The sequence below is a fragment of the Mesorhizobium sp. M0621 genome (assembly GCF_040320745.1).
Lineage (GTDB): Bacteria > Pseudomonadota > Alphaproteobacteria > Rhizobiales > Rhizobiaceae > Mesorhizobium.
This window is the reverse complement of the sequence record NZ_JAMYQF010000008.1, coordinates 111,478-166,223: the sequence shown is the minus strand read 5'-3', so window position 1 is coordinate 166,223 and position 54,746 is coordinate 111,478. Positions and strand designations below refer to the sequence as shown.

Sequence of the window (54,746 nt, the reverse complement as noted above, 5' to 3'; positions counted from 1 at the left end):
CAGACGCGCGGTCTTGGCTTCTCGCGCCTCGCTGACGGCGTCGCGCTCGGAATTGATGCGGTTAAGCGACATCGACTGGGTTTGCGTCTTGCTGAACAGCGATACGGCCTGATCGACGGCTGTCTTTGAACTGGTGGTGGTCAAAATCTTTCTCCTGTCAGGAGCCTGTGCCGATACGCCAGGACCGAGACTTCGGTCGGAGGCACGCACAAAGCAATACGGGGATTCAAGTTGCTGGAGCGTCCCTTAGCACGTCCAGGCCGACGCGCAGCGCACTTTCGGCGGCTAGACCCGCAAAATGAAAAAGGCCAGGCACCGCCTGACCTTCCGTAAAGGTGCCGCGCAACCAGATGACATCCAAAAGGATGCACGGGGGATGCACGAAACGCCCTTCTCATGCGCATGACATACTGCGGAAACTCAGGTCTCCGCCGCCATGCGCCCGAATTCGCCACTCACCGGTGCCAGTACATCCGTGGCCACCGGGAGCGCTGAATTCTGTTTTCAGGCCGCCTTCAACTGGTCGGCGGACATCTTGCCCGACTTGTTGTCGCGGACCATCTCGTAGCCGAGCTTCTGGCCCTCGACGATGTCGCGCATACCGGCGCGCTCTACGGCTGAGATGTGGACAAAAACGTCGGCCGAGCCGTCGTCAGGCTGAATAAAACCAAAACCTTTGGTGGCGTTGAACCATTTAACTGTGCCGGTGCTCATGACGAACCCTTTCCATGGCAAATATTCGTTCGACGTCATGCGGATGCACGACGTCGTTTGTCCCGATTTTTGATGTGGGAAGTTCGTCAAAGGCGCGCTCGAAAGCGCGGATAACAAAAGTCAGTCAAACAAATATCGACGAAATGCTTTTAGGCTTCTTTTGGCGCGCTGTCAAATCTGCATGGACCATGCCTGCGGCAAACCGCCGGCATGACGGGCGGACAGGAACGCCAGGACAGCGCCTGCTGCCGTCAACTCGAGAAAATCTGCGGCATCAAAAAATTTTGCGCATCCGGGGAACCATCTGCGCAAAGGTGCATTTATTAGCTGTCGTCGGCAGTTCATGAGAGCAATCGAAGAACGGCTGATGGCAAAGACGCCCCCCGCGTAATAACAAGCGCGAGGGGCGTTTTATTTGGCGCGCTCACGACACCACGCTCATCCGCGGCAGGCGGGCTCTTGCCAAGGCGGACGGCACGCCGGACAACGAGTGACGCGCAGCCGGAATGTCCCTCACGCTCCAGGCCCTCATTCGTCCGGGCCAGGCTCGGGCCATGTCTCCCTGGCCGCTTCGGCATACCAATCACGCATCGCCGGCGTGGAAAGCACAGCGTCGACATAGGCTCGCGTATCGGGCGCCAGCGTGCCGCCATAGGTGTCGAAACGGGTGACGACTGGTGCATACATGGCGTCGGCGGCGGTGAAATGGCCAAACAGGAACGGACCGCCCTTGCCGTATTTTTCCCTGCACTCGCGCCACAACGCCTCGATGCGCGCCCGCTGCGCCTCGCCTTCGGCGTCGAGCGGCTTGTGGCCCTTCGGCCTGCGCAAATTCATCGGCCAGCCATAGCGGACCTCGCGAAAGCCGGAATGCATCTCGGTCGCCGCCGAACGCGCCAGTGCGCGGGCGTCGATGTCGGCCGGCCAGAGATTTTTGTCCGGAAACAGGTCAGCCAGATATTCAAGGATGGCAAGGGTTTCCCAGACGATTTTGCCATTGTGATTCAAGACCGGTACCTGGCCGGTCGGCGACACTTTCGCCAGATTGGCAAAGGTCTCAGGCGTGCGCAGCCGCACGAAACCCTCCTCGAACGGGATTTCCAGATGCCTCATTGCCACCCATGGCCGCAGCGACCATGAGGAAAAGCATTTGTTGCCGATGAAGAGCGTGAATTCAGCCATTTTTCTCTCCCCACGCACGATTACCCAGCATCCCTTTGGTCGGCGCTTGGTCACAGCCTAACTCGCCAAACTTGCCCCGGGAGGCGACAGCGCGACCTGATCTGCTGCCCGGGCGACGCCTGGAACCTAACCGACGCCGGGCTCGTTAGCTTCCCGCGGATGAATTCCTCCGAATTCAAAACTCCCAGGAGATGCGGAAAATGGTGAACAAGGATCAGGTCGCGGGTGTTGCCAAGCAGGTCAAGGGCTCGGTCAAGGAAGCCGCCGGCAAGGCAACCGGCAACAGGCGGACCCAGGCTGAAGGCACGGCCGACAAGATCGCCGGCAAGGTGCAGAAGGCCTATGGCGATGTGAAGGACAAGGTCAAGAAAGCGCTCTGATCCGACATCGAGAAACGCTCTGTTTGTCGGGAAAGGCGACCGCGAGGGCCGCCTTTTTCATGTGCTCCAGCCCTTGCTGAAAGCATTGGTGAAGGCGACCTCGCCATGATCACCGGTCGCCTCGCCCAGCACCACGTCCATGCCGTCGCTGGTTACCTTGGCCAGCGCGAAACCTCCCATATAGGCAGCCTTCGGCTTGAACAGATCGAGCCCATCCCTGCGATAGACCAGCGGCGTATCGTGCTGGTGGCCATGGAAAATGCCGACGACATTGTAGCCCTTGAGCGCCGCCAGCAGCGCCTGCCGGTCGGCCTCGCTCCGCCAGTGCGGTGCACCGATACCGTCATCGTCGTAGTGCCTTTTGGCGGCATCCCAGCGTTCTATCGAAAAGTGTCCCAGCCATAGTGCTGGAACAGGATGACCGGGCGGCCATCCGCCGCATAGGTCGCCAGATCCTGCTTCAGCCATGGCAGGCTGGAGTCGGCGCCGTGGCCGGTATCGCCGGCAAAACGATGCGTCTGGATCAGATGCAGGCCGCCCCAGTCCCAGGAATAGCAGTCGGTGGCGACGTCATAATCGGTGGCCGGCACCGGCGGCTTGAAGAAGACGCCGGCGCGATGATTGACCTCGACATAGTCGCGCAATTCGCGCCGGTACCAATTGACATGGCGCGGCGGCCCGTTCTGGTCGAGATCATGGTTGCCGAGCCCGACATAGACGGGCATGTGCACGCGATCGGGGCCAACGCCCTGCTGGTAGCGCTGGCTGAACTGGAGCAGCTGGGTGCCCTCGCTGGGTTGGGTGATCTGCCCGCCGCCATCATCGGTGATGTCCCCGCCGACGACAAGGCCAAGCGGCGCGCCGATGCGGCTGCCGGCTGAGCGCAGGCGAGTGGCAACGCCATTGATTTCGGACGGCCAATCCTTGTCCTCGAGGGCATTCAGCGCCGCAACATTGCGCAGCAGCGCGGCGTCGGTCTTGCCTTCCTGCAGGCAGTTGGGGCTCAAGCCGCTCGCATACGGCAGGCATGAACATCGGCGATGAACAGGAAGGTGGCGTCGATGGGCTGGATGCGTAGGCCGGTCTGACTGAATGCGGGGCGCGACAATGCGCCGGCCGCGGCAAAACCTACGGCCTGCGCCAAAAAGCTGCGACGAGAAAACAATCCAGGCGAACGGCTATTCATCATTTGCTGAATTCAGCATGGAGAGCGGCCGGCCGTCCAGCGCCTCTCCTTGCCGCGTGCCATCGACATGGTGCCATGGGTCTGGCATTTCTATCCTTCAGGAACCAGGCTGCCGAGGCTGCGACGAAGGCGCAAGTTCCGAAGGTTATGAGATGAAAGCCGCCGGCGCAGTAGCTAGAGCCGGGGCGCCAAGTCAAAGCGACGCGTTATCGCTGTGACATCAAAGGGTTTTCGGTCGCAGCAGTACCCTGCGGCGTCGCCTGGCTGCCAATCCGCCCTGCGATGGCGACGGCGCGCTGCGCTCCAGCCCCGCCAGACAATCCCGCAGCAGGCTCGCATCCTGCGCCGTCTTGGCCATCGACATCGCGCCGGAATAGGCGGCGACCGCCAGCGCGGCAAAGCGCTCGGGATCCGTGCCCTCGTCCCTGCCCGCCTGCTGGTCGGCTCGCACCTTGTCGGCGATCGCCTGGCGCCACCCGGCAAAAATACCGGCAAGAGCAATCCGGAAATCCGGATCGGCAAGCGACAGTTCATGCGCCAGATTGTTGAGCGGGCAGCCGCGCACGAAACCTTGCTGCTCCAGTTCGGCCGCCACGGCCTCGAACACCGCGCGCACGCCTTCGCGCGCTGACGCCGCCGCCAGCACCGGCGCGATCCATGTCTCTTCGACCGCTGCCGCAACGCGCTCGTCGATCACCGCCAGCGCCAGCGCCTTCTTGGTCGGGAAATGGTGATGCAGCGCTCCGCCGCTGACATCAGCCGCCGCCATCAGGTCGCCGATGCTAGAGGCGTGATAGCCGCGCGCCTGGAACGCGTCCTCGGCGACATCGAGCACTTTGTTGCGCATGCCTTCAGGATCGTTGATGCGTTTGCGTGGGCCCGGTTTTGGTCGAACGGTCATCTCTGCTGACATTGCCGGACTCTAGCATATTGACAAAACAGGACAACCGGTCTGTTTATAAACAGGATGATCACCCTGTTTTTAGGAGAGTCGGATAAACATGCCCCTGAATGCCACGCCGAAACCCGCGGCGCTCGCCTCGCCTGTGGTCGAATTGAGGCAATACACGCTGAAGCCCGGCCAGCGCGACACACTCATCGACATCTTCGACAGCAGGCTAATCGAGGGCCAGGAGGACGCCGGCATGACCATCATCGGCCAGTTCCGGGATCTCGATCGCCCGGACATGTTCGTCTGGATGCGCGGCTTCGATGGCATGGATGCGCGGAAAAATGCTCTCGCCAATTTCTATGGCGGGCCGGTCTGGGCGGCGCACAGCCATGCGGCCAACGCGACAATGATCGATTCCGACGATGTGCTGCTGCTAAAGCCGGCGTGGCCGGGCGCCGGCTTCGACCTTGCGGGCGCGCAGCGGCCAAGTTTGGCCATTGACGAAAAGCCCATTCAAAACAAGCCGCTGACTGGCATCGTTGTCATCCAGATTCATCATTTGCAACGCGGCACGGAGGCCGATTTCGCCAATCGCTTCGAGACTGAGACGGCGCCCCTGATGATGTCGTCTGGAGCAAACCTGCTCGCCGCTTTTGTTACCGAGCATGCCGAAAACAGTTTTCCGCGCCTGCCGGTACGGGCAAACGAAAACGTCTTCATTTCCGTCACCGGCTTCCACAGCGCCGACGCGCATGCCCGCTACAGAGCCGCCCTCGCTGCCTCGCCGGCATGGTCGCAGCTCGGTCTGACCAAACCAACGGAGATTTGGCGGCTGTCACCCACATCGCAATCGCTGGTCGGGCGTTAGACTTTAAATGCCTTGATGGCCTTTGCGATAAGGGCCGGATCTTCCCAATGCGGGTTGTGGCCACAGCTCTCGGCCCGGACTAGGACGGCTCCGGGAAGAGCCTGCAGCAATGCCTGCTGGCGGGCCTCGCCGAACAGCGGATCACAGGCGACGACATCGCGCTGGGCGTCACCGCGCTGATCGACGGGCTTTGGCTGCGGCTCGGCCTGCAGCCGGGCAGCGTCTCGCGCGAACAGGCGGTCCGCCAGGTCAAGGATTATGTCGCCGGGCGGCTGGCCCTGCGGGAGCTTGCGACCGCCGGCGCGTAAAACCGGCCCGGCTGGCCTGCCGGTTGCCAGCGGTCGAAGTTCATACCGTGGGATAGGCTCACGGCTTGACCGCGGCCGCCACTATGCGGTGCTCTCTCGACGTGCCAAAGCTGCCTCGGAGCGTCCAATGAAACTTCACAACAAGCGCGCGCTGGTCACCGGTGGGTCGGACGGTATCGGCCTGGCGATCGCCGAAGCGTTTTCGCGCGAGGGTGCGGACGTCCTCATCGTCGGCCGCGACACCAAGAAGCTCGACGCTGCCCGCAACCACCTCGGCGGCAGCGTCGAGACGCTGTCAGCCGATCTCGCTACCTCGGCCGGCATCGCAGCCGTCGTCCAGTACGTGAAAAAATCCGGCAAGCCTCTCGATATCCTCGTCAATAATGCCGGGGTGGCTTTCCTGGTGCCGTTCGAAACCGTCAGCGAAGAACAGTTCCAGCAATCCTTCGCGCTCAACGTGACGGCGGTGTTCTTCCTCACCCAGGGCCTGCTGCCGCATCTGCCAGCCGGCGCATCGGTGATCAACATCTCGTCCTACTTCGCCAACAAGATGATCCCGAAGCGGCCTTCGAGCCTCTATTCCCTGTCGAAGGGCGCGTTGAACTCGCTGACCAAATCGCTGGCCTTCGAACTCGGCCCGCGCGGCATCCGCGTCAACGCCATCGCTCCCGGCACGGTCGACACCGCCATGCGGCGCAAGACAGTCGACAATTTACCGGCCGAGGCGAAGGCGGAGCTGAAGGCCTATGTCGAGCGCAGCTATCCGCTCGGCAGAATCGGCCGTCCCGACGATCTGGCCGGCATCGCGGTCTATCTGGCGAGCGACGAGGCGGCCTGGACCAGCGGTGGCATTTTTGCGGTGGACGGCGGGTATACGGCCGGGTGAGATGCTTTTCTCCCCTTGCGGGCAGGGCTATCGCATATGGAACTCCTGAGATGTCTGCGCGGCACGGACCCCCACCCCTAACCGTTGGTGCTGACCTAGGCGAAATCGCCTGTCTTTTCGGCGCCAAAGAAGAATTAAAGGCACGCGGCAGCGTTCCCTCCCCCTTGTGGGGAGGGTTAGGGTGGGGGTCTTCTTCGCAAGAATTCATATGCGATAGCCCTGCCCTCGAGGGGGGAGATCGCGGGCAGGCCAGAGGGGGGCCCCGCGCGTGAAGCACCAGCCTCTTCGGGCGGTGACAGGAGGTTGCGCCCGGTCGAACCGACCCCCTCTGTCGCCTTCGGCGACATCTCCCCCTCAAGGGGGAGATCACCTTCAACCGATTTGCATCCCTGCCGCCCGTAATCTCCGCTTGAAGCCGTTTGTGCAACGCGATACGCCGTTGCCGACTTCGACAAGGAGAGACCCGTGACCGCTGCAAAGACCAGAACCGAAACCGACACGTTCGGCCCGATCGAAGTCGCCGCCGATCGCTATTGGGGCGCGCAGGCGCAGCGTTCTCTCGGCAATTTCAGAATAGGCTGGGAAAAGCAGCCGGCGTCGATCGTGCGCGCGCTGGGCATCGTCAAGCGGGCGGCGGCCGAGGCCAATATGGAGCTGAAGCGGCTTGATCCTTCGATCGGCAAGACGATTGTCGAGGCAGCGCAAGAGGTCATCGACGGCAAACTCAATGAGCATTTCCCGCTGGTGGTCTGGCAGACCGGCTCGGGGACCCAGTCCAACATGAACGCCAACGAGGTGATCTCCAACCGGGCGATCGAGATGCAGGGCGGCGTCATGGGCTCCAAGAAGCCGGTGCACCCCAACGACCACGTCAATATGAGCCAATCGTCGAACGACACCTATCCGACGGCCATGCACATCGCCTGCGCCGAGCGCATCGTGCACGATCTGCTGCCGGCGCTAAAACATCTGCACAAGGCCCTTGAGGCCAAGACCAAGGCCTTCGCGCACATCATCAAGATCGGCCGCACGCACACGCAGGATGCCACCCCCCTCACGCTTGGCCAGGAATTTTCGGGCTACGCCGCGCAGGTCGCCTCGTCGATCAAGCGCATCGAACTGACGCTGCCCGGCCTGCAGGAACTGGCGCAGGGCGGCACCGCCGTCGGCACCGGCCTCAACGCGCCCGTCGGCTTCGCCGAAAGGGTGGCGGATCGTATCGCCGCCATCACCGGCATTGCCTTCGTCACCGCCCCGAACAAGTTCGAGGCGCTGGCGGCCCACGATTCCATGGTGTTTTCGCACGGCGCCATCAACGCGGCGGCGGCTGCGCTGTTCAAGATCGCCAACGACATCCGCTTCCTCGGTTCCGGCCCCCGTTCGGGCCTCGGCGAACTGTCGCTGCCGGAAAACGAGCCGGGCTCGTCGATCATGCCGGGCAAGGTCAATCCGACCCAGTGCGAGGCGCTGACGCAGGTCTGCGTGCAGGTGTTCGGCAACAATGCGGCGCTTACCTTCGCCGGCAGCCAGGGCCATTTCGAGCTCAACGTCTACAACCCGCTGATGGCCTATAATTTCCTCCAGTCGGTGCAACTGCTCTCCGACGCTTCGGTCTCCTTCACCGACAATTGCGTCGTCGGCATCGAAGCGCGGGAAGACAACATCAAGGCGGCACTCGACCGCTCGCTGATGCTGGTGACCGCGCTGGCGCCGACCATCGGCTACGACAATGCAGCCAAGATCGCCAAGACCGCGCACAAGAAGGGCACCACCCTGCGCGAGGAAGCGCTCGCCACCGGGCTGGTCAGCGAAGCCGACTACGACCGGCTGGTGCGGCCGGAGGACATGACGCATCCGGGGTAAGCAATTCCAGGAAAAGTGTCTTGCGGTTTTCCGTCCGGAATTGCGTCGACCAGAAATCCGGTATTTCGCGAGGGGAGAATTTACTCCTGTCGCAACCGGGCCCGACGCGAATTTTGCGCAAGTCATCCGATCACGGAAATGTAATTGCTGTGAACAATGTGTCGCCAGTCTGGCGGCTTTGGTGAACAGTCCGCGTGCTCTATCTCACCGGTATCAACCCCTTTCCCGGAGAGAGTCACCATGTCCACCAACACTTCAGTCGCCGGTTCCAGCGCATCCAATGCCTCGACCACCATCCTCCTCGGCCGCGTCCTGCTTGCGGTCATCTTCCTGCTTTCAGGTTTCGGCAAGCTCACCGCCATCGCCGGCACAGCCGGCTATTTCGGCAGCCTCGGCCTGCCCTTGCCGACTGTAACGGCCATTGTCGTCGGCCTGATCGAGCTTCTCGGCGGCCTCGCCATCCTCGTCGGCTTCCAGACACGAGTCGTGGCCTGGGTGCTCGCGGTTTTCACGGTCGCTACCGGCCTGGTTGCCCACACCGGTTGGGCCGACCAGATGCAGATGATCCAATTTCTCAAGAACCTCGCTATCGCGGGCGGCTTCCTCGTGCTGGCTTCCTCGGGCGCCGGCTCCTATTCGATCGACGCCAAGCGCGGCTGATCCACTACCACCAACGATCAAAAAAGAGGGGCGCGGAATTTTCCGCGCCCCTCTTTCGTTGTTTGTGCAGGCGCCCCAGCCAGCCGATTCCTGCTAAGGTGGCAGCGTCGGAATTGGCACAACCGCCCGGCTCGACCGACAACGGAGGTAACCATGCCCCGCAACGCGCTGCTTCTGCTTTCCCGGCTGCTGCTTGCCGCCCTGTTCGTGCCCTCCGGTTTCCAAGCGTTGAGCGATATTGCCGGCACCACTGGCTATTTCGCCGGCCTCGGCCTGCCGCTGCCGACGCTTGCCGCCTGGGGCACGGGACTGTTCGAACTGATCGCCGGGCTGCTCATTCTGGTTGGTTTCCAGACCCGGATCACGGCGCTGCTGCTCGCCGCCTTCTGCATTGTCGCCGGTTTCATCGGCCATTACGGCCAGGGCGGCGGCGACGCGATGCTCGCCTTCCTGCACCAGCAGATGCTGATGAAGGATATCGCCATATCAGGCGGTTTCCTGGCGCTTGCCATGGCGGGCGCCGGCGCATGGTCGGTCGACAGACGTGGCGCGGTTTGATATCTTTGCTCAGACGCGCCCGAGCTGGTCGACCCCCACTCCGTCTCGGCTTCGCCAAGCCACCTCTCCCCCGATCGACGGGGTAGAGGAAGGACGCGAGCCTATTGCCGCCAACGCTGTTTCAACGAGGCTCCCTTCCTTTCCCTCCGGAGGGGGAAAGGTGGCGCTGCGAAGCAGCGACGGATTGGGGGAAGCCGGTCCACAAACGCGAAGCCGCCGACGACCCGCTTGAATCAGATAAGACATGGCCTGCTATCAGGCAGCGGCTATTTCACCGAGACACTCGGACCGCCCTCGACGGCCAGCACCAGCCGGCGGTTGGTGATCCTTGCCAATTGCGCCAGGCGTCCGGCCGGCCGCTCGCCATAAAGGTCGGCCAGCGATGCCGGCAAGACCAGCGCCAGCACGCCATTGCCGCGCTGTTCCCATTTCAGCCTGGGCATGATGCCCGGCATCGACGCTGTCAGCAGGTAGACGACGCGCATCATTGCGGCGAGCACGCGGGCGCGCTCCAGATAACGCGGCGGAGCCAGCGCCTTGATTTCGGGCGCGATGGCTTCGTTGAAGATGCCGTCGTGACGATAGGCGTTGGCCATTGCCAGGAAGGCACGGCCGGGATGGTCGACACCGAAGAAGGACGCGTGGGCAATGATGTTGAGCGACTGCTTGCCGCGATATTCGGGATGCGCGCGCCAGCCGATGTCGGCCAGCAATGCGGCCGCATGGCGATAGCGTGCCTCATCCTCGGTCTCGTCGATGCCGAAGGCGGCAAAGGTCCTGGCAGTCCAGTCGACAAGTTCATGCGCATGGGTGACGGAGCGCGAGCGCAGCCGGGCGAGTTCCTCCGAGGCCGAAATCAACGGATCGGCCTTCTGCTCGGCCTCGTCGAGCAGCGAATAGAGAAAGCCTTCGCGCACGCCGAGCGCCGAGACGATGATCTTCGACGGCTGCATCGCCGCCATGATCTCCTGCAGCACGATGGCGCCGTAAGGCAGCAGCGAACGGCGGTTCTTGGAAACGCCCTCGATCCCCTTGACCTTCTCGATCTCGGCTTTGGCCACCTGCTTGAGGAAATTCGCCGCGCTTTCGGCCGATATCTCGTAGTGGTGCATGACGCCGAGCGGATAGTTGGTCATTTCCATGTGCAGCCGGGCGAGATTTCGCCAGGTGCCGCCGACGGCGTAAAAGGGCCTGCCCTGCCCGCCTTTCAACAGCTTTGCCTTCGCGAGTTCGTCACGCGCGATCTTTGCCGCCTGGGTCAGCGAGTTCTTGGCCATGTCCTGCAGGCGCAGGCCGCCCAGCGGCAGCGTTATGCCGTCGCCGATCGCTTCACCGTCGACATCGACCAGTTCGAGGCTGCCGCCACCCAGATCGCCGGCGATGCCATTGGCCGGATGGAAGCCGGAAATGACGCCGAGCGCCGAATAATAGGCTTCTTGACGGCCGCTGATCACACGGATCTCGGTCTTGAGCACGTCCTCGGCGCGGTGAATGAAATCGGGACCGTTGATAGCCTCGCGGGCGGCGGCGGTGGCCAGCACATACATCTGTTCGGCGCCGGCCTGGTCGGAGAGCGCGCGAAAGCGGCGGAACTCTTCCATCGAGCGGGTCACCGCCTCGGGGTCGAGCTTGCCGGTCGAAACGATGCCGCGGCCGAGACCGGCCAGCATCTTTTCGTTGAACAGCATGGTCGGCGAACGCGCCAGCCCCTCATAGACGACGAGACGGATCGAATTCGATCCGATGTCGATGATGGACAGCGGTCGGCGGTCCTGCAACCGGCCCTGGGAATCAGACAGCATCAGCCGGACGCTGCGGCGTTCTTCTTGCGGCGCTTGAACTGCGCAATGCGCTTGGGCGCATGCGACTTCAGCGCGTCACCCCGTCCCGACAGGCTCGGATTGGTCATGAAATATTCCTGCGCGTTGAACGGTTCCTCACCCTCTTCCAGCACCACGCGCCGGGAGGTTCCATCAGCCAATACGTCGAAACTTTGCTGATTGTCCATGATGTTGCCCAGCATGATCTGGCCAAGGATCTGTTCATGCACAGTTGGGTTGGTGATCGGCACCATGGTTTCGACGCGGCGGTCGAGATTGCGTGGCATGAGGTCCGCCGAAGAGATGTAGACGATCGCCTCGTCCGACGGCAGGCCGTGGCCGTTGCCGAAGCAATAGATGCGGCTGTGCTCGAGAAACCGCCCGACGATCGATTTGACACGGATGTTTTCCGACAGGCCCGGAACCTGCGGCCGCAGGCAGCAGATGCCGCGCACGACAAGGTCGATCTCGACGCCGGCGCGGCTGGCATCGTAGAGCGCGTCGATGATGATCGGATCGACGAGCGCGTTCATCTTCATCCAGATGCGTGCCGGCTTGCCTTCGACAGCATAGGCAATCTCGTCGGCAATATGCTTCAAGATGCGGCTTCTCAGCGTGAACGGCGAGATCGCCAGGCGCATTTCATCCGTCGGCTCGGCATAGCCGGTGATGAAATTGAAGAGCTGGGCGACATCGCGCGCAATCGTCGGATCGGTGGTGAAGAAGGACAGGTCGGTGTAGATGCGCGCGGTCACCGGATGGTAGTTGCCGGTGCCGAGATGCACATAATTGCGCAGCTTGCCGTCCTCGCGCCGCACCACCAGCGACATTTTCGCATGCGTCTTCAGCTCAAGGAAGCCGAACACGACCTGCACGCCGGCACGTTCCAGGTCGCGCGCCCAGCGGATGTTGGCTTCCTCGTCGAAGCGCGCCTTGAGTTCGACCAGCGCTGTAACCGACTTGCCGGCCTCGGCCGCGTCGACCAGCGCGCGCACGATCGGGCTGTCATTGGAAGTGCGGTAAAGCGTCTGCTTGATCGCCACCACTTCCGGGTCGGCCATCGCCTGGCGCAGGAACTGCACCACCACGTCGAAGGATTCGTAAGGATGGTGGACGACGATGTCCTTCTCGCGGATGGCGGCAAAACAGTCGCCGCCATGCTCGCGGATGCGTTCGGGAAAGCGCGGATTGTAAGGCGTGAATTTGAGATCGTCGCGGGGAACGGCGACGATCTCGGAAATCTGGCTGAGCGCCAGCGGACCGGTCAAGACGCTGATGCGGCTCGACGAGACACCAAGCTCGCCGGCGACGAAGTCGCGCAGTTCCGCCGGCATCAGTATGTCGAACTCGATCCGGATCACCGAGCCGCGGCGGCGCCGCTTCAGCGCCGTCTCGAACAGGCGCACGAGATCTTCCGACTCCTCCTCGACCTCGATATCGCTATCCCGGATGATGCGGAATGTGCCGGAGCCCTTGACCTCGTAGCCGGGAAAGAGCTTGCCGATATAAAGGCCGACCGCCTCTTCCAGCGGGATGAAGCGGACATGGCGCTTGCGGTCCGGCAGACGGATGAAGCGCTTGAGCGCCACCGGCAGGCGCAGCAGCGCGCTCATCTCTTCGCCGTTCTTGCGATGGCGCAATTGCAGCGCCATCGAGAAGCCGAGATTGGGGATGAACGGGAACGGGTGCGCCGGGTCGATCGACAGCGGGGTCAGCACCGGGAACACCTGCTCCTGGAAATGGTCTTCCAGCCAGATTTTCTCGTCCTTGGTCAGCGCATCGCGGGTGATGGTCTCGATGCCCTCCTTGTTGAGCAGCACCGTGAGCGCAGACAGGCTCTTCTGCTGGTCTTCCTGCAGCCGCTCGACCTCGCGCAGCAGTTGTTCCAGCTGCTGTTCGGGAGTGCGCCCGTCAGGGCTTTTCAGCACGATGCCTTCGCGCACCTGGCCGGCGAGGCCGGCGACGCGCACCATGAAAAACTCGTCGAGATTGGCGGCCGAGATCGACAGGAAGCGGACACGCTCCAGCAGCGGATGATTGAGGTTCAGCGATTCTTCAAGAACGCGCCGATTGAACTGCAGCCAGGAAAACTCGCGGTTGACGAAACGATCGGGATTGCCCCCCTCCGGGCTTGCCACCTCCGCATTGATGAATTCGCTCTGCACCGGCTTCAGTTCGTTCATATTCCGCTCTTCCACACCGTCTGCCGGCTAGGGCGCTGCGCGTCCTCCAGGACGCGCAAAGGACGCTCTACCACTCCAAGGCGACGCATGATCCTTTCCGAAAACCGACGTCGGTTTTCCGGGTCATGCGTTAACCGGCTTAACTTATCCTCTGACAGGCTTTTGCGACAGTTTCATTTCATCGAACTTGCAAAGAGGCCTGTTATGATCCAGATGCAGAAGAGACTGCGTTAAGGAGACGACGATGGCAGGCGGTTCCATTCCCCATTTCCAGAACGATGCGGGCTACCCGGCTATCGACATCGGCGTCAAGGAATTCATGTGCACGGGCGCCAACCCGCCTTTCGATCACCCGCATGTGTTTCTCGACATGGGCGACGACAACGAAAAAGTCTGCCCCTATTGCTCGACGCTCTACCGCTATTCGCCCAAGCTGAAGGCGACGGAAACGCTGCCGGCCGGGTGCATCTATATCGACCAGGCCGCCTGATTCCTTCGCGACAAACCCGATGAACGAAACGCGCTCCCGGCAGGTCGTCATCGCCGGGGCGGGCGTCGCCGGGCTGACCGCAGCGCTTGCTTTCGCCAAACACGGCTATTCCGTGCAGGTGTTCGAACAGGCGCCACGCCTGGAAGCGGTAGGCGCCGGCCTCCAGCTTTCTCCCAATGCGACGCGCATTCTTCGCCAGCTTGGCGTGCTCGACCGGCTGCTGCCGGCAGCGGTGCGGCCGGGAGCCGTGGTGTTGAAGGATGCCGCGACGCTGCGCGAACTGGCACGCGTGCCGTTGGGGCAAGCCGCCGAGACGCGCTGGCAGGCGCCCTATCTCGTCGCCCACAGGGCCGACCTGCAGAGTGCGCTGATGGCGCGCGCCGACGAGATCGCCGACATCAAGATCGTCACTGGCGCCCGCCTCCACGGCATTGCCACCGGAACCCATGGCATCACCGCGACGGTCGAGATCGACGGCAAATCCATCGCGGCCGAGGGGTTCCTGCTGATCGGCGCCGATGGCGTCTGGTCGTCGGTGCGCGGGCTTGTCGATTCGGCCAAGGGGGCTGCCTCGCCAAGAAGCCGCTTTTCCGGCGAACTGGCCTGGCGCGCGACCATTGCCGCGCAGAGTGCCGCAGGGCAGGCATTCGCAGCGATCGGCGCCAAGGACTGCGTCACCACTTTCCTGCACCCGGGCTTCCATATGGTCGCCTATCCCGTCAGCAAGGGTGACGCCTTCAACCTCGTCGCCTTCACCAAGGGCGAACGCATTGCCGAAGGCTGGTCCGGCCATGCCGACCCCGGCATCCTGACCGATGCCACGCGCGGCACGCAGCCAGGCCTTGCAAGACTGGTGGAAATGACTGGCCCCTGGCTGACCTGGCCACTCCATACGGTCGACCAGAAGCAACCCTGGACAACGCCGGACGGCATGGCGCTAATCGGCGACGCGGCCCATGCGATGACGCCGTTCGCGGCGCAAGGCGCGGCCATGGCGATCGAGGATGCGGCGACGCTTGCCGATATCATTGCCGACTCCCCTGCCGATCCTCTGGCCGCGCTTGCCGTCTGGGAGCAGTCACGGCGGCCGCGTGTCGCGCAGGTCGCCCGACGCGGCGCTGTCAACCGGCTGGCCTGGCATGCCTCGGGTCCAGTGGCGATCGCGCGCAATGTGTTCCTGAAAATCCGCTCGTCGGAAAAACTCGCGGCGGATTTGGACTGGCTCTATGGGTGGTCAGCGGAGGCTGTTGTCAAGCGTTGACAGGCCGGCGGGACAGCGCCCCCTCTGTCCTGCCGGACATCTCCCCCACTTGGGGGGAGATCGGCCGGCACCGCCGATTTCGCCAATCTCGAACGCTGCAGAAAGAGCGGGGCGCCGAAACCGCCAATCTCCCCCCTCGTGGGGGAGATGTCCGGCAGGACAGAGGGGGGCGCGAAGGAATGAGGCGGATCGCATCAGGCCGACGCAAGAACCTGCCCACGCTAATTATACAGCCGCATCGACAGGCCGAGCGATACCGGCAGCGGGTTCCACCAGCCGGTGAATGGCGGCCCTGCAAACGCGCCCCGGCACGACACGAGCCGACCGCCTCCTGTTCATCCATACGCAAAAAAGCCCGGCACTGTTTCAGCCGGGCTCTTTGTGATCATCGGAAGGCTAGTGCAGGATCTGCGACAGGAACAGCTTTGTGCGCTCGTGGCGCGGGTGGTCGAAGAACTCGGCCGGCGTGTTCTGCTCGACGATCTGGCCCTGGTCCATGAAGATCACACGGTTGGCGACCTTGCGGGCAAAGCCCATCTCATGGGTGACGCACAGCATGGTCATGCCTTCTTCGGCGAGCCCGACCATGGTCTCCAGCACTTCCTTGATCATTTCCGGATCGAGCGCCGAGGTCGGCTCATCGAACAGCATGATACGCGGGTTCATGCACAGCGAGCGGGCGATGGCCACGCGCTGCTGCTGGCCGCCGGACAGCTGGCCGGGATATTTGTGGGCCTGTTCCGGGATCTTGACGCGCTTGAGGAAATGCATGGCGATTTCCTCGGCCTGCTTCTTCGGTGTCTTGCGCACCCAGATCGGCGCCAGCGTGCAGTTCTCCAGGATGGTCAGATGCGGGAACAGGTTGAAGTGCTGGAACACCATGCCGACCTCGCGGCGCACCTCGTCGATCTTCTTGAGATCGTTGGTCAATTCCTTGCCGTCGACGATGATCTTGCCCTTCTGGTGCTCTTCCAGACGGTTTATGCAGCGGATCATCGTCGATTTGCCGGAGCCCGAAGGGCCGCAGATGACGATGCGCTCGCCGCGCATTACTTTTAGATTGATATCCTTGAGCACATGGAACTCGCCATACCATTTGTGCATGGCGATGATGTCGATGGCGACATCGGTGGTGGAAATCTGCATCTTGGCGGCGTTGACCTTGATCTCTTCCGCGCTGACGGCATTTTCGGTGGCCATGACAGGGTCCCCTTGTTCTTTTGTTTAGCGTTTGTGGCCGGTGTCGAGCCGGCGTTCGGTGAACATTGAATAGCGCGACATGCCGAAGCAGAACAGCCAGAAGACGAAGGCCGCGAAGATCAGGCCGGACCTGGCCGTCTGGGCGGTTGCCCAGTTTGCATCGGAGAAGTTCTGCTTGACGATGCCGAGCAGATCGAACATCGAGATGATGATGACCAGGCTGGTGTCCTTGAACATGCCGATGAAGGTGTTGACGATGCCCGGGATGACCAGTTTCAGCGCCTGCGGCATGACGATGAAATACATCTTCTGCCAATAGCCGAGGCCGAGCGAATCCGCACCTTCATACTGGCCCTTGGGGATCGCCTGCAGGCCGCCGCGCACCACTTCGGCCATATAGGCGGCGGCAAACAGCGACACGCCGATCAGCGCCCGCAGGAACTTGTCGAAGCTGACGCCGGCCGGCAGAAACAGCGGCAGCATCACACTGGCAAAGAACAACACGGTGATCAGCGGGATGCCGCGCACCGTCTCGATGAAGACGACGCACAGCGTCTTGATGATCGGCATCCTGGAACGGCGGCCGAGCGCCAGCACGATGCCAAGCGGCAGCGACACGGCAATACCGACGAACGACAGGCTGAGCGTTACCAGCAGCCCGCCCCACATCGAGGTTTCGACATGTGGCAGGCCGAACATGCCGCCGACAAGCAGGACGAAGGCAACGACCGGCAGCACGAAGAACAGCAGAATCGCATTCAGCCCTTTACGCGGCACCTTCGGGATAAGCATCGGCACCAGCAGCGCCACGAACAGGATGGCGACCAGAATCGGCCGCCAGCGCTCCTCGATAGGATAGCGCCCGACCATGAACTGGCCGAATTTGGCGTTGACGAAAGCCCAGCAGGCGCCGGTCCAGCCATCCGGCTGGATGCCGCCTTGCGCCACTGTTGCGCATACGGTCCGGTCCGGCCCGGTCCACACGGCGTTGATGAACGCCCAGTTGATGATTTGCGGCAGGATCATCGCCACCAGCGCGATGCCGACGATTGTCAAAATGGTGTCGCCGGTAGAAGCGATCAGGTTCTTGCGCACCCACGCACCGAGGCCAGTGACACTGGCGGGCGCCGGTTGCGCCATCGCCATTTCGGTGCGCACCCAGGACATATCATGTTCTTGCATGTCCTTACCTCACCTCTCCACCAGCGCCATCTTGGCGTTGAACCAGTTCATCACAAGCGAGGTCAGGAGGCTGATGGCCAGATAGATCACCATCATGATCACCACGCCCTCGACGGCCTGGCCGGTCTGGTTCAGCACTGTGCCGGCGGTCGCCGTCAGGTCCGGATAGCCGATGGCGATAGCGAGCGACGAGTTCTTGGTCAGATTGAGATACTGGCTGGTCAGCGGCGGAATGACGATGCGCATGGCCTGCGGCACGACGACCAGCCGCAGGATCGACCCAGGCCGCAACCCCAACGCGCCGGCAGCTTCCGTCTGGCCTTTGCTGACGCCCCTGATGCCGGCGCGTACGATCTCGGCGATGAAGGCGGCGGTATAGCAGGATAGCGCCAGATACAGCGACAGGAACTCCGGCCTGACCTGGAAGCCGCCGGTCAGGTTGAAGGTCGATTGCTTGGGGTAATCGAAACTCAAGGGGAAGCCGCTCAGCGCATAGGCGAGCAGCGGCAGCCCGACGATCAGCGCCAGGGCTGTCCACAACACTGGAAATTGCTGTCCGGTCGCCATCTGCCGTTGCCGCGCCTTGCGCGCGACGAACCACGCCATGGCGATGCCGACAAGCAGAGCGACGAAGATCAGCCAGGAGCCGTCGCCCCAGACGGCGCGTGGAAAATAGAAGCCGCGCTGGTTGAGGAAGGAGCCGAATGGCAAATTGATGCTGTCGCGTGGTGCCGGCAGCACGGCCAGCACGCCGGAATACCAGAAGAAGATGACCAGCAATGGCGGGATGTTGCGGAAGACCTCGACATAGACCGTGCAGATCTTCCTGATCAGCCAGTTCTGCGAAAGCCGGCCGATCCCGACGATGAAGCCGATGATTGTCGCGGTGATGATGCCGACGACGGCAACGATCACGGTGTTGAGGAAGCCGACCAGAATGGCGCGGCCATAGGTCGAATCCGATGAATAGGCGATGGCGCTCTCGCTGATGTCGAAGCCGGCGCGGCCCTTGAGGAAGCCGAAGCCTGAAGCGATGTGCAGGCGCGTCAGATTGTCGATGACGTTGTGGGCAATCCACCAGACGCCCGCCACCAGCAGAACGACGACCAGCGCCTGGAAGAATATGCCCCGGACCTTCGGATCGTTGATGAAGGAGCCGCGGCTGGGCTCCTCGCGAAGAACTTCCTGCGATGCCATTCGACCGTCCCCTGGAAAGAGAAACCGGAAGGCAGACGACCTGCCTTCCGGATCACATTTCGATCAGCGGATCGGCGGAGCGTACTGCAGGCCACCCTTGGTCCACAGCGCGTTGATGCCGCGCGCGATCTTCAGCGGGCTGCCCGAACCGACATTGCGTTCGAACATTTCGCCATAATTGCCGACGGCCTTGACGATGTTGACGACCCAGTCGTTGGAGACGCCGAGATCGGTACCGATCTTAGTATCGGCTTCCTGGCCAAGCACGCGCTTGATCTCCGGGCTGGGCGAGTTCTTCATTTCGTCGACATTGGCCTTGGTGATGCCCAGTTCTTCAGCCTGCAACAGTGCGAAATAGGTCCACTTGACGATGTGATACCACTGGTCGTCGCCCTGGCGCACGGCCGGTCCGAGCGGCTCCTTCGAGATGATCTCGGGCAGCACGACGTGATCGGCCGGCGATCCCAGCGTCAGGCGGATGCCATAGAGGCCCGACTGATCGGTGGTGTAGACGTCGCAACGGCCGGCGTCATAGGCGGCGTTGACCTCTTCCAGCTTCTCGAAGACGACCGGGTTGTACTCCATCTTGTTGGCCTTGAAATAGTCGGCCAGATTGAGTTCGGTGGTCGTGCCACTCTGCACGCAGACGGCGGCGCCGGAAAGCTGCAACGCGGAATTGACGCCCGGCAGCTTCTTGGCATTGATCATGAAACCCTGGCCGTCATAGTAGGTGACCCCGATGAAATTCAGGCCAAGTGCCGTGTCGCGGTTGATCGTCCAGGTGGTGTTGCGCGACAGGATGTCGATCTCGCCGGACTGCAGCGCGGTGAAGCGCTCCTTGGCGCTGAGCGGCGTGAACTTGACCTTGGTGCCGTCACCAAAGACGGCGGCCGCGACAGCGCGGCAGAAATCCGCGTCGATGCCTTGCCAGTCACCCTTGTCGTCCGGCGCCGAGAAGCCGGCCAGGCCGGTCGAGACGCCACACTGGATGAAGCCCTTCGCCTTGACGGTATCGAGCGTGGTTGCCGAGGCGGCCGACGCCATCAACCCAAGCGTGGCGGCGCCAAGAATGCCGATAGCAATATGTTTCATGACCCACAGACCCTTTTCTCTGTTTTTCAGGGCAAACCCTGATTTTTTTCCCGTGTGAACGCAGTTCCCATTCCGGCCCATTTCCGGAACCCCGCGTCGTAACCGACGCGCCGCCTCCCATTCACGAATGTCATCGAAGGCGATAATTCCCGTGAGGTCAAGGGAAATGACCGAAACCGAAAGAGTTTGAAAACCGATTGGCGCAAATGCCTGAAATAGCAGGCAAACGCGCCCGCGATTTGACCAGCAGAGCAAATAAAAGCGGCAAAACTCATTCAATGCCAATGCGGGTCCGCTGCAGCGAAAATCCATCCCAGGCGGCACCTCGGCGGTTGTTGGCCCGGTGCGCGATGAATTGTTATGCCGGAAGACTATCATCCGACGTTGTCGGCCGGCTACCGGGCAATATCGCCCCGGAGGCAACGACTGTTCTCAAAGAGCTTGAAAGACGAGCCAGGCGCCGACCGCAGCCATCAACGCGCCGGAAACGCGTGGAATCAACTGCCTGGTTGGGACGGTCTTCTCAAGGAGAACAAGGGCGGCGATGCCGGCGATCCACAGCACGTTCATGACGCCGCCGACGAAGAGCAGAGCCATCAGTGCCCAGCAGCAACCCAGACAATAGACGCCGTGGTCGATGCCGAGCCGAAGCGCGCCGAGCGGGGCGGAACGGAACCCGCCATGGCTGGCCAGGAATGCGATCGGCGCCTGACATTGGCGCAGGCAGACGCCCTTCATCGGCGTCCATTGATAGAGGCCAGCGGCGATCAGGACGAGGCCGCCGAGAACCGCGCTGTCGGTTGCCATCGAAGGATTGAGCAAGGCAAGATGGGCGAGCAGCCATTGCGCAGCGGTCGCCACAATGCTGAACACGACCCACACAGTGAGATAGCCGGCAAAGAACCATCCCGTCGAAGCGATAGGACGGCCATCCGCCCGCGCCTTGCGACCGACGCCGGCATAGAGCAGCAACATCGGCGCGACCGAAGGCGTCATCATGCCGACCATCATCACCGCCCACATTGTGAAGATGAAAGCGAAATCGGCCGATGCCCAGGCCCGGAAACCGGGCGCCACGGTGGCGCCCATATCCATCCCGCCCATGTTCGACATGTCGATTTCGGTCATGTCGTCGCCTGCGCTGCCCGGGACGGGCATGACCATATCGGCGGCGAGCCACAGCACATAGGCCCAGGCGAGCACTGCGATCACGACGAGCGCGGCCGCTACGACCGCGCGGTCGCGCCGCAGCACCGCCTCGAGGGCCGTGTCGCCCATTGGATCAGGTCAATGCACGATGCCGCTCTGCGTGAGATGCAGATTGGCGAAATGGCTGTGCGAATCGGCCAGTTCGAACTTGATTGGGCCCGTCGTCTTGGTCCAGCCACGCCCGACTTCGGCGATCGCGTATTCGAAGCCGTGCGGCAGGTCGATGCGCGCCCGGTGTTCCGCGCCGGTGACCGGATTCTTGATCGGCTCGCCATGGCCGTCGGTTACGCCATTGACGTGCAGCCGCGCGGTTCGCGCGCCGACATCGACCTTGAATTCGATCGGGGCAAAGATCGGATCGTGGAATTTCTCCAGCGTGGTCGAAAAGACCTGGAATATCGTCGCACCTGGTTCGGTATCCAGACCGCCCAATATGCGAAGCAGCGCACCACGCTGGGCCTCGGTCGCCCTCTCGTCGATAACCACAGCGGCTTCGCCCCTGCCCTGGTGTATGGCGCCGGGCCAGCGGAAAATCCCGACGAACCGCAATCCGTCGAGCTTGGTGTCGCCGTGATGGCCACTCTCGATTTCCATGCCAGCAACCGCTTCACAGAAACCGTATGTCGGCATGGCGTTGAACTGGCACGGGCAGCCATAGGCGCAGTTGCAGTTGGTGAATTCGCGCGCCTTCATTGTCCATTTGACGTCGGGCATGACTTTCCCTCCCCTTGCGCTCACGCTTCGTGAGCGCGATCCGGATCGTGGAGGACCAGAAGGTCAACCGGCAACAACCATCCGGCAGCATCTGATCGAAGCAATCCGGCGATTAATATTAGAAATCGATTATATATTTTTCGCAGCCACCCACAATAGGCCGATTGGCTGAGATAGGGCTCCGAACTCACGTTAGACCTGACGACAGCCAGTTCGGCCGTGTCGGCAGCTTTTGTGCCGGCAGCTTTTCGCGATAGGAATTTTTTCTTGACTTCGTGCCCTCAGCTATGGTACATATTTGTCCATGGTGCTGATTTGCGCCAGCGACCCGCCGCACAGGCGGGTTTTTCGTTTCCGTCAGCCTACGCGCCGGCGAAGGCTCCGAAGGAATCCGCTAACCCCAGTTCGTAGCTCTGTCGGCGGAGACCGGCGCAACTGCCGGCAACGCACCGCCGGGGTAGCGCCACACCCGCATCGCCACCTTTTGCCGCGACGAATTGGCATATTCGAAGTCCGTCCCCTGGCGGACGGCGGCTGTTGCACGGTCCATGACGCCGCACTATGGCTAGCGGCTTGGCAAACAAGGCGATGCAGAATGGCGAAAGACGGCAGCGAGCACTTTAGCGGCGGGGTGGGCATCAACACGCGGCTTGCCCATTCGGGCAACAATCCGCATGACTATTTCGGCTTCGTCAATCCGCCGGTGGTGCATGCCTCGACCGTGCTCTTTCGCGACGCAGCGTCGATGGCGGCACGCAGCCAGAAATACACTTACGGCACGCGCGGCACACCGACGACCGATGCCCTGGCCCAGGCCATAGACGCACTGGAAGGCTCGGCCGGCACGATTGTGGTGCCGTCGGGCCTTGCGGCGGTAACCGTGCCGCTGCTCGCCTTCGTATCGGCGGGCGACCATCTGCTGATCGTCGATTCGGTCTATCATCCGACCCGCAACTTCGCCGACACGATGCTGAAGCGGCTGGGGATCGAGGTCGAGTATTACGCCCCCGAGGTCGGCGCCGGAATCGCGGCGTTGATCAAGCCCAACACCAAGGTGGTGTTCACGGAATCGCCGGCGTCCAACACGTTCGAGGTGCAGGACATCCCCGCCATCGTCAAGGCGGCGCACGCCGCCGGCGCCATCGTCATGATGGACAACACCTGGGCGACGCCGCTGTATTTCCGTCCGCTCGACCACGGCGTCGACATCTCGATCCATGCGGCGACGAAATACCCGGCCGGCCATTCCGACGTGCTGCTCGGCACGGTGTCGGCCAATGAGAGCTGCTGGAACCACCTCTACGAAAGTTTCTGCACGCTTGGCTGCTGCTCCGGGCCCGATGATGTCTACCAGGTGCTGCGCGGCCTGCGCACCATGGGCGTGCGCCTGGAGCACCATCAGCGCAGCGCGCTCGCCATCGCTTCCTGGCTCGAAGGCCAGAACGGCGTGGCGCGCGTGCTCCACCCTGCCCTTCCCAGCCACCCTGACCACGATTTGTGGAAGCGCGACTTCTCCGGTTCGAGCGGCATCTTTTCCATCGTGCTCGCCGGCGGCGGCCAGAAGCAGCAGCACGCCTTCCTCGACGCGCTGCGGATCTTCGGCCTCGGCTATTCCTGGGGCGGCTATGAGAGCCTCGCGGTGCCGGTCTGGCTCGGCGACCGCGTTGTTGCGAAAGCCCCCTATGAGGGTCCGTTGATCCGCCTGCAGATCGGCCTCGAGGATGTCGACGACCTGAAGGCCGACATTTCGCGCGGCCTGACCGCCGCGGCGGCTGCCTGAACCGGAGCACCTGCAAGCCAACTCAGCGGACTAACTGGTAGTGTCTCAGTTTGAAATTGGCATCGCCCCAAAATCCGATTTGTAGCTGCGATTGCCCGGCGCAAGGTTTTATGCGTATGGTCTCGGCTAGGGCATGGGGGAAATGGGCTGTGGGCGATCTATATCTCTATAACGGCCCGATCGAACGGGGCAGCGATCTGAAGTTCATTGAACTTGTCGCGTCGCAGCAGTCAGAAAAACAATGCGTCCTGATACTCGTCACCGGCGGTGGCAGCCCAGACGCCGCGTATAAGATTGGCCGCTATCTCCAATCTCGCTATGATTCAGTGAAGGTGCTTATTTCAGGGTTATGCAAGAGCGCAGGCACCTTGCTGGCTATAGCAGCGGATGAGCTGATCTTTACCCCCTATGGCGAGCTAGGGCCGCTTGACGTTCAAATGGCTAAGGAAGACAGACTGCTTGGATATGAATCCGGCCTGAACATAAGCGAGGCATTCCTTGCGCTAGAACAGCGGGCCAAGGGGACCTATCACGATTTGGTTTCCGAGATTGTTACGTCCAGCAGCAACGTCGTCTCGTTCAACACGGCCTCACACGCGGCCACGGAAATTATATCCGCGCTATATGGGCCGATATTCCATCGAATCGATCCTGAAGAGGTCGGTTCGCGTTCTAGAGCAATGCGCATCGGCGAGGACTATGGCCAACGGTTGAACGGAAAATGGCAAAATTTGAAGAATGGTGCTATTGAGAAGATATCGCAATCGTATCCTAGCCATGGTTTTGTCATTGACATTGGCGAGGCACAGACGCTTTTCCAGCGGGTCAGAGCCGCTACACCGGATGAGATCAAACTGGTAGAGGGAATGGGCCGTGCAACCAGATTCCCTCAACAGACGTTAGCAATACGGAAAATCGAACCTGCCAAAAAGCAGGGTGAGGATGGAGAGAACCATGACGCAAAAGTTGAAAAAGGTGGCCCGCCCCGCCGCCGAGCAGCAGCGCGAAATGGAGCAGATTCTGGAAAGGCAGTCGAAGGTTAATGTGCTAAAACCAGCTCCAAAATCTGCGCCGCCGGTACGTTACAGCCGCGAAGACGACCAGAAGAAAGCTCGCGCCAGCGGCTATTGCATCGAAGCTTACTAAGCGGCGGTGTCTTTAGGCAGTTTTGCGTAGGGGCCGCGCTTGCCCGGCTTCGGCGCAACAGCGTCCATCTTATCGCAAAGATCGTCCATCGACCAAAGCGTCCGAGACACGCCGGCAGCCATCGCGGGCGAAGTCTTAAGCGCCTTATGAATGCGACTGAAGTTGTACCAGACGGTGCACAGCGCAACCATGTGGACGTGGTTTTCGAACTCCTTTGAGAACGCATTTGTAGGGTGCGTGAACCGGCGCATATGTATCCGCATAGTGAGGTTCTGGCGTTCAACGTGCGACGTGCTGACGTGCGCTAGGTCGGGCGAGCCTTCGATGTGGGTCTTCTTTGTGCCAGTGCAGACGGCGGGGCTATAGCAGCGTCCTGTGGCACTGCCTTGCCTTCCGGCTCGCCGTCGACTTCGCCTGCGGGGCCAACCGGCATCGTGGCGCGTATCGCTACAAGGTCGTGGAATTCTATTCCCACAAACCGCGGCATCGCGGATCAATTTGGCTTTCAAATTCCGCGATGCCGCGCCATTGCGGTGCAATCATCGCGGTTTCGATTTCCCCCTGGAATACCGGCAGAGTTTTCGACGTCATGGCTTTCCGCCTCTTTGTTCCCATTCTTGCCGGCGCGACGCTTCGCGAGCGCCTCGTTGCCTGTATCGGCGCGACGATCGGCATTGCGCTCACCGGCGTGATCGCCAGCCTTGTGCTCGGCAACGGCCCGCATGTACCGCTGCTGGTGGCGCCGATGGGGGCGTCCGCCGTGCTCCTGTTCGCGGTGCCGGCCAGCCCGCTGGCGCAGCCATGGTCGATCATCGGCGGCAACACGATATCGGCACTGGTCGGCGTGATCGTGGCGCATTTCATCCACGAAACCGCCCTTGCCGCCGGCATCGCAGTGGCACTGGCCATCGCCGCCATGTCGTTCACGCGTTGTCTGCATCCGCCTGGCGGAGCCGCCGCCCTGACCGCGGTGCTGGGAGGGCCGGCCGTCCTCAGCGCCGGCTTCCTGTTTCCATTCGTACCGGTGGCGTTGAACTCGATCCTGCTGGTGGCGCTCGGCTACGGCTTCCACAGACTGGCGCGGCGCAATTATCCGCATGTGCCGGTTCCAGCACCTGCGAACAGCCACGGCACCGGCGATCCGCCGGCACAATCGCGCGTCGGCTTTCGGTCCGAAGACATCGATGCCGCGCTTGGCGCACTCGACGAGACGTTCGATATCGATCGCAACGATCTCGACCGCCTGCTGCGGCAAGTCGAATTGCAGGCGATGGTGCGCGCGCACAAGACCGTTCTGTGCGAGGACATCATGTCGCGTGATGTGATCTCGGTCGGCGCGCACACCTCTACCGATGCGGCACGCCAGTTGCTGCTTGACCACAACATCCGCACCTTGCCGGTCGTCAACGCGGAGGCAAGGCTGGCAGGCACCGTGGGATTGCGGGAACTGACGCAAGCCACCGGCGCGGTTGGATCCGTGATATCGCCCGCGGCGACCGCCGCCGCCGGTTTCGCCGCCATGGGGCTGCTGCCCGTGCTGACCGACGGCCGCAGCCATGCCGTCATCATCGTCGACGACGACAAGCGGATTCTTGGGCTGATCACCCAGACCGATCTCCTGGCGGCGACGGCGCGCCTGCAGGTTGCTGACAAGTCCTCATTGGACGCGGTAGGTTAGCCCAGGCGAAAAATCTTCGGGAACCTTTTGCCGGCAACAGCGTCCAATCTCTCAATCGAGGTTCCGGTCCGGAGGTTGGGTTGAGGAAACTGGCCATGCCTGCTGTCTTGACGGCCGTACCTTCTGCCGCGCCAGGCGACGTGCAGCTCGTAGGACGGGCGCTGGCGCGCGACGGCGATGCCTTCCGCACCATCATCAAGACGCACAACCAACGGCTCTACAGGATCGCGCGCGGCGTCGTGCGCAATGACAGCGAGGCCGAGGATATCGTGCAGGAGGCCTATGTCAGGGCTTTCGCCCATCTCGAAGCGTTTCGCGGCGACTCCTCGCTGGCCACATGGCTGTCGCGCATCGTCATCAACGAGGCGCTCGGCCGCCTGCGCAAGAGGCGCCGAACGGTGGCACTGCCGGAAAATCCGCAAGCCGAGATTATCCGGTTCCCTCTCAACCCCAGCGACGATCCGGAACGGACGATGGCGCAACGGCAGATCCTCCAGCTGGTCGAACGGGCCACCGACAGCCTTCCCGATGTCTACCGGACGGTGTTCGTGGCGCGGGTGATCGAGGGGCTGAGTATCGAAGAGACCGCCGATCTTCTCGGCGTGCGGCCGCAAACCGTCAAGACGAGGCTGCACCGGGCCCGCGCTTTGGTGCGCAAGGCGCTGGACGACCAGATCGGGCCGGTGCTGCTCGATGCCTTCCCCTTCGCCGGCCGGCGTTGCGAAAGGCTGACCAGCGCCGTCATGCGGCGGCTCGGGCTGGAAAGCTGAGCCTCGCCGGACTCATTTGATTTTTGGCGGGAACGTTTGCCGCCGTACCGCATCCAATGACCGTCAACCGAAAAACACTGTCCGGCGCGATTTCAAGCGCCCGGACGAAGGAGATGCCATGTCTATCCGACACACCGCCGCGCTCGCCGCCATGCTGCTGCTTGGCACCGCCCCGTTCGCACAGGCCGCCGACAAGCCGACCGACCCGCAGATCGCCCACATCGCCTACACGGCCGGTGTGATCGATGTCGAGGCGGCCAAGCAAGCGCTCAAAAAGTCGAAGAACAAGGAGGTGCTCGCCTTCGCCAAGGACATGGTGCGCGACCATGAGGCGGTGAACGTGCAGGCGCTCGATCTGGTCAAGAAGCTCAAGGTCACGCCGGAAGACAACGCTACCAGCAAGGCGTTGACCAAAGCGGCGGAGGAGGAGCGGGCGAAACTCGCCAAGCTCAAGGGCGCGGCCTTCGACAAGGCTTATGTCGACAATGAGGTGGCCTATCACAAGCAGGTCGACGGCGCTCTTGAAACGCTGCTCATCCCGTCGGCGCAGAATGCCGAATTGAAGAGCCTGCTGGAAACCGGGCTGAAGATTTTCCAGGGCCATGAGCAGCATGCCGAACACGTCGCCGGCATGCTGAAGTAAGGACCGGGTGCATGCCGAAACGCCCTCCGTGGATTGCGTTGATGCTGGTCGTCGGTATCGTTCCGGCGCGAGCTGAAACCATCCAGGTCACCATCGACAAACTGGTGTTCTCGCCGGCCACCGTCGAGGCGAAGGTCGGCGATACGATCGAGTGGGTGAACAAGGATGTGTTCGCCCACACGGCCACCGTGAAAGGTGGCTGGGAGGTGATGATCCCGCCGAAGAAATCCGCAAGCCTGACATTGAAGGCGGCTGAATCGATCGACTATTTCTGCCGCTTTCACCCCAACATGAAAGGCCGCTTGGTGGTGGCGCCCTGATTCTGCGTCAACGAGGTCCGCCTGGCCTCGTCGGGGCGCGCGATATGCGTCCACGAGCCGTCATAGCGGGGCTCGCGCCGCTGGATCCAGGCATCGAGCCCTTCGCGCAAATCGGCTGTCGAGGCCATGCGGGCGAACTGCTCGGCCTCGACCAGCAGGCCTTCCGCGATGCTCTGGTCGAGGCCGCGCCTCACCGCCGTGAGGATGCTGGCGATCGCCAGATCGGAGTGCCGCAGGATACGTCTTGCCAAGGCGATTGCGGCCGGCATCAACTCGGCATGTGGCACGACTTCGTTGACGAGACCCAGCTCAAGCGCCCGCGGCGGCGGAAACCAGTCGCCGGTCAAAAGCAGTTCGAGCGCCCGCTTGCGCCCGGCGAGCCTGGGCAAGCGCTGCGTTCCACCAAAGGTCGGCGGCATCGCCAGGTTGATTTCCGGCTTGCCGAACAGGGCACGGTCACTGGCGATGGCGAGCGACACGGCCTCGGTGATTTCGCAGCCGCCACCAAAGGCGATGCCGTTGACGGCGGCGATGACGGGTTTGCGGAAGGCTTCCAGCCTCGCCGTCAGCCGCTGCCCGCGCATGACGAAGTCACGCATCGCGACGTCGACGCCAAGCGCCACACTGGCCGAGAACTCGTGGATGTCGCCGCCCGCCGAAAACGCGCGCTCCCCTGCCCCGGTAAGAATGACCGCCCGAACGTCGTCATCGACTTCGATGTCGTCGAGGATCGCAAGCAGGCGATCGATCAGGGCATAGTTCAGCGCGTTGAGTTTCTCCGGCCGGTTGAGGGTAAGGATGGCAATCCCATCGCTGGTCTCGTTGAGGACAAGATCGGTCATTGGCTCTTCCTTCTCCATAATGCTCTTGAGCCGGAAGACTATGCCCTTTCCCGCTTGTGTATATTCACTAGTCGGTATACCTAAGCTCATGCCTGACGCACAGAGCCCCACCCGCAAACGCATCGTCGATGCCGCGACCAGACTCTTTTATGCCGAAGGAATCGGTCGCGTCAGCGTCGATGCCGTTGCCGAGGAGGCGGGCCTCACCAAGCGGACGCTCTACTACCATTTCAAGAGCAAGGACGACCTCATCGCCGCCTATCTCGATGGCCGCGACCAACCCAACCTGAAGCGGATGGCTGGCTGGTTCGATGCCGCCGAAGGCGGCGCGGATCGCAAGGTCGAGGCGATCTTCACCAATCTGGCGAGGGCCGCTCGCCATCCGAAATGGAAAGGATGCGGCTTCCTGCGCACGGCCGCGGAGCTTGCCTCGATGCCTGGACACCCGGCGGTCAAGGCCGGATCGCGGCACAAGACAAATTTCGAAAAATGGCTCGCCGCCGAACTGTCGGCCCGCGGCGTCACGGCGCCGCACATGCTGGCGCGCGAGATCGTGCTGCTCATGGACGGCGCCTTTTCGAGCATGCTGATCCACCACAACCCCGATTATATCCGGGCGGCAGGGCACGCCGCCGCGACGCTTGTGCGGGCGCGCATTTCAAGCACCCAGGTCTAACTCTTTGTTTTGACGCAATCCCAAGGGAAAGCGCTATGCGCTTTCCCGGGAAAACCGTTTCACACTTTTCCTGGGATTGCTCTAGAACCCAAACGCCAGCCATGCCGTGCCCACGCCAAGCGTTATCACAGTCAACGGCAAGCCGACCTTGAAGAAGGCGCCGAACGACAGCGGCGTACCGGCGGCCCGTGCCTGTTCGGCGACGATCAGGTTGGCGACCGAGCCAAGCAGCGTGAAATTGCCGGCCAGCGTCGAACTCATGGCGACGACCAGCCAGGCGCGCTCGGGATTTTCGAGGCCGGGTATGAAGGGCCGCAGCGCCAGCACGGCCGGGACATTGCTCATGATGTTGGAGAGCACCGCGGTGAAGCCGGACAGGCGCCAGATATCGTCCAGCCCAAGGTTCTTTGCCGAGGCGATCATGTCTGATGTCAGCAGCGTCTTTTCGGCGCCGGCGACGACCACGAACAGCCCAGCGAACATGAACAGCAGCGGACCGTCGATTTCGCGGTAGATGCGTTCCGGCTTGATGGCACGGGTGAGCAAGAGGATGGCGCCGCCGATGAGTGCTGCCTTGGCGACGGGCACGCCGGCGAAGAAGGCAATTGCCAGTCCGATGCAGACCACCACCGCCTTCAGCACCTGCCTCTTATGCATGCGGCCACGCGAGACCTCGGGCATCAGTTGTACCGTGCGGGCGAATTCGGCCCGGTAGACGATGCGGATGATGACAACGACCGCGACGAGGCCGAACAGGGCGACCGGAGCGAGTGCCGCCGAAAAGGCCGGATAGGAAATGCCCGACAGCGCACCGATGACCATGTTTTGCGGATTGCCGGTGATGGTGGCGACGCTGCCGCAATTCGAGGCGGTGGCGGTGGCGATCAGATAGGGGATCGGGTTGCGCTTGATGATGCGGGTGACGTGGACGACGATCGGCGCCATGACAAGGCAGATGGCGTCGTTGACCAGGAAGGCCGACAGCACGCCGGTCAACAGCGTCACCATCACCAAAAGCATGAAGGGCGCGTGCGCGTGCTCGATGGCGATGGCGCCAAGGCCGCGAAAGGCGCCCGACACTTTCAGATGGGCCACCACGATCATCATGCCGAGCAAAAGCGTGATGGTGTCGAAATTGATCGCCCGGTAGGCATCCTCCATGCTGAGCGCGCCGACGGCGATCATCGCGGCTCCGCCGAGCAGCGCGATCCCTGCCCGGTCGAGGCGCAGGCCGGGGATGCGGCCAACGGCGACACCGGCGTAAGTCAGGACCAGGATCAGCAGTGCCGCCGCGCCCATCAATGTCATGCGAAGAAGGCCCTGCCCGATCCATCCAGCCCCGATGGGGCACCGGACACTACCTTTAGCGTGATGTCGGCAAAGCGAAAGCGCCCTCCGCGCAACAGCTTGTACAAATCAGCGTGTTGCGGGAATGCCGAGGGTTTTCGTGCCTACAGGACGCGACGGTCTAAGGTTGCAATGACCGCTTTTGATCAGACCTTTGTCAATGCACCGTGGCGACGCTGGGCAGAGGCGCCGGAGTAGCCCCCGCCGGATCGAAGCTGACCTGATCGCGCCCGTTCGACTTGGCCGTGTAGAGCCTTCTGTCGGCGGCGGAGAAGATCTCCTCATAGGTGATCGGGCCGGTAAAGCTCGTGCCGCCGATGCTGACGGACAGCGGGCAAGGCCTGCCACCGGGCGAGAAGTCCATCTCCCTGATGCGCCGGCGGATGCTTTCGGCAACCACCCAGGATTGCGAGGGATCCACGCCGGGCAGAAACACGCCGAATTCTTCACCACCGATGCGGCCGACAATGTCGCCGCCACGCAGTTGTCCCTTGATCGCCTGCGCTATCAGCTTGAGCGCCTGATCGCCGCAGTCATGGCCCAGGCGGTCGTTGATCGATTTGAAGTGGTCGGCGTCGATGATCAGCAGCGCCCCCGAACGGGTCTGCTCCTGCTTGCGGGTCTGCTCGAGATAGGCCTCGACCAGCATCGAGAAGGCACCGCGGTTCAGCACCGCCGTCAGGCTGTCGGTCGCGGCAATGACGCCGAGGTCGCGCTGCGCGATGGCCAGCTGGCGGATCTTCCACATGAGGAAAAACAGAAACGAGCCGCCCAGCACCAAAGGCAGCATCAGGTCGGTCATCTGCGCCCGCCACACTGCCTCGGGCGAAAGATAGGGGAAGTTGAAAGAATCGACGAAGAACGCCACGGCAATGAAGAATGCCGTACCGACCATGGTGACAGCGATCACCCTGCCCCAGCTCGCCGGAGATAGATCGAGCTTCATCGCATTCAACTCCGTTAGCCGCCGCTACTATGACGACCCAACGCAAACAAATTGATAAGACTTTACCTCCAATTCGATATCGGGCGGCATAGCGCGGTCAAAAGCCGCCGAAGGGACAGCCGCCGAAAAGCGGCTGTCCTGTGTCCCAGCTTGAAGATTTGGACCAAGCTGTTGGCTGAGCAAGGGCAGGCGGCGCTCGAAGCCAGGCCGTCCGCCGTCAGTTGAGCGTTGGTTCACTCAGCGTGTCGACGACAAAAGATGCCGCGATCAGGTCGTCGGCATCAAGGCGCAGGGAGCCTTCGCCGCCTCCCATGATGGAAGCCACTTTCTGAAAGGTCTTCATTTCATATTCCGTGATCCGGTTGTCCTGCATCCTGGCCTTGAGGTCAGCGATACGCCGATCCAGGGCCGAAGATATTCCTATTTCTCGCTTCGACATGGCAACACTCCTCCCCACCCGTGTTTGCCTCCCACCGATCCGCTTTTTGTATGAGGCTTTGCGAATACAGGCGCCAAAACGCGCCGTGCGAGGGAAGGTTCCGAAAAGGTTGAGTCACGAAATAATACGACGGCGCGGGCGGCTGCTTCGGGCCAAAAGTGGTACCCATGTCTTTCCGCAAACTTTTTTGTCCATCATGCGTTGTTCCCTCTTCAAGCCGAGGAGACAACCATGCAGATGAAGTCGCAGACATCGGGTGAAGCCGCCAAGCAACGGCATATCCAGCGCGGCATTGATGCCAAGGACAAAGCCAGGGGCAAAGGCAAGATCCAACACGCAATGCAAGCCGGCGCCCGCAGATATCCGGAGCCGCCCTTTCCCGAGCAACATCAGCCCAAGCCGGGGCATGAATGGGCGATCGAGCCCGCTCCCCTCTACGATGCGCCGTATTACCTGGGGTCGAAAAAACTCGACGACAAGGTAGCGCTCATCACGGGCGGCGATTCCGGCATCGGCCGCTCGGTGGCTGTCCTGTTTGCCCGCGAGGGCGCGGACATTGCGATCGTCTATCTGGCCGAGGACAAGGACGCCGAAGAGACCAAGGCCGCCGTCGAAAAAGAGGGGCGGCGCTGTATTCTGATAAAAGCCGATGTCAGTGAACGCGAGCATTGCCATAACGCGGTGGCGGTCACGGTGCAGAAATTCGGTCGCATCGATGTGCTGGTCAACAACGCTGCTTTCCAGATCCATTCCAGCGACTTCGGCGAGCTGACAGAGGCACATTTCGACACGACGCTGAAGACCAATCTCTACGGCTATTTTCATATGGCGCAGGAAGCCGTGCCGCACATGAAACCGGGCTCGGCCGTCATCAACACCGGTTCCGTAACCGGCATCGACGGTTCAAGGCAACTCATCGACTATTCGATGACCAAGGGCGGCATTCACGCATTTACGCGCGCGCTTTCGGGCAACCTTATCGGCAAGGGCATCCGGGTGAACGCAGTTGCACCAGGCCCGGTGTGGACGCCGCTCAACCCGTCGGACAAGGAAGCCGACGACGTCTCGAAATTCGGTGCGGACACGCCGATGAAACGGCCTGCACAGCCGGAAGAACTCGCACCCGCCTATGTATTCCTCGCCTCGCCGCAGTGCTCGAGCTACATCACCGGCGAGATATTGCCGGTGATCGGCGGCTACTGACATGAGGACAGCCGAGATTGAACGTATGATGGCCAGGGAGCGAGATGGATGGTTCGTCTGCTTTTCACAGTGACGCTTGCCTATGTAGCGTACCGTATCTGCAAGGAAATTGCGGAACCTGCCCGACAGGTGCCGCACGACGATAACGAAACACTGAGGCAGCAATCGGCGGCCTTGGGAGTCGACCCGGCGCGCTAGTAGTTGGCTATTTGGATCGGCCAGCCAGCCGGTGCGCTGGCCGGCCGACTTGAGTAGGCTCATTCGGCTGCCTGCAGGTTGATCTTGCTTTCCGCTATTTCGGTGAGCTTGCGATCGGTCGCCTGTTCTTCCTTCAGGTTCTTGGCCAGTACGTTGGCGCAATCGCTGCGGCCAAGCTGCTTGGCCCAGGCGATGAGCGTGCCATAGCGGGTCATCTCGTAGTGCTCGACGGCCTGTGCCGAGGCTATCAGCGCCGCATCGAGAACGTCCTTGTCGTCGACGTCGCCGCTTACGTCGTCGGCTTCCTCGAGAATGCCGTCGATCGCCGGGCAGTTGACCTCCTTGGCCTTGACGCCATGCAACTCGAACACCTGTTCCACGCGCTCTACATGGCCCCTGGTCTGCTCAAGGTGTTTTTCGAATCCGGCTTTCAATTGCGGGTCGGTTGCCTTGCCGATCATCTTCGGCAGCGCTTTCTCGATCTGCCTTTCGGCATAATAGATGTCGCGCAGCGTGTGAACGAAGAGATCGTCGAGTGTTTTGATATCCTTCGAAAAGAAGCCCATGGCCTTGCCTTTCATTGTTCTGAAGGTTGACTTAGGCGGCGGCTTGCCCGCCACCCGCGAAAGCCGGGACTAAATCCCGGCTTGCTGGTCAACGTGCCGGTACCGGAGGAGTTCCTGATTTCCGGGGCGAAACCGTCACCCCTTTTTTCGAAACCCTGCGATCCACTTCCGGTGGGAGCCTTTGTCTCGATCACACGTTCTAACCGGAACGCGAACCGGAACTGTGAGAGGTCGGCAGAATGTATTTCATTGCGTTGGCGACGGACTATGACGGCACACTGGCTCATGACGGAATCGTCGCCACGAAAACGCTCGTTGCTCTTGAGCAGTTCAAGAAAAGTGGCCGCAAGCTGGTTCTGGTCACCGGGCGCGAACTGCCCGATTTGAAGCGCGTCTTTCCCGAAATCGGCCTGTTCGACAAGGTCGTCGCCGAGAATGGAGCGCTGATCTACACACCGGCCAGCGAGGAAGAACGGGTGATTTCGCCATCGCCGGAACCCAAATTCGTCGCCAAGCTGAAGAAGCATGGCGTCAAGCCGCTTTCGGTCGGGCGATCGATCGTCGCTACCTGGGAGCCCCATCAGGCCACCGTGCTCGAGGTCATCAAGAAACTGGGGCTGGAGCTGGAAATCATCTTCAACAAGGGCGCGGTGATGATCCTGCCGAGCGGCATCAACAAAGCCACCGGACTGACCGCGGCACTGCAGGATCTTCGGCTGTCACCACACAATGTGGTGGGTGTCGGCGACGCCGAGAACGATCATGCCTTCCTGCAGGCATGTGGCTGCAGCGTCGCCGTCGACAATGCAATTCCCGCCGTCAAGATCACCGCCGATCTGGTCATGCGTGGCGCCCGTGGAAAGGGCGTGGAGGAACTGGTCGACAAACTGATCAAGCGCGATCATGAGATCGTGCCGAGGCGCCATGACGGCATCGTTCTCGGATCAGCCGGCGGCGACGAGATCTATTTGTCGCCAACCGATACGGTCCTCATCGCCGGCAGTTCGGGCATCGGCAAATCCACCCTGGCCACCGCGCTGACGGAGCGCTTCGTCGAGAGCCGGTTTCAGTTCTGCGTCTTAGATCCCGAGGGCGATTATGACGGTCTCGAAGGCGCCGTTCGGCTGGGAGACGGCTCCAGCGCGCCGACAAAGGCGCAAGTATTGGATCTGATCGCCAAGGCCGATAGCAACATCGTCGTCAATGGACTGGCCCTGCGCGTCAATGAGCGGCCGGATTTCTTTGCCGACCTGCTGCCTGGCCTCAGCAGTTTCCGCCGTCGCACCGCGAGACCGCATTGGCTCGTCATCGACGAAGCACACCATCTCCTGCCCAAGCGGCGCGATGATACGCGGACGGTCCTGTCATTGGAATTGCCGGGCACGATCCTGATCACCGTTCATCCGGAAGCGATCTCGACCGACGCCTTGCGCCTGGTTACGGCCATCATTGCGCTTGGCCCCAAGGCGAAGGACGTCGTCAAGGTCTTCTGCAAAGAGGCCGGCATCGAGCCGCCAAAGGAGATTTCCACGCCCAAGGGCGATCGCGTGTTGTTCTGGCGGCCGCAGAAAGGCAAAAAACTTGCCATGGTCAAGGTGATCGAGCCGCGCCAGTCGCTCAAGCGGCACAGCCGCAAATATGCCGAGGGGCAACTCGATGAGGCGGGCAGCTTCTATTTCCACGGTCCCGACGACGCGATGAATCTCAGGGCCCACAATCTGATGATTTTCGTCCAGATGGCCGAAGGCATAGACGACAAGACCTGGGAGTTTCACCTGCGCGCCGGCGACTACTCCAAATGGTTCCGCCAGCAGATCAGGGACAAGGAGCTGGCACGGGAAACGGCCGAGGCGGAAAAGGACGAAACGCTTTCAGCCGAGGAAAGCCGCAAGCGCGTGCTCGACGCGGTTCGGCGGCGATATACGGCACCCGCCACGGCGCCGGAGGAATAGCCAGTGTTCAAAAACCTCAAATGATCAGTTGGTCTATCCTGATCGGCAGATCGCGAATGCGCTTGCCAGTGGCATGGTATACGGCGCTGGCCACGGCCGCCGCCGTCCCGACATTGCCAAGTTCGCCCAATCCCTTGACGCCGGCTGGGTTGACGTCCAGGTCGACCTCCGGAACAAGGATGACGTCGACCTGTTTGATGTCCGCGTTGACCGGCACCAGATAATCTTGCAGGTCACGATTGACATAACGGGCGTTGCGCCGGTCGATTTCCGTCGCCTCGTGAAGGGCCTGGCCAATACCCCAGATCATGCCGCCCATCAGTTGGCTGCGCGCGGTGCGCGTGTTCATGATACGCCCCGCGGCAAAGGCACCGACGATGCGCGGCACCCGAATTTCGCGTGTGTAACTGTTGATGCGGACTTCGACGAACTCGGCGCCAAAGGCATATTTCACCGAATCCTTGTCCTGATCGCCGCCGTGGAATTCCGCCTGCCCGGCATAAAGTTTCTTCAGTGCTTCCGGCGTCGAACCCTTTGGCGCAAATTCGGCGTATTCTTCTATGGCGCCGATCTGCATCGCCTTGAAGACATCCGACAGCTTGGCGGATTTGCCGCCGCTGGCCACGATTTTCTCTCGCTCCATTTCCAGCTTGGCATTGCCGGAACCAGCCAATGGCCCGTCTCCAGCAACGGCTGCCGCGAAAAGTTTTCCGCGCACGGCGTCACAGGCCTTCAGAACCGCCGAGCAGACGCTGGCCGTTGAAATCGAGCCGCCCGAGACCGGCGCCGGCGGCAAGGCGCTGTCGCCCATCTCGACGCTGACCTTGTCCATCCCTATCCCAAGACGTTCAGCCGCCATCTGGCCTGCCACGGTGCGCACACCGGTGCCGATCTCATGCGAGCCACACTGAACGCGAACCTGGCCATCGGCCGTCAGGCGGACACGGGCCGCGCATGGCGCGCTGGCCGTTGGATAGATGGCGGTCGCGCAACCCATGCCGACCAGCCAGTCGCCGTCGCGCATCGACCCAACCGCGGCATCGCGCTTCGACCAGCCGAAGGCTTGCGCAGCCTGGTCATAGCATTTGACCAGCGACCGGCTGGAGAACGGCTTGCCGCCGATCGGCTCTTTTTCAGGCTCGTTGACACGCCGAAACTCGACGGGATCCATCCCGAGCGCCACGGCCATTTCGTCCATGGCGTTTTCGAGCGCGTAGACATAGGGCGTCTCGGGCGGCGAGCGCATGTAGCCCGGTGTGTTGCGATCGGCATGGACGAGCGAGACGTGAGTGAGCACCGAGCCATAGTTGTACATGCGGCCGGTGGCTGACGTGCCGCCGACGACATAAGAGTCAGGGCGTGATGTCACCTCCCAGCCCTCATGTCCGAACGCCGTGATGCGGCCGTCCTTGCCGGCGCCTATGCGGATTCGATGCCGAGTCTCGGCGCGATAGGTCTGGGTGTTGAAAGCCTGCATCCGGTTGACGACGCAGCGTACCGGCCGTCCAACACGCTGCGCCGCAACCGCGACAATTGCCGTGCGAGCGGTCATCGGCCCCTTGGAGCCGAAGGCGCCACCTACGTAAGGGCTGACAATCCGCACATTGGCTGGATCGATCTTCAACTGCCGGGCGAGTTCGATTTTCCAGCCGGTGACATTCTGGCTTGGCTCATGGACGGTGAGTTGATCGCCTTGCCACATCGCCGTGGTCGAAAACAATTCGATCGGATTGTGATGTTGTGTCGGCGTCGAGTATTTCTGGTCGATCTTGACGGCAGCGGATGCATAGGCGGTGTCGAAGTCGCCGGCTTTGACATCCTCCTTCAACATCGGGCTCTTGCCGGCCGCCGGTTCCACCTTCGCGCCTTTGGAATCGAAGCTGGCGCTGGGCGGGTCGTCTTCGTAATCGGCACGGATCAACATCGCCGCTTCTTCCGCCGCCTCGAATGTCTCGGCAACAACCATTGCGATGATCTGGCCGTCGTGGAAAATTGTCTTGTCGTGCAAGGGCGCGATGGAGCTTGCACCAGTGTTGCCAAATTTCGGCGTATCGGTCTTGTCCATGTCGCCGTAGGTCATGATGTCCAGCACTCCGGGCACGGCCCTGGCGTCATCCGTATGGAGTTTGGAAACCTTGCCCCGAGCGATGCTGCTGGTGGCAAGAGCACCATAAGCGACATTGGCTGTGGCGATGTCGGCCGGATAGCTGGCCTGTCCGGTAACCTTCAGGAGGGCGTCGATACGGACAACCGGTTCGCCTTGGTTTTCTTTTGGAACTGGCGCGGCTTGGTTCATGGCTCAGACCTTCATGTCGCGGGTTTCGAGCAACGCTCGCACCAGCGTGCGCTTGCCGAGCGGTACCTTGAACGCGTTGTGTTCTCGCGGTTTGGCATCGGCGAAAGCGGCGGCTGCGGCCGTTTCGGCCACATCCTCTTCCAACACCTTGCCTTGAAGCGCGTCCTCCGCCGCCCTCGCACGCCATGGCACGGTCGCGACGCCACCCAGCGCGATACGCGCGTGCCTGACAGTGTCTCCATCCATGTCCAGCGCAACCGCCGCCGAGGCCAGCGCGAACGCATAGGATTCGCGATCGCGTATCTTCAGGTAGTGCGAGCGACGGCTCCATGCCTCGAGCGGAACATCGATGGCGACGATGACTTCATCGGCGGCCAGATCCGTCTCGATGTCGGGCGTGTCGCCGGGAAGCCGATGCAGTCTGGCGAACGGGATCTTGCGCGGACCATGCCGTCCCTCCACCTCGACGACCGCATCGAGAGCAATCAGGGCTTGGGCGAAATCGCCGTGATAGGTAGCGATGCAGGCATCGCTGGTGCCGAGCACGGCATGCTGGCGGTTTACCCCTTCCATCGCGGCACAGCCGGAACCGGGCTCACGCTTGTTGCACGGCCAGGAGGTTTCACGAAAATACTCGCAGCGCGTTCGCTGCAGCACATTGCCGGCAAGGCTGGCCATGTTGCGAAGCTGGCCGCTGGCGGCGAATTTCAGGCTGTCGGCAAGGAGCGGACAACGATGCCTGACGTTGTTGTTATCAGCTGCTTCGCCCATGCGGACCAGCGCCCCGAACCGGATGGTATCATCGCTTACCCTGATCCGCCGCAGGGCAGGCTCGGCAAGATTGTTGAGGTCGAGCAGTCGCTCAGGCTGCGCGACGCCAAGCTTCATGTAGTCGGCCAGATTGGTGCCGCCGGCGATGAACTGGGTATTGGCCTGTGTCGGCGCAACATGCCTGGCGTCGAGGTGGGACGCCATGGCGATCGCCACCGAAACGCTCGTTGGTCTTTCATAGACGAAAGGATGCATCCTAGGCCCTCCTGATCTCGTCGCGTGCCTGAACGATCGCCGCGACGATGTTGGGGTAGGCAGCGCATCGGCACAGATTGCCGCTCATATACTCGCGGATGTCATTGTCCGACCCGGCATGGCCTTCGTTGATGCAGCCGATGGCGGACATGATCTGGCCCGGCGTGCAGTAGCCGCATTGAAAGGCATCATGGTCGACAAAGGCCTGCTGCACCGGATGCAACTCTCCGTCAGCTGAAGCCAGGCCTTCCACGGTCGTGACCTCGCGGCCTTGGTTCATGACGGCGAAGCTCAGGCAGGAGAGCACCCGCTTCCCATCGACAAGAACGGTGCAGGCGCCGCACTGACCGTGATCGCAACCTTTCTTGGTGCCCGTCAGGCCAACATGATCGCGCAGTGCGTCAAGCAGGCTCGTGCGATTGTCGAGCGCGAGGGTGTAGGCCTGCTTGTTGATCCGCATCGAAATCGTCGACAGATCGCGCGGCGCGGCCGCTTTGGCAGTCGGCGGCTCGGCGGCTTTTGTCGACGTGGCTATGAGCGGCATTGCCGCTGCTGCCGAAACAGAGCCCGTCATGAAGGAGCGTCTGCTCAGGCCGCTGGGATTTGTGGAATTGGACATGGCTGGCTTCCGGCTGGCTGAGGTCTCAAGCGGACCAAACTGCTCGCGGGAAACAAAGTTCCCTCCTCACGTCGCTGTGATCGCTGCTCTTGCAGAGGCGGTCATGCGGAACTTGAGCCGCAGGGCGGTGGTTGTCCTCGACAGGTTCCAAGGAAGGAGACGATCATGAGCAGTGATCGGAGCGATCGACGCAGCGATCAAGATGGTGATGAAGGCCCCGTCTTTTCGGCTGAGCAGGCGCGGCAAGGTGAGATCATCCTGCGAACCCGCACACGCCGGATCATCTTCGTCGCAGGCCTGGTCGGCATCGTAATCCTCATCGCGGTGGTCAGGTTCGCTGTCGGCTGATTGGTCAAGGCGTTTCCCCCTGCCGAAGGCAAACTACCTCTGCCAGCCCTGTCAGGAACCTTTGTGGACAGCTGTCGTTGACTTGAATCAAGAGCGGGCGGCGCCTTTGCTTGAGAGTTTTCCTGTGGACGCGAAAACGCAAACCAAAGAATCCGAAACCGGAGATACGCGCGGCACTTCGAGCAAGGCCAGATCGGAGGCCTCGCCAGAAAGAAGGAAAGATGCGGCGCGGACCAAGTCTTCCGATCGCGAACCGCGTAAAAAAAAGGCCGGCGACCAGGAGGCCGGCGAACCAAGGCAGCCCAGCCTCCTGAGTTCCCCCCGGCGGCATCCTTACGTGTCCGCTGCAATCCTGATCGTGCTGTTGCTGGCCGCCGTGGGACTGATCATGTGGTGGCTGAATGCTCGCCAGTATGAATCCACGGATGATGCCTTCATCGACGCCCGCACGATAACCATCGGCGCCGAGATATCGGGACGTATCACCGACCTCGCGGTGACCGACAACCAACCCGTCAAGGCGGGCGACGTCCTGTTGCGCATCGACGACAGCGACTATCAGGCCGCCCTCAAACAGGCCGATGCCGGCGTGGGCTCGGCGCAGGCCGACATTGTCGACGTCGAGGCTCAGATCGAAGCACAAAACGCAAAGATCGACGAAGCGCAGAAGCAGATGGCACAGGCCCAGGCAGCACTCGATTTCGCCAAGGCCGAGGACCAGCGCAACCGTGAACTTCTGGCCAACGGCACGGCCACCCAGCAGCAGGCACAGCAGGCCGCGTCGACGCTGCGCCAGGACCAGGCTGCTCTCGACAGCGCTGAGGCCAATCTGGCTGCCGCAAAAAGCCAGGTCACGGTCTTGCAGGCACAGACCAAGAGCGCCGAAGCCAAGCTAGATCAGGCCAAGGCCAACCAGGACCAAGCGCGCACCACGCTGTCGCGCACGACCATCACGGCACCTGTTGCCGGACGGGCAACCAGCATTTCGGTTGCCAAGGGCACCTATGCCCAGCCCGGCCAGGTGCTGATGATGTTTGTTCCCGACGAGGTCTGGGTGAAGGCCAACTTCAAGGAAACCCAGCTCGATCTGATGCGGCCGGGACAGCCGGTCGACATCGATATCGACGCCTATCCGGAAAGATCCTTCCATGGCCGCGTCGACAGCATCCAGGCAGGCAGCGGCACCGCCTTCAGCCTGCTGCCGGCCGAGAATGCCACCGGCAACTTCGTCAAGGTGGTGCAGCGCGTGCCGGTGAAGATCGTCTTCGATAAACCGCCCGGCGTGCTGCTGGGTCCGGGCCTGTCGGTGGTGCCGACAGTCAAGGTACGATGAGTGGCGAAATGGTCGGCGCCCAAAGCGAAAGCCGGTCGGCTGCTGGCGGGCGCAATCCATGGCTGATCGCGATTGTCGTCTCGATCGCGACCTTCATGCTGGTTCTGGACACCTCGATCGCCAACGTAGCGTTACGCAACATCGCCGGCAGCCTTGCGGCCGGGATGGACGAAAGCACCTGGGTGATCACCACCTATCTGGTCGCGAATTCCGTGATCATCCCGGTCAGCGGCTGGCTGGCCAGCGTGATCGGCCGCAAGCGCTACTACATGCTGTGCGTGGCGATCTTCACCACCGCATCGCTGCTGTGCGGACTGGCGCCAAATCTGGAATTGCTCATCCTGTTCAGGGTCCTGCAGGGCCTCGGCGGCGGCGGCATGGCGCCGAGCGAACAATCCATCCTTGCCGACACCTTTCCACCCGAAAAGCGTTCCCAGGCGTTCGCCCTCTACGGCATAGCCGTCATCGTCGCACCGACGGTCGGGCCGACCATCGGCGGCTGGCTGACCGACCATTTCTCCTGGCACTGGATTTTCTTCATCAACGTGCCGTTCGGCATCATGTCGCTCGCTTTGGTGCAGTGGCTGGTCGTCGAACCGGACGTGCTCGAGCGCGAACGCCAGGAGCGATTGCAAGGCGGCCTCAGGATCGACTGGGTCGGGTTCATCCTGGTGGCGACCGCGCTTGGCTGCCTGGAAATCTTCCTTGATGAAGGTCAGCGCAACGACTGGTTCGCATCGGGTTTCATCTTGACTTTCGCGGTGATTTCGGTGATCTCGTTCCTGCTGCTCATCCCATGGGAATTCAGCCACCGCGATCCGATCGTCGATATCCGCCTGCTGTTCAGCCGTCAGTTCGGCATGTCATTCCTGGTGATGATGGCGGTCGGCGCCGTGCTGTTCAGCACCACGCAGTTGATGCCGCAGCTGCAACAGACCGCCTTCGACTACACGGCGACCCTGTCGGGCCTTTCGATGATGCCGGGCGGCATCGCCATGCTGATGCTGATGCCGATTTCCGGATTTGCCGCCGGCTTCGTTCAGCCCAAATATTTGATCATGATGGGCATGTCGGTTGTGGTGGTCGCCCTGTGGCATATGACGTCGCTCACCCCGGATGCCAGCTTCCGCTTCTTTGCCTTTGCGCGCATCTTCCTGATGATCGGCCTGCCGTTCCTGTTCATCCCCATTTCGACTGCGGCTTACGTCGGTCTCGCTCCGCAGCAGACCAACCAGGCGTCGGCGCTGATCAACGTTGCCCGCAACATCGGCGGCAGCATCGGCGTGTCATTGTCCAACACCGTGATCGCTCAAAACGCGCAGCTGCATCAATCGAACCTTGTCAGCCATACCGCGCAATCGTCACCTGCCTATCAACAGGTGCTGCGTCAGGTGACCGAGCACTTCGTCGCTCAGGGCTCACCGATGGTCGAAGCGAAGCAGCAGGCGATCGGCTGGGTCGGGCAGTTGATTGCGCGCCAGGCTTCGCTGCTCGCCTATGTCGACGTCTTTCGGTACTGCGCAATCGCGGCCGCCCTGTTTGTTCCTCTCGCCTTGCTGCTGCGGTCTCCCAAACCAAAGCCCGGCGGGCGATAGTTCCACGCCTTGCGTGCATGTTGCGAATTTCCGATTGGAACTCCTCGCTCCATTGGAACTCGCCGGAACGTTCGTTTGGGGGCCGGCGTTGTCTCCAGTGCTGTGGACCGCGTCAACCGGGCACGGCGGTATGGTGAACAGGATAGTTTTCCCGGTTTCATATTCTGGCCAAGGAATGGCAAAAAGCATCTGTCCCGCCCGGTCCGCAGCTATGCGAATCTCCGCATGCCATGACCGGGCAGTTTCGTGAGATCGGGTTGTTTCCGAATTCCGATTGGAACTCCCGCGCTGTCTTTCCGTTTCCGGTCAGACTCTACAGAACAGGAGAAACAGTCATGCCACGAGGCGACAAGTCGAAATACACCGACAAGCAGGAACGCAAAGCCGATCATATTGCGGAAGGTTATGAGAAGCGCGGGGTCTCCGAGCAGGAAGCCGAAAGGCGGGCATGGGCGACCGTCAACAAGGACGATGCCGGCGGCAAGAAGGAAGGCGGCTCCGGGCGCGGCAAACATACCGGCAATCCCGCGGCGCATAAGGGCGGCAAAAGCGGGGGCAAGGCATCCGCGTCACGGTCAGCCGCTAGCCGATCGGAATCGGCAAAGAAAGCTGCAGCAACACGGAAGCGGAATGCCGAACACCGAGTTCATTGACCTGGACGAAGCCGCTCAGCCCGACAAGGCTCAACGCGACGGGGAGTGCCGGCATGAAATCGCAGCTCGTCAACGAGATCAGCGGACAAAGGACATTCGTCGTGGTGCTCGACCCCGGCGAGGAAGCGTTCGCCGCGCTGACCGCCTTTGCGGTCGATCAGAAAGTCGGCAGTGCGTCCTTGACCGCCATAGGGGCTTTCGAAAGAGCCACCGTGGGCTGGTTTGATCCGAATGCGAAGACCTATCGCAAAATCCCGATCGACGAACAATGCGAGGTTCTGAGTGCGATCGGCGACGTAGCGCTGGGCGACAATGGCAAGCCTAGCCTGCACATCCACGCGGTGCTCGGATTGAGCGACGGCACCACCCGGGGTGGACACCTGCTCGACGGCATCGTTCGGCCAACGCTTGAAATCACCTTGGTGGAAGCGCCCGGTCACTTGCGCCGCCGCAAGCGTCCCGAGCTCGGCGTCGCTTTGATCGATCTGGACGCGTGAAGGACAAAACCCGGCCTGGGCTCGCTCAAGGGCGATCTTGTCACGCCTTCTTCTCCGCCGGCACCTTGTCCGGTGCGGCTTCCCAGCCAAAAACACTGCGACCGCCAAGCAGATGCGACTGGTCGAATTCTCCGGCGACAATTTCCTTCAGGCTGGGGCCGGTGACGTATCGCTCGACCTGCCGCGACTGGTCGTCCAACCGCCTCAAGGCGCCGATTTCTTCTTCATGACCAAGTTTCGCCTTTTGCACGGCGGACTTCAGCACCCCGATGGTCTCGTCATAGACCTTTAGCGGCACAGGGAATGGGTGCCTGTCCTTGCCGCCATGTGCCAGGGAGAAACGGCCGGGATCGGAAAAACGGCATGGCGCGCCATGCACCACTTCGGCGACGAGAGCCAGCGCGCGCACCGTGCGCGCACCAACACCTGGTACCAGAAGGAGCTCGGAAAAATCCTCAGGGCCACGTTCGGCGGCGGCCGCCATGTTTCCATGCAGCCGACGCATGATGACATCGCTTTCGCGCACGTCGTGATGAGCTGGCATGATCAGATGCGCCAGCAACAGCTGTTGCGGTGCCGGTGCCGGTGCCGGTGCCGCACCGCGCTCCAATGCGGCGAACTCCTTGAGGATGCGATCCGGCCCAAGGTCCTGCAACAGATCCAACTGTCCCTGGCGCGAAGCTTCGGCGCGCCGGTCGGTCAGATTGACGATCTCGCCTTGGTTGGCGCCCTCAATGGCGGTGTGCGGCTGATCGACGAAACTCTTCAAACCTTCGGACAGCCAATGATAGCGGCGCGCCACCTTGCTGTCGCCGTTCATGCCTTGCTGGACCACGACCCAGTCGCCGTCATCGGTAACGATGAACCCATGCAGATAAAGATCGAAGCCATCCTGGACGGCGGCGCTGTCCACTTTGGCGACAAGCCGGCTGACGGTTGCCAGGCCCGCTCCATCAAAACCAACACGCTCGCCGATGATTGCAAGTTCATGCGGGGTCTTGCGCGAATGCGTGCCGCGGCCGCCGCAGACATGAATGCCAAGTTCGCCGGAGAGCGGCGTCAGACCGCGTTTCAAGGCGCCGACGACGCTGGTCGTGATACCGGACGAGTGCCAGTCCATGCCCATGACGGCGCCAAAGGATTGGAACCAGAACGGGTGCGCCAACCGGCGCAGCAACTCGTTGCGACCGTAGTGATGAATGATTGCCTCGCACATCACGGCGCCCAGGCGCGTCATGCGGTCGCCAAGCCATTTCGGCACGCGTCCACCGTGAAGTGGAAGATCAGCACTTCCCGATCGTTGCGCCACGTCTGTTCCTATGCCTGCCGTTCCCTCGATAGATAGGTACCCCAGACCGCACGAAGAAGCACTCGATGCTTCTGGCTGGCTGCGCCCGGCGACATCAAGTCCAGTGCGAGAGAACCATCTCCATCTCGACCGTTTCGACCTGCTGCGCAAATCGCTGGTGATAAACGGTCAGGAGCGCATCATGCGTCGCGTCGGAAGAACTGCACAGCGCGTCCGTAACGAGAACCACGCGATACCCGAAATCGATTGCTCCGAGCACCGTGGCCAGAACGCATACGTCGGTTTCGCCGCCGGTGATGACCAGCGTGTCGATATCGCGCTCCGTCAGAAAAGCCCTGAGCCGGCCCTCAAACCAGGGCGAGTAGATGTGCTTGTCGATGACCGCGGCCGGCGGGCAATAAGCGGCCAATGCCGGCAACAGTTCGACCATTTCGTCGCCGATACTTTCGATCGTCATCGAGGTCCAGCGCTCATAGTAGCGTTTCCATGTGCCGACACCCTGCCCCGGCTTCTGGGCAGGCAGGAAGCGCGTGAAGACCGTCTGCTGCGCCCTCCTTTCGACCAAGCTCTCGATGCGAGGCAGGACGCGAGTGATCCAGGGGGTTGCCCATTGTGACGGCTCGGCAAACAGCCGCTGCATGTCAACACAGACATGCATGCAGCGGTCGCCCAGAGGCCCGTATGTAAGACCCGGCATCGACATCAGGAAATCCGTACCCGGTCGGATTCTTTCACGAGCTTTTCCTTGCCGTGGGAGGCATCGATCAGAACGTCCCGTGCCGGCACTCGTTCCTCATCAGGAACCGACATCAGCCATCGACGTTTCCGCCTCATGGATCGACGCCATTCGCGGGTAGAGCGCATCCGTGAGGCGAACGGCGCTCCGACGAAATCCTTGAGGCAAGGAACAAAGGCCTCGGCAGTGGAGATGAACTCACAAGAAATTCCGATGGCTGCCATTTATCAACATTTAGACAAGCGGCCGGGACAGCGGCGATGAGCATTTTCTATCGAGCGGCCAAGATTGCGGAAGAGGTTCACGCAACGCAGCGCGACAAGACCGGGCAACCCTATATCGAGCATTGCCGACGTGTCGTCGACGCTGTCGAGACGATGGATCAGAAAGTCGTCGCCTATCTGCATGATGTCCTGGAAAAAGGCGAAGGCTGGTCTCGAGCCAAGCTGGAAGAGACCGGCTTTGGACCGTCGATTGCTTCTGCGGTCGATGCCATGTCGCGCAGAGACGGCGAGGACTATTTCACGTTCGTACGGCGGGCTGCATCGAATCCGCTGGCGCTGCCGGTAAAACGCGCTGACCTCGAAGACAACATCTGGCAGTCACGGCAAATTGGGGCCTCGACAGCCAAATACGAAGAAGCCTTGCGCATCCTCAATGAGGAATTCTCCGAGCGCTAGCAAATGCCCGCCAGAGGTCCAACGATACTATTCCCTGACATGTGGCGTGTGCCTTTTGTCCTCCACCGGGTCGATATCGATGCGCGCCTTTTCCGGATCGAAAGCTCCATGACGTGCAATGGCCCGCGCTGCCGTATCCGGCGTCTCGTATGTCCACATGAAGTCATCGGCCGAGCCACCGACAGCATGGACACGCCAATAGCTCGCGGTTCCCTTCAGCGGTGAGCTGCTTGTCGTGTTTGTCTTTTCGAAAAGCTCGAAATAGATGTCTTCGAAAGGGATATAGAACACCGGCTCATGTCCCTCTTCCCTGAGTATCTTCGCATGCTCCGTAGCCGCGACTATGGCATCGGAAAATCGCACCGTCACCGCGCCGGCAAACGGTTCTATGGTCAGTTGGTGGTGTTCAGCAGTTGCGACTGGAGTTTGCATCCGAATTCTCCTTGGCTACCGATTGATCGCGCGACGGCGTTCCGGTCCGCCATCCATGGAGACGAAATGCGCGGCGATGCATCAGGTTCCAGCCGCCCGATGAAGCCGAATGACTGCCGAGCCAAGCGCTTTATTGCCTGCCGTAACTGTCGAGAAAGCTCGCCAACAGTCGCGAAACCTCGTGTGGGGCCTCACGTGTTGGGAAGTGCCCGACTGCATTCAGGACCACGCGTTTGTAGGGCGCGCTGAAATGCTCCTCCAGCCCTTCCGACGATGCGGTCAGCACAACACGGTCGTCGCCACCATGCAGCGTCAAGGTCGGCACCGTGATGATCTTGACCGATGTTTGCCGGCGGGCCAGCTCCGCGTAGCGGGGATCGGGCTCCGCCTCACCCCAACGAACCCGATAGGAATGCAGCGTCACATCAGGCCAATCCGGATTTTCGAAGGATGCAGCCACTTCATCGAAAATGGCATCGTCGAACCAGCCCAATGGGCTCCAGCTGTCCCATTGGAATCTGGCGAATTCCTTGCGATTCTTTCGCACGAACTCGGCGCCGCGCGCTGTTGCCATGAACCATTGATACCAAAATGCTTTCGCCTGTTCAGGCGCTGGCGTTACCGGCTTGCCGGGTTGCCAGCCGAGCGATAGCGCGGCACAGCAACTGATGCGATCGGGAAAAATCGAAGCCAGGAGGTAGGAGATCCGTGCTCCCCAGTCGTGCCCGACGACAGCAAAGCGGCTGAGGCCAAGCGCGTCGGCAAAGTCCAGCACATCCTGCGCCATTGCAGCAATTTCGCCGGATCGCATGGTTTCCTTCGACAGGAACGATGTCCTTCCAAAACCTCGCAGCCACGGCGAAAACGTTCGAAAGCCGGCCTCATGCAGGACCGGCGAAATGCGCGCGTAAGTGGTCGCGTCGTCCGGCCAACCATGCAGCAGGACAACGGGCGCACCGCTTTCTGGCCCGCCACCGAGGTAGGCGATGCGCAGCAGTGGCGTATCGCAAGATGAGACGGGGTTCATTTGCTCTCCGGTGCTGTAACCGGCTGGTCGCCGCCAGTCGTCGACTTGGGTCTGGCATCCTGGTCGACCTGCGGGTTCTTGTTGACGGCGTCGGTGTTGGCTTTCGTCGGTTCGATGCTGTTATCACAGGCGCCGAGCGCAAGAGCCGCAGCCAACACCAGAAGCGACAAGGATCTCTTCATCGAAACCTCCTCTGGCTGATATTCGACAAACGAGGCTCCGCGAATTTGGTTGCCTGGGTGGCGCTCGGGCCAGCCTTCAATCCTTCGAGCTTTTTGAGCCGGCGCTGACTGTCGGGTCAGGAACGGTAGGGCCGCGTTCGGCCTCCGGACCTTCTCCCTCTATCTCCTGCACGGCTTGATCCCAGTGCTCCTGCTCGCGCCCAGTCGGACGGCCCTCCCGCTCCCAAATTTCGTAGGCACGCCGTTTGATGCGCTCTTCCCTGCTGTCCATGACATTCGATCCTCCGATCTATCAATCTCAATTCCGGACGATATTTTTTGTTCCTCTCTGCCAGGAGAGAACCGCCGCGGGCGCTGCGTTTCAAACAAGACGCAGATGGATTGCGAGCTCAAACCGCTTGGTTATTGCCGTACCGACGTTTTTTCGTGACATGCCGGCGCTGGCGGATCAATGTATCTGACTGTTGATCTGCGCCCTGCACGCCTGGCCTCCACCATCGCCCGATGGGCAGTGCCCTGATCGCCCCGGATCGAAAGACTTGACGGGCATTTCGAGACCAAGGTGACGCCCATGCGGGAATTGCCGAAAGACATCGACGCCGATGTAGTGATCGAAATCAGCAAGCTGCTGGATGACAGTCCGCTTTTCGTTCCCGTGCGGGTTCATGAGCTTGCAGCCAGGGTGAGGCAGAAGGTGAAGACAGGTTTGCCGGACCTCTCGATCGAAGAACTGATCGTGGAAATGGCCTCCGTTCGCCAGTTGGCCATGGCGTTCGATCTGCCTGGATCGGAGAATGTGGTGCAGATTCCGATCCGTTATCCGCGCCGCTAAGTCCATGCTCGCTGGGCTGACGCCATGCGCCGTTATCTCTTCTGCCAATCGATCGCACGGCTTACCGTCAAGACGTCGTTGGGAACCTAACGTGCGACTGCGGATTGAGTGCCCGCGAGGGTTCGAACCCAGGTCATTGCGATGCCCCTTAGTCCGGATTGGCAAGATATAGCGGCACGGTTGGTTTTGACCGTGCTTGCCGGTGCGCTGATAGGATTGGATCGCGAAGCGCGCGGCCATTCGGCAGGATTGAGGACGACCATTCTGGTAGGATTGGCCGCCGCTCTCACAATGGCACAGGCAAATCTGCTGCTGGGAGTCGGCGGCAAAAATCCCGATTCCTTTGCCTCCATGGACGTGTTGCGCTTTCCGCTTGGCGTGCTGACCGGTGTCGGCTTTATCGGCGGGGGCGCCATCCTTCGCCGCGGCAACCTTGTCAGCGGAGTCACAACGGCTGCCACATTATGGGTGATGACGGCGATCGGACTGGCGTTCGGCGGCGGTCAGTATGGTTTGGGGGTGGCTGGGACGGCGCTAACCTTGTTGACACTTCTCGTGCTGAAATGGATCGACGTGCGCATTCCCCGCGACCATCACGCCGAACTGGATATCGCCTGGAGGGCGGGAAAGACCGGCGATCTCGGCGAAATCGTCAAGCCGCTCGGTTACCGGGCACGGCTGGTCGGAATGGAGCGGCGCCCGGATCACCACGACCCTGTATTCTCATTTGAAATTGGCTGGACGCGACCGGACCGTAGCGGCCCGCCGACGGATTTGCTTTCGCTTTTGGATCAGCACTGCGAAGTCAAGAGATTCAGCCTGGTCAGCGAGCCGGCGCACTGAACGGAATTCCCTGTCGGTTTGAAGAGCGCTCGGCCTTTGTCATTTTTGGCAGTCGCGCAGCGCCATCTCGGAACAAAGTTTTTTGGTTCAAGTTTACCCAACGAAGGGACGAACTTTTCACAGGAGATTTCCTATGAAACACGTTCTCATGACCAGCATGTTGGCGATCGGTCTCGGCTGCGGGATGGCGATGGCTCAGACACAACAGCCAGCCGAAAGCCAATCAGGCGCTGACACCAATTGTCCTTCGGGGACGGATAACTGCCAGACCGGTTCGAAGATGGGCGAGCAGGCACAGGGGAAGGCTAAGGTCCAGACCGACGAGCAGGCTCAGGGCAAGGCCGGCGCCACCACGGACCAGCAGGCCCAGGGCAAAGCCAAGGTCCAGACCGACGAGCAGGCTCAGGGCAAGGCCGGCGCCACCACGGACCAGCAGGCGCAAGGCAAAGCCAAGGTCAAGACCGACGAGCAAGCCCAGGGCAAGGCCGGCGCCACCACGGACCAGCAGGCGCAAGGCAAAGCCAAGGTCCAGACCGAGAAGCAGGCTCAGGGCAAGGCCAAGGTCCAGACCGGCGAGCAGGCTGGCGCCACCACGGACCAGCAGGCGCAGGGCAAGGCCAAGGTCCAGACCGACGAGCAGGCCCAGGGCAAAACTCCTACACAGGATACGACGTCGACTGGCTCGATCAACAATATTACGGTTGAACAGAAAACCCAGATCACCCAGGTGATCAGGGAGACGAAGATCGAACCGGTGGCCAATGTCGATTTCGACATCTCCGTAGGCGTGGAAATTCCGCGGCACAAAATCAGGCTGCATCGTTTGCCGGCTCGCATCGTCAAGATCGTCCCGGCTTACGAAGCTTATGAATATTTCCTGCTTGCCGACGGTCGGATTGTCATCGTCGATCCGGATACGCTCAAGATCGTGCTGATTTTGACCTAACAGTTGCGGCCAGTGGCGGTCCGCCCCGCCCATGTCGGGGTGGGCCGCCCCACTGAGAGCGCTGGCGAGAATCTCCTGTCGCCCCGGGCACGAAGGATGCCCTCACCATGATGATGCAGCAGCGTGATGGGTGAAAGTCCTATGCACTCTTGCGTTTCGCCGCGGTCGACTTCGCCTTGGTGGTGGGTTTGCCACCCTCCTGCGCCAGGCTCTTGCGCAAAATGTCGGCGAGATTGACGACGTTGGTCTTGGGTTTTGGCGCCGGCTTCGGCGGCTTCTTGCCCTTGCGCTTTGCCTCGATCATCGCGATGAGCGCGTTTTCATAGGTGTCTTCGAATTTCGACGGATCGAATTTGGCGGGTTTCTTGTCGATCAGAAGCTGGGCGATTTCCAGCATCTCCGGATCGACCTTACGGTCCTTCAGGCCTTTGAATACCGACTGCGCTGAAATCATCTCGTTGTGATTGCGCAGCTCGGTCAAGAGCATGCCCTTGCCTTCTGCCTGGATCAGCACTTCCCTGCCGCGCTGATACAGCACCACGCAGGAGCGGGCGGCCACCTTCTTGTGTGCCATTGCATCCCGGATCACAGCATACGCTTCCGCGGATGCGGCATCTGCGGGAACAAGGTAATAGGGTTTTTCGAGATACCGGGCATCGATGTCATCAATCGGCACGAAGCCGCCAACCTCGAGCGTGTGCTGCGACACCAGCTTGAGCTTCTTGATTTCAGCCGGCTCGATCCGAATGAAGTCGCCTTTTCCGGTCTCATAGCCTTTCAGCTGGTCTTCGGCTTCGACCGTTTCGCCGGTTCCATCATCGACATAAGCGCTCCTGACCGGCAATCCGTCCTTGCGGTTCAGGATCCTGAAGCGAATTCTTTCGGCCTCGGTGACGGCACCGATGATCTTGACCCCGCATGAAACCGATCCGACCTTCAGGAAGCCTTTCCAGGCAGCACGCGGCGCGACCATTGCAATCCTCACAACTTGCCGATGGATTCTGAACGAGTGGTGCCGCGAATGGTTCCTGACGCACATGAACGCCTGCTAGTACAACAATTGGAAAATCATGACCGCCGCCGCCAACGTCATGATGCCCGTCGCTGCCCAGCCCACCAAGCGCATGGCCAATGGGACAACGGCATTCCCCATCACATCGCGTCGCGCCGTCATCAGCATCATCACCACCATCACCGGGACCGCGACCACGCCGTTGACGACCGCGCTCCAGTAGAGGGCTTTGATCGGATTGACAGGCGTAAAGTCGAGACACGCACCAAGGAGCGTCGCCAGGGCGATCGCCGCGTAGAACGCTTTCGCCTGCAGCGGTTCGCGCTCCAGCCCGATCGGCCATTTGCGCGCCTCGCCGAGCGCATAGCCGGCCGACCCGGCAAGGACCGGAATTGCCAAGAGCCCGGTTCCGATGATGCCGAGGGCAAAGATTGTGAAGGCGAACTGGCCGGCGACGGGTTTCAGCGCTTCCGCGGCCTGGCTCGAGGATGTTATGTCGGTGACACCCCCGGCATGCAGTGTGGCGCCTGCGGTGATCATGATGGCAAGCGCCACCACATTCGAGAATGCCATTCCAATATAGGTATCCAGCCGGATGCGCTTGATAGCGTGGGTTGACCGCCGCGGTGCCTTTTTCAGAGGCTTGCGTCGACTGGCCTTTTCTTCTTCAACCTCCTGCGAGGCTTGCCAGAAGAACAGATAAGGGCTGATGGTCGTGCCGAAAATGGCCACGACCGTGGTCCAGAACTGCGGGTCTGGCGACAATGTCGGGATGAACAATCCGCGCGCGATTTCCGCCCAGGGCACGTGCACGAACAGGATGGTACCGAAATAGGCAAACAGCGAAACCGTCAGCCATTTCAGGATCGAGACATAGCGGCTGTATTTCAAGAATATCTGAAGAACCACCGATATGCCCGCAAAAAGCACGACGTAAAGCAGTTGCGGGCCGCCAACGATAAGCCGCAACGCATCGGCCATGGCACCAAGGTCGGCGCCGATATTGATGGTATTGGCGATGAGAAGAAGAAAAACAATCGCCTGCAGCAGCCAGTTTGGATAGTAGACCCGCATGTTGCCGGCGATGCCCCGGCCGGTGGTCCGGCCAATGCGCGCGCTGATTTCCTGAATCACGGACATCAGTGGATAACTGAACAGCATCGTCCATGTCAGTCCGTAGCCAAATTGCGCACCAGCCTGTGAATAGGTGGCAATGCCGCTCGGATCATCGTCGGAGGCTCCGGTTATCAAGCCCGGTCCGAGGACGGTGAGAAACCGTGATTTGAGTGCCCTCACCCAACCGGAAACATCGGCGTTCAGCGCTCGCTCCTTCGCTGTCGTTTAATCGGGGCATTACAAAGGGCCCGCCGCTTCCTGAGAAGCGACGGGTCGGAGATTCGCGTCAGGTGACGCTAGATGCGCCCGAGCACGACCAGGATGATGATAATAAGCAGCAGCAGACCAAGACCGCCGCCACCATAGTAGCCGGTGCCGTAGAATGGCCCGCCGCCAAGTCCACTAAAGCCGCCAAGCAATGCAAGAATCAGAATGATGATAAGAATGGTGCCGAGACTCATGACGTTCTCCCGTCTGCAGCTTACCTCCGTTGCGAAACGCAGCGGCGCCCGCCTGCTAAGACTATGAACTCGCCACAAGCCTTCCTGTTCCCGGCGAGGTCCACTGGTTTTGACACGTCGGTTCTTGACAGTTTCAACATGCCTTGAACAAAGTCACCCCGCGACGCCTGGATAGCCTTGGCCTTTCAACAATCCAGCGAGATGGGCGGCGTTGGATGCAGCCATTTCAATCGTGCCGGAGACTTTTTCCGGTGTTTCCGGCAAGTCGACATAATTGACATCGCCCATGGCTTCGCCAACCCAATAGACCCCGCTATTGGCGGGAATGGTGAAGCCAACGTCGTTCAGTGCTTGAAAACATTCGGCGTGGCAGTGATGCGCCCCGTCCTCGTTGCCGACGATGGCTATCAAAGCCACCTTTCCTGCCGCCGGCATGCGCCCTTTGTCGTCAG

The 54,746-nt window shown here is 61.4% G+C and carries 59 protein-coding genes and 3 pseudogenes (2 of these 62 only partly in view); 28 read left to right on the top strand and 34 right to left on the bottom strand.

The features are described from left to right. Both NKI38_RS08610 and NKI38_RS08605 read right to left on the bottom strand, forming a co-directional pair. A protein-coding gene (locus NKI38_RS08610) for a hypothetical protein (RefSeq protein ID WP_352636153.1) crosses the window boundary here: on the bottom strand, positions 1–144 show its 5' portion. 87 nt of this gene lie to the left of the window's left edge; the window shows 144 of its 231 coding nt (coding positions 1–144); the start codon lies at positions 142–144; the stop codon falls past the left edge of the window. A 360-nt stretch (positions 145–504) separates the two neighbouring features. Continuing rightward, positions 505–714 carry a cold-shock protein gene (locus NKI38_RS08605; RefSeq protein ID WP_010915421.1) on the bottom strand — a complete coding sequence of 70 codons (210 nt, stop codon included), beginning with the start codon at positions 712–714 and terminating at the stop codon, positions 505–507. Between the two features lie 14 nt (positions 715–728). Here NKI38_RS08605 and NKI38_RS08600 point away from each other — a divergent pair, with 14 nt between their 5' ends. Further along, complete coding sequence (locus NKI38_RS08600) at positions 729–1,061, top strand: hypothetical protein (protein WP_352656408.1); 333 nt, start codon at positions 729–731, stop codon at positions 1,059–1,061. Positions 1,062–1,242: 181 nt separating this feature from the next. Here NKI38_RS08600 and NKI38_RS08595 read toward each other — a convergent pair whose 3' ends face one another. Beyond that, positions 1,243–1,896, bottom strand: coding sequence for a glutathione S-transferase family protein (locus tag NKI38_RS08595; protein WP_352656406.1), 654 nt, complete (start codon positions 1,894–1,896; stop codon positions 1,243–1,245). A 191-nt stretch (positions 1,897–2,087) separates the two neighbouring features. Here NKI38_RS08595 and NKI38_RS08590 point away from each other — a divergent pair, with 191 nt between their 5' ends. Further along, positions 2,088–2,276, top strand: coding sequence for a CsbD family protein (locus NKI38_RS08590; protein WP_352656404.1), 189 nt, complete (start codon positions 2,088–2,090; stop codon positions 2,274–2,276). A 57-nt stretch (positions 2,277–2,333) separates the two neighbouring features. Here NKI38_RS08590 and NKI38_RS08585 read toward each other — a convergent pair. Both NKI38_RS08585 and NKI38_RS08580 read right to left on the bottom strand, forming a co-directional pair. Beyond that, positions 2,334–3,465 (bottom strand): annotated as a pseudogene (locus tag NKI38_RS08585) (metallophosphoesterase). Positions 3,466–3,682: 217 nt separating this feature from the next. Next, a complete protein-coding gene (locus NKI38_RS08580) occupies positions 3,683–4,309 on the bottom strand; it encodes a TetR/AcrR family transcriptional regulator (RefSeq protein ID WP_352656402.1) in 627 nt (208 codons plus the stop codon). A 148-nt stretch (positions 4,310–4,457) separates the two neighbouring features. On the opposite strand from NKI38_RS08580, the gene NKI38_RS08575 reads away from it, so the two are divergent. From NKI38_RS08575 to NKI38_RS08550, 6 genes and pseudogenes are all read left to right on the top strand, one after another. After that, the gene (locus tag NKI38_RS08575; RefSeq protein ID WP_352656435.1) at positions 4,458–5,222 is read left to right on the top strand and encodes an NIPSNAP family protein; all 765 of its coding nucleotides are present in this window, start codon (positions 4,458–4,460) and stop codon (positions 5,220–5,222) included. A gap of 116 nt (positions 5,223–5,338) precedes the next feature. Next, positions 5,339–5,530: pseudogene (locus tag NKI38_RS08570) on the top strand (TetR family transcriptional regulator C-terminal domain-containing protein); the annotation flags it as partial. Between the two features lie 127 nt (positions 5,531–5,657). Further along, complete coding sequence (locus tag NKI38_RS08565) at positions 5,658–6,416, top strand: SDR family NAD(P)-dependent oxidoreductase (RefSeq protein WP_352656400.1); 759 nt, start codon at positions 5,658–5,660, stop codon at positions 6,414–6,416. Between the two features lie 465 nt (positions 6,417–6,881). Further along, the gene (gene fumC, locus NKI38_RS08560) at positions 6,882–8,279 is read left to right on the top strand and encodes a class II fumarate hydratase (RefSeq protein WP_352656398.1); all 1,398 of its coding nucleotides are present in this window, start codon (positions 6,882–6,884) and stop codon (positions 8,277–8,279) included. Between the two features lie 240 nt (positions 8,280–8,519). After that, the gene (locus tag NKI38_RS08555) at positions 8,520–8,939 is read left to right on the top strand and encodes a DoxX family protein (protein ID WP_352656396.1); all 420 of its coding nucleotides are present in this window, start codon (positions 8,520–8,522) and stop codon (positions 8,937–8,939) included. Between the two features lie 153 nt (positions 8,940–9,092). Next, positions 9,093–9,497 (top strand): DoxX family protein, encoded by a 405-nt coding sequence (locus tag NKI38_RS08550; protein ID WP_352656394.1) that lies wholly within the window; start codon positions 9,093–9,095, stop codon positions 9,495–9,497. A gap of 266 nt (positions 9,498–9,763) precedes the next feature. Here the strand turns inward: NKI38_RS08550 and ppx are convergent, their stop codons facing one another. Next, the gene (gene ppx / locus NKI38_RS08545; RefSeq protein WP_352656392.1) at positions 9,764–11,299 is read right to left on the bottom strand and encodes an exopolyphosphatase; all 1,536 of its coding nucleotides are present in this window, start codon (positions 11,297–11,299) and stop codon (positions 9,764–9,766) included. Next, positions 11,299–13,500, bottom strand: coding sequence for an RNA degradosome polyphosphate kinase (locus tag NKI38_RS08540; RefSeq protein WP_352656390.1), 2,202 nt, complete (start codon positions 13,498–13,500; stop codon positions 11,299–11,301). Before NKI38_RS08540 ends, ppx begins: the two co-directional genes overlap by 1 nt. A 244-nt stretch (positions 13,501–13,744) precedes the next feature. Between NKI38_RS08540 and NKI38_RS08535 the strand changes: the two genes are divergently transcribed. Both NKI38_RS08535 and NKI38_RS08530 read left to right on the top strand, forming a co-directional pair. Then, on the top strand, positions 13,745–13,990 hold the full coding sequence (locus NKI38_RS08535) for a zinc-finger domain-containing protein (protein WP_023761953.1): 246 nt from the start codon (positions 13,745–13,747) through the stop codon (positions 13,988–13,990). Positions 13,991–14,009: 19 nt separating this feature from the next. Then, on the top strand, positions 14,010–15,251 hold the full coding sequence (locus NKI38_RS08530) for an FAD-dependent monooxygenase (RefSeq protein WP_352656388.1): 1,242 nt from the start codon (positions 14,010–14,012) through the stop codon (positions 15,249–15,251). Between the two features lie 396 nt (positions 15,252–15,647). On the opposite strand, the gene NKI38_RS08525 is transcribed toward NKI38_RS08530, so the two are convergent. From NKI38_RS08525 to NKI38_RS08500, 6 genes are all read right to left on the bottom strand, one after another. After that, positions 15,648–16,397 carry an amino acid ABC transporter ATP-binding protein gene (locus NKI38_RS08525; protein WP_031260969.1) on the bottom strand — a complete coding sequence of 250 codons (750 nt, stop codon included), beginning with the start codon at positions 16,395–16,397 and terminating at the stop codon, positions 15,648–15,650. 78 nt (positions 16,398–16,475) lie between these two features. Continuing rightward, on the bottom strand, positions 16,476–17,633 hold the full coding sequence (locus NKI38_RS08520; protein WP_352656386.1) for an amino acid ABC transporter permease: 1,158 nt from the start codon (positions 17,631–17,633) through the stop codon (positions 16,476–16,478). Between the two features lie 9 nt (positions 17,634–17,642). After that, on the bottom strand, positions 17,643–18,830 hold the full coding sequence (locus NKI38_RS08515; protein ID WP_352656384.1) for an amino acid ABC transporter permease: 1,188 nt from the start codon (positions 18,828–18,830) through the stop codon (positions 17,643–17,645). A 63-nt stretch (positions 18,831–18,893) separates the two neighbouring features. Then, on the bottom strand, positions 18,894–19,922 hold the full coding sequence (locus NKI38_RS08510; RefSeq protein WP_352627264.1) for an amino acid ABC transporter substrate-binding protein: 1,029 nt from the start codon (positions 19,920–19,922) through the stop codon (positions 18,894–18,896). A gap of 432 nt (positions 19,923–20,354) precedes the next feature. After that, positions 20,355–21,200, bottom strand: coding sequence for a DUF2182 domain-containing protein (locus tag NKI38_RS08505; RefSeq protein ID WP_352656382.1), 846 nt, complete (start codon positions 21,198–21,200; stop codon positions 20,355–20,357). Positions 21,201–21,209: 9 nt separating this feature from the next. Further along, a complete protein-coding gene (locus NKI38_RS08500) occupies positions 21,210–21,845 on the bottom strand; it encodes a DUF1326 domain-containing protein (protein ID WP_352656380.1) in 636 nt (211 codons plus the stop codon). A gap of 595 nt (positions 21,846–22,440) precedes the next feature. On the opposite strand from NKI38_RS08500, the gene NKI38_RS08495 reads away from it, so the two are divergent. Both NKI38_RS08495 and NKI38_RS08490 read left to right on the top strand, forming a co-directional pair. Continuing rightward, positions 22,441–23,625, top strand: coding sequence for a cystathionine beta-lyase (locus NKI38_RS08495; protein ID WP_352656378.1), 1,185 nt, complete (start codon positions 22,441–22,443; stop codon positions 23,623–23,625). 149 nt (positions 23,626–23,774) lie between these two features. Next, positions 23,775–24,668, top strand: coding sequence for an SDH family Clp fold serine proteinase (locus NKI38_RS08490; protein WP_352656376.1), 894 nt, complete (start codon positions 23,775–23,777; stop codon positions 24,666–24,668). A 99-nt stretch (positions 24,669–24,767) separates the two neighbouring features. Here NKI38_RS08490 and NKI38_RS08485 read toward each other — a convergent pair. Next, positions 24,768–25,142, bottom strand: a pseudogene (locus NKI38_RS08485) (IS1 family transposase); the annotation flags it as partial. Between the two features lie 94 nt (positions 25,143–25,236). Next, complete coding sequence (locus NKI38_RS08480; RefSeq protein WP_352656374.1) at positions 25,237–25,362, bottom strand: hypothetical protein; 126 nt, start codon at positions 25,360–25,362, stop codon at positions 25,237–25,239. Between NKI38_RS08480 and NKI38_RS08475 the strand changes: the two genes are divergently transcribed. The 4 genes from NKI38_RS08475 (at position 25,361) to NKI38_RS08460 (ending at position 28,182) form a co-directional block, all read left to right on the top strand. Beyond that, positions 25,361–26,449, top strand: coding sequence for an HPP family protein (locus tag NKI38_RS08475; protein ID WP_352656372.1), 1,089 nt, complete (start codon positions 25,361–25,363; stop codon positions 26,447–26,449). The two genes, NKI38_RS08480 and NKI38_RS08475, sit on opposite strands and share 2 nt — an antisense overlap. A gap of 95 nt (positions 26,450–26,544) precedes the next feature. Further along, entirely contained in the window at positions 26,545–27,219 is a 675-nt protein-coding gene (locus NKI38_RS08470; protein WP_352656371.1) for an RNA polymerase sigma factor, read from the top strand. A gap of 118 nt (positions 27,220–27,337) precedes the next feature. Then, positions 27,338–27,862 (top strand): DUF4142 domain-containing protein, encoded by a 525-nt coding sequence (locus NKI38_RS08465; RefSeq protein ID WP_352656370.1) that lies wholly within the window; start codon positions 27,338–27,340, stop codon positions 27,860–27,862. An 11-nt stretch (positions 27,863–27,873) separates the two neighbouring features. Further along, positions 27,874–28,182 carry a cupredoxin domain-containing protein gene (locus NKI38_RS08460; RefSeq protein WP_352656368.1) on the top strand — a complete coding sequence of 103 codons (309 nt, stop codon included), beginning with the start codon at positions 27,874–27,876 and terminating at the stop codon, positions 28,180–28,182. On the opposite strand, the gene NKI38_RS08455 is transcribed toward NKI38_RS08460, so the two are convergent. Further along, positions 28,143–29,024, bottom strand: a complete 882-nt coding sequence (locus tag NKI38_RS08455) for a crotonase/enoyl-CoA hydratase family protein (protein WP_352656366.1) — start codon at positions 29,022–29,024, stop codon at positions 28,143–28,145. The genes NKI38_RS08460 and NKI38_RS08455 overlap by 40 nt on opposite strands. An 88-nt stretch (positions 29,025–29,112) precedes the next feature. Here NKI38_RS08455 and NKI38_RS08450 point away from each other — a divergent pair, with 88 nt between their 5' ends. Continuing rightward, on the top strand, positions 29,113–29,700 hold the full coding sequence (locus NKI38_RS08450) for a TetR/AcrR family transcriptional regulator (RefSeq protein WP_352656364.1): 588 nt from the start codon (positions 29,113–29,115) through the stop codon (positions 29,698–29,700). A gap of 81 nt (positions 29,701–29,781) precedes the next feature. Here NKI38_RS08450 and NKI38_RS08445 read toward each other — a convergent pair whose 3' ends face one another. The 3 genes from NKI38_RS08445 to NKI38_RS08435 form a co-directional block, all read right to left on the bottom strand. Beyond that, a complete protein-coding gene (locus NKI38_RS08445; RefSeq protein WP_352656362.1) occupies positions 29,782–31,008 on the bottom strand; it encodes an anion transporter in 1,227 nt (408 codons plus the stop codon). A 196-nt stretch (positions 31,009–31,204) separates the two neighbouring features. Further along, complete coding sequence (locus NKI38_RS08440; RefSeq protein WP_352656360.1) at positions 31,205–31,993, bottom strand: GGDEF domain-containing protein; 789 nt, start codon at positions 31,991–31,993, stop codon at positions 31,205–31,207. Between the two features lie 217 nt (positions 31,994–32,210). After that, positions 32,211–32,432, bottom strand: a complete 222-nt coding sequence (locus NKI38_RS08435; protein ID WP_352656358.1) for a hypothetical protein — start codon at positions 32,430–32,432, stop codon at positions 32,211–32,213. Positions 32,433–32,663: 231 nt separating this feature from the next. On the opposite strand from NKI38_RS08435, the gene NKI38_RS08430 reads away from it, so the two are divergent. Then, positions 32,664–33,635, top strand: a complete 972-nt coding sequence (locus NKI38_RS08430) for an SDR family oxidoreductase (protein WP_352656356.1) — start codon at positions 32,664–32,666, stop codon at positions 33,633–33,635. Positions 33,636–33,892: 257 nt separating this feature from the next. Here NKI38_RS08430 and NKI38_RS08425 read toward each other — a convergent pair whose 3' ends face one another. Next, positions 33,893–34,399, bottom strand: coding sequence for a YciE/YciF ferroxidase family protein (locus NKI38_RS08425; RefSeq protein ID WP_352656354.1), 507 nt, complete (start codon positions 34,397–34,399; stop codon positions 33,893–33,895). 239 nt (positions 34,400–34,638) lie between these two features. Between NKI38_RS08425 and NKI38_RS08420 the strand changes: the two genes are divergently transcribed. Then, on the top strand, positions 34,639–36,351 hold the full coding sequence (locus tag NKI38_RS08420; RefSeq protein WP_352656353.1) for an HAD family hydrolase: 1,713 nt from the start codon (positions 34,639–34,641) through the stop codon (positions 36,349–36,351). A gap of 16 nt (positions 36,352–36,367) precedes the next feature. On the opposite strand, the gene NKI38_RS08415 is transcribed toward NKI38_RS08420, so the two are convergent. The 3 genes from NKI38_RS08415 to NKI38_RS08405 are packed head-to-tail and all read right to left on the bottom strand — an operon-like array spanning position 36,368 to position 40,292. After that, complete coding sequence (locus tag NKI38_RS08415) at positions 36,368–38,647, bottom strand: xanthine dehydrogenase family protein molybdopterin-binding subunit (RefSeq protein WP_352656351.1); 2,280 nt, start codon at positions 38,645–38,647, stop codon at positions 36,368–36,370. A 3-nt stretch (positions 38,648–38,650) separates the two neighbouring features. Then, positions 38,651–39,673, bottom strand: a complete 1,023-nt coding sequence (locus NKI38_RS08410) for an FAD binding domain-containing protein (protein ID WP_352656349.1) — start codon at positions 39,671–39,673, stop codon at positions 38,651–38,653. A 1-nt stretch (position 39,674) separates the two neighbouring features. After that, positions 39,675–40,292, bottom strand: a complete 618-nt coding sequence (locus NKI38_RS08405; RefSeq protein ID WP_352656347.1) for a (2Fe-2S)-binding protein — start codon at positions 40,290–40,292, stop codon at positions 39,675–39,677. Between the two features lie 165 nt (positions 40,293–40,457). Between NKI38_RS08405 and NKI38_RS08400 the strand changes: the two genes are divergently transcribed. The 5 genes from NKI38_RS08400 (at position 40,458) to NKI38_RS08380 (ending at position 44,718) form a co-directional block, all read left to right on the top strand. Then, positions 40,458–40,640, top strand: a complete 183-nt coding sequence (locus NKI38_RS08400) for a hypothetical protein (protein ID WP_352656345.1) — start codon at positions 40,458–40,460, stop codon at positions 40,638–40,640. Positions 40,641–40,977: 337 nt separating this feature from the next. Continuing rightward, on the top strand, positions 40,978–41,973 hold the full coding sequence (locus tag NKI38_RS08395; RefSeq protein ID WP_352656343.1) for an HlyD family secretion protein: 996 nt from the start codon (positions 40,978–40,980) through the stop codon (positions 41,971–41,973). Positions 41,974–41,981: 8 nt separating this feature from the next. After that, positions 41,982–43,568, top strand: a complete 1,587-nt coding sequence (locus NKI38_RS08390; protein ID WP_352656341.1) for a DHA2 family efflux MFS transporter permease subunit — start codon at positions 41,982–41,984, stop codon at positions 43,566–43,568. 335 nt (positions 43,569–43,903) lie between these two features. Next, a complete protein-coding gene (locus tag NKI38_RS08385; RefSeq protein ID WP_352656433.1) occupies positions 43,904–44,221 on the top strand; it encodes a plasmid stabilization protein in 318 nt (105 codons plus the stop codon). A 53-nt stretch (positions 44,222–44,274) separates the two neighbouring features. Then, the gene (locus NKI38_RS08380; RefSeq protein WP_352656339.1) at positions 44,275–44,718 is read left to right on the top strand and encodes a PPC domain-containing DNA-binding protein; all 444 of its coding nucleotides are present in this window, start codon (positions 44,275–44,277) and stop codon (positions 44,716–44,718) included. 40 nt (positions 44,719–44,758) lie between these two features. Here the strand turns inward: NKI38_RS08380 and NKI38_RS08375 are convergent, their stop codons facing one another. The 3 genes from NKI38_RS08375 to NKI38_RS08365 all read right to left on the bottom strand — a co-directional run bounded on the left by NKI38_RS08375 (position 44,759) and on the right by NKI38_RS08365 (position 46,987). Continuing rightward, the gene (locus NKI38_RS08375) at positions 44,759–46,027 is read right to left on the bottom strand and encodes a DUF763 domain-containing protein (protein ID WP_352656337.1); all 1,269 of its coding nucleotides are present in this window, start codon (positions 46,025–46,027) and stop codon (positions 44,759–44,761) included. 94 nt (positions 46,028–46,121) lie between these two features. Beyond that, complete coding sequence (locus NKI38_RS08370; protein WP_352656335.1) at positions 46,122–46,730, bottom strand: cysteine hydrolase family protein; 609 nt, start codon at positions 46,728–46,730, stop codon at positions 46,122–46,124. Continuing rightward, positions 46,730–46,987, bottom strand: a complete 258-nt coding sequence (locus tag NKI38_RS08365; RefSeq protein WP_352656334.1) for a hypothetical protein — start codon at positions 46,985–46,987, stop codon at positions 46,730–46,732. The genes NKI38_RS08370 and NKI38_RS08365 overlap by 1 nt, the downstream gene beginning before the upstream one ends. 36 nt (positions 46,988–47,023) lie before the next feature. Here NKI38_RS08365 and NKI38_RS08360 point away from each other — a divergent pair, with 36 nt between their 5' ends. Next, positions 47,024–47,443 (top strand): HD domain-containing protein, encoded by a 420-nt coding sequence (locus tag NKI38_RS08360; RefSeq protein WP_352656333.1) that lies wholly within the window; start codon positions 47,024–47,026, stop codon positions 47,441–47,443. A gap of 27 nt (positions 47,444–47,470) precedes the next feature. Here the strand turns inward: NKI38_RS08360 and NKI38_RS08355 are convergent, their stop codons facing one another. The 4 genes from NKI38_RS08355 to NKI38_RS08340 all read right to left on the bottom strand — a co-directional run bounded on the left by NKI38_RS08355 (position 47,471) and on the right by NKI38_RS08340 (position 49,355). Then, a complete protein-coding gene (locus NKI38_RS08355; RefSeq protein ID WP_352656332.1) occupies positions 47,471–47,875 on the bottom strand; it encodes a DUF427 domain-containing protein in 405 nt (134 codons plus the stop codon). Between the two features lie 130 nt (positions 47,876–48,005). Continuing rightward, positions 48,006–48,902 carry an alpha/beta fold hydrolase gene (locus NKI38_RS08350; protein ID WP_352656331.1) on the bottom strand — a complete coding sequence of 299 codons (897 nt, stop codon included), beginning with the start codon at positions 48,900–48,902 and terminating at the stop codon, positions 48,006–48,008. After that, positions 48,899–49,084, bottom strand: a complete 186-nt coding sequence (locus NKI38_RS08345; RefSeq protein ID WP_352627213.1) for a hypothetical protein — start codon at positions 49,082–49,084, stop codon at positions 48,899–48,901. Before NKI38_RS08345 ends, NKI38_RS08350 begins: the two co-directional genes overlap by 4 nt. Before the next feature lie 76 nt (positions 49,085–49,160). Then, a complete protein-coding gene (locus tag NKI38_RS08340) occupies positions 49,161–49,355 on the bottom strand; it encodes a DUF2934 domain-containing protein (RefSeq protein ID WP_352656329.1) in 195 nt (64 codons plus the stop codon). 300 nt (positions 49,356–49,655) lie between these two features. On the opposite strand from NKI38_RS08340, the gene NKI38_RS08335 reads away from it, so the two are divergent. From NKI38_RS08335 to NKI38_RS08325, 3 genes are all read left to right on the top strand, one after another. Then, on the top strand, positions 49,656–49,916 hold the full coding sequence (locus NKI38_RS08335) for a hypothetical protein (protein ID WP_352627210.1): 261 nt from the start codon (positions 49,656–49,658) through the stop codon (positions 49,914–49,916). Positions 49,917–50,057: 141 nt separating this feature from the next. Beyond that, the gene (locus NKI38_RS08330; protein WP_352656431.1) at positions 50,058–50,759 is read left to right on the top strand and encodes an MgtC/SapB family protein; all 702 of its coding nucleotides are present in this window, start codon (positions 50,058–50,060) and stop codon (positions 50,757–50,759) included. Positions 50,760–50,892: 133 nt separating this feature from the next. After that, on the top strand, positions 50,893–51,705 hold the full coding sequence (locus tag NKI38_RS08325; RefSeq protein ID WP_352656327.1) for a DUF1236 domain-containing protein: 813 nt from the start codon (positions 50,893–50,895) through the stop codon (positions 51,703–51,705). Positions 51,706–51,844: 139 nt separating this feature from the next. Here the strand turns inward: NKI38_RS08325 and ku are convergent, their stop codons facing one another. The 4 genes from ku to NKI38_RS08305 all read right to left on the bottom strand — a co-directional run. Next, positions 51,845–52,678 carry a non-homologous end joining protein Ku gene (gene ku / locus NKI38_RS08320; RefSeq protein ID WP_352656326.1) on the bottom strand — a complete coding sequence of 278 codons (834 nt, stop codon included), beginning with the start codon at positions 52,676–52,678 and terminating at the stop codon, positions 51,845–51,847. A 75-nt stretch (positions 52,679–52,753) separates the two neighbouring features. Continuing rightward, positions 52,754–53,968: an Nramp family divalent metal transporter gene (locus NKI38_RS08315; protein WP_502899272.1), complete on the bottom strand. Its 1,215-nt coding sequence runs from the start codon at positions 53,966–53,968 to the stop codon at positions 52,754–52,756. Positions 53,969–54,129: 161 nt separating this feature from the next. Next, positions 54,130–54,294 (bottom strand): DUF3309 family protein, encoded by a 165-nt coding sequence (locus tag NKI38_RS08310; RefSeq protein ID WP_352656324.1) that lies wholly within the window; start codon positions 54,292–54,294, stop codon positions 54,130–54,132. 153 nt (positions 54,295–54,447) lie between these two features. Beyond that, positions 54,448–54,746, bottom strand: partial view of a flavodoxin family protein gene (locus NKI38_RS08305; RefSeq protein ID WP_352656322.1) — the end only. The gene runs 319 nt beyond the window's last position; 299 of the gene's 618 nt are visible here — the last part of the coding sequence; the start codon falls outside the window, past its right edge — the gene reads right to left on this strand; its stop codon occupies positions 54,448–54,450.

Coding starts and splice junctions, on each gene's coding strand:
- NKI38_RS08435 (WP_352656358.1), bottom strand. CDS start 32,432: ATGTCGAAGCGAGAAATAGGAATATCTTCGGCCCTGGATCGGCGTATC.
- NKI38_RS08515 (WP_352656384.1), bottom strand. CDS start 18,830: ATGGCATCGCAGGAAGTTCTTCGCGAGGAGCCCAGCCGCGGCTCCTTC.
- NKI38_RS08500 (WP_352656380.1), bottom strand. CDS start 21,845: ATGCCCGACGTCAAATGGACAATGAAGGCGCGCGAATTCACCAACTGC.
- NKI38_RS08360 (WP_352656333.1), top strand. CDS start 47,024: ATGAGCATTTTCTATCGAGCGGCCAAGATTGCGGAAGAGGTTCACGCA.
- NKI38_RS08420 (WP_352656353.1), top strand. CDS start 34,639: ATGTATTTCATTGCGTTGGCGACGGACTATGACGGCACACTGGCTCAT.
- NKI38_RS08510 (WP_352627264.1), bottom strand. CDS start 19,922: ATGAAACATATTGCTATCGGCATTCTTGGCGCCGCCACGCTTGGGTTG.
- NKI38_RS08565 (WP_352656400.1), top strand. CDS start 5,658: ATGAAACTTCACAACAAGCGCGCGCTGGTCACCGGTGGGTCGGACGGT.
- NKI38_RS08600 (WP_352656408.1), top strand. CDS start 729: ATGGCAAATATTCGTTCGACGTCATGCGGATGCACGACGTCGTTTGTC.
- NKI38_RS08605 (WP_010915421.1), bottom strand. CDS start 714: ATGAGCACCGGCACAGTTAAATGGTTCAACGCCACCAAAGGTTTTGGT.
- NKI38_RS08325 (WP_352656327.1), top strand. CDS start 50,893: ATGAAACACGTTCTCATGACCAGCATGTTGGCGATCGGTCTCGGCTGC.
- ku (WP_352656326.1), bottom strand. CDS start 52,678: ATGGTCGCGCCGCGTGCTGCCTGGAAAGGCTTCCTGAAGGTCGGATCG.
- NKI38_RS08400 (WP_352656345.1), top strand. CDS start 40,458: ATGAGCAGTGATCGGAGCGATCGACGCAGCGATCAAGATGGTGATGAA.
- NKI38_RS08555 (WP_352656396.1), top strand. CDS start 8,520: ATGTCCACCAACACTTCAGTCGCCGGTTCCAGCGCATCCAATGCCTCG.
- NKI38_RS08335 (WP_352627210.1), top strand. CDS start 49,656: ATGCGGGAATTGCCGAAAGACATCGACGCCGATGTAGTGATCGAAATC.
- NKI38_RS08590 (WP_352656404.1), top strand. CDS start 2,088: ATGCGGAAAATGGTGAACAAGGATCAGGTCGCGGGTGTTGCCAAGCAG.
- NKI38_RS08330 (WP_352656431.1), top strand. CDS start 50,058: ATGCCCCTTAGTCCGGATTGGCAAGATATAGCGGCACGGTTGGTTTTG.
- NKI38_RS08380 (WP_352656339.1), top strand. CDS start 44,275: ATGAAATCGCAGCTCGTCAACGAGATCAGCGGACAAAGGACATTCGTC.
- NKI38_RS08520 (WP_352656386.1), bottom strand. CDS start 17,633: ATGCAAGAACATGATATGTCCTGGGTGCGCACCGAAATGGCGATGGCG.
- NKI38_RS08310 (WP_352656324.1), bottom strand. CDS start 54,294: ATGAGTCTCGGCACCATTCTTATCATCATTCTGATTCTTGCATTGCTT.
- NKI38_RS08525 (WP_031260969.1), bottom strand. CDS start 16,397: ATGCAGATTTCCACCACCGATGTCGCCATCGACATCATCGCCATGCAC.
- NKI38_RS08460 (WP_352656368.1), top strand. CDS start 27,874: ATGCCGAAACGCCCTCCGTGGATTGCGTTGATGCTGGTCGTCGGTATC.
- NKI38_RS08365 (WP_352656334.1), bottom strand. CDS start 46,987: ATGGCAGCCATCGGAATTTCTTGTGAGTTCATCTCCACTGCCGAGGCC.
- NKI38_RS08465 (WP_352656370.1), top strand. CDS start 27,338: ATGTCTATCCGACACACCGCCGCGCTCGCCGCCATGCTGCTGCTTGGC.
- NKI38_RS08355 (WP_352656332.1), bottom strand. CDS start 47,875: ATGCAAACTCCAGTCGCAACTGCTGAACACCACCAACTGACCATAGAA.
- NKI38_RS08530 (WP_352656388.1), top strand. CDS start 14,010: ATGAACGAAACGCGCTCCCGGCAGGTCGTCATCGCCGGGGCGGGCGTC.
- NKI38_RS08415 (WP_352656351.1), bottom strand. CDS start 38,647: ATGAACCAAGCCGCGCCAGTTCCAAAAGAAAACCAAGGCGAACCGGTT.
- NKI38_RS08385 (WP_352656433.1), top strand. CDS start 43,904: ATGCCACGAGGCGACAAGTCGAAATACACCGACAAGCAGGAACGCAAA.
- NKI38_RS08430 (WP_352656356.1), top strand. CDS start 32,664: ATGCAGATGAAGTCGCAGACATCGGGTGAAGCCGCCAAGCAACGGCAT.
- NKI38_RS08540 (WP_352656390.1), bottom strand. CDS start 13,500: ATGAACGAACTGAAGCCGGTGCAGAGCGAATTCATCAATGCGGAGGTG.
- ppx (WP_352656392.1), bottom strand. CDS start 11,299: ATGCTGTCTGATTCCCAGGGCCGGTTGCAGGACCGCCGACCGCTGTCC.
- NKI38_RS08340 (WP_352656329.1), bottom strand. CDS start 49,355: ATGGACAGCAGGGAAGAGCGCATCAAACGGCGTGCCTACGAAATTTGG.
- NKI38_RS08550 (WP_352656394.1), top strand. CDS start 9,093: ATGCCCCGCAACGCGCTGCTTCTGCTTTCCCGGCTGCTGCTTGCCGCC.
- NKI38_RS08470 (WP_352656371.1), top strand. CDS start 26,545: ATGCCTGCTGTCTTGACGGCCGTACCTTCTGCCGCGCCAGGCGACGTG.
- NKI38_RS08345 (WP_352627213.1), bottom strand. CDS start 49,084: ATGAAGAGATCCTTGTCGCTTCTGGTGTTGGCTGCGGCTCTTGCGCTC.
- NKI38_RS08425 (WP_352656354.1), bottom strand. CDS start 34,399: ATGGGCTTCTTTTCGAAGGATATCAAAACACTCGACGATCTCTTCGTT.
- NKI38_RS08440 (WP_352656360.1), bottom strand. CDS start 31,993: ATGAAGCTCGATCTATCTCCGGCGAGCTGGGGCAGGGTGATCGCTGTC.
- NKI38_RS08350 (WP_352656331.1), bottom strand. CDS start 48,902: ATGAACCCCGTCTCATCTTGCGATACGCCACTGCTGCGCATCGCCTAC.
- NKI38_RS08445 (WP_352656362.1), bottom strand. CDS start 31,008: ATGACATTGATGGGCGCGGCGGCACTGCTGATCCTGGTCCTGACTTAC.
- NKI38_RS08390 (WP_352656341.1), top strand. CDS start 41,982: ATGGTCGGCGCCCAAAGCGAAAGCCGGTCGGCTGCTGGCGGGCGCAAT.
- NKI38_RS08450 (WP_352656364.1), top strand. CDS start 29,113: ATGCCTGACGCACAGAGCCCCACCCGCAAACGCATCGTCGATGCCGCG.
- NKI38_RS08580 (WP_352656402.1), bottom strand. CDS start 4,309: ATGCGCAACAAAGTGCTCGATGTCGCCGAGGACGCGTTCCAGGCGCGC.
- NKI38_RS08495 (WP_352656378.1), top strand. CDS start 22,441: ATGGCGAAAGACGGCAGCGAGCACTTTAGCGGCGGGGTGGGCATCAAC.
- NKI38_RS08475 (WP_352656372.1), top strand. CDS start 25,361: ATGGCTTTCCGCCTCTTTGTTCCCATTCTTGCCGGCGCGACGCTTCGC.
- NKI38_RS08505 (WP_352656382.1), bottom strand. CDS start 21,200: ATGGGCGACACGGCCCTCGAGGCGGTGCTGCGGCGCGACCGCGCGGTC.
- NKI38_RS08455 (WP_352656366.1), bottom strand. CDS start 29,024: ATGACCGATCTTGTCCTCAACGAGACCAGCGATGGGATTGCCATCCTT.
- NKI38_RS08370 (WP_352656335.1), bottom strand. CDS start 46,730: ATGTCGATGCCGGGTCTTACATACGGGCCTCTGGGCGACCGCTGCATG.
- NKI38_RS08535 (WP_023761953.1), top strand. CDS start 13,745: ATGGCAGGCGGTTCCATTCCCCATTTCCAGAACGATGCGGGCTACCCG.
- NKI38_RS08405 (WP_352656347.1), bottom strand. CDS start 40,292: ATGTCCAATTCCACAAATCCCAGCGGCCTGAGCAGACGCTCCTTCATG.
- NKI38_RS08480 (WP_352656374.1), bottom strand. CDS start 25,362: ATGACGTCGAAAACTCTGCCGGTATTCCAGGGGGAAATCGAAACCGCG.
- NKI38_RS08410 (WP_352656349.1), bottom strand. CDS start 39,673: ATGCATCCTTTCGTCTATGAAAGACCAACGAGCGTTTCGGTGGCGATC.
- NKI38_RS08595 (WP_352656406.1), bottom strand. CDS start 1,896: ATGGCTGAATTCACGCTCTTCATCGGCAACAAATGCTTTTCCTCATGG.